The sequence below is a fragment of the Flavobacterium cyanobacteriorum genome (genome assembly GCF_002251835.1).
Taxonomy (GTDB): Bacteria; Bacteroidota; Bacteroidia; order Flavobacteriales; family Flavobacteriaceae; genus Flavobacterium; species Flavobacterium cyanobacteriorum.
In genome coordinates this window covers 1-56,718 of record NZ_NOXV01000306.1, presented here as the reverse complement: position 1 = coordinate 56,718, position 56,718 = coordinate 1, and the positions used below count along the sequence as shown (strand labels likewise).

The window sequence follows — 56,718 nt, the reverse complement described above, 5'->3', positions numbered from 1 at the left end:
TAAAGAGAATATCGCCGAAGAAAAATAATAGCAGTACCGGCTATTGATAATCAACTAAAAAAATGCAAAACAAGAACAGCACAACTCCAATTACCGGGTACCAGAAATTTGTAATATTTATTCTGGCTATTACACAGTTTACAGTTATACTTGATTTTATGGTCATGTCACCACTTGGCGATATCCTGATGAAATCACTGGGCCTTACTCCTTCACAGTTTGGGATAGCCGTGTCTGCCTATGCCTTCAGCGCAGGTATTTCAGGGCTGCTTACCGCTGGTTTTGCAGACAAATTTGACCGTAAAAAACTGTTGCTGTTTTTTTATATAGGATTTATATTAGGCACTTTTTTATGTGGTATTGTTAATACGTATATATTACTTGTAGCTGCCCGTATTATCACCGGCCTGTTTGGGGGTGTCATCGGCTCCATATCTATGGCGATAGTAGCTGACCTTTTTACACTGCAGCAGCGAGGCCGGGTAGTGGGATTTTTGCAGATGGGATTTGGCGCCAGCCAGGTACTTGGCATACCAGTAGGACTTTATCTTGCGGATAAATGGCACTGGCATACGCCTTTTTGGCTGATTGGGGCTATGGCAGCCATTATTGCCACATTGATATTCCTGCGCTTACAGCCCATAACGCAGCACCTGAAAGTCAAGCAGGAACGAAACGCTTTTATGCATTTGTGGCACACGCTGAGAGAGCGTGATTACCGTATAGGCTTTACGGCAACAGCCTTACTTTCTATAGGTGGATTTATGATGATGCCTTTCGGGACCGCCTTTGCTGTAAACAACCTGAAGGTAACCCATGAGCAGTTACCGCTTATATATATGGTAGCCGGTGTAAGCACCTTAGTGTTCATGCCTTTTATAGGGAGGCTAAGTGACAAAACGAGCAAACTGAAAATATTCAGTATAGCGTGTTTATGGGTTATAGCTGTCGCTCTTACCTATACACAGCTGGGGCCGACACCGCTATGGATGGTAATAGGGTTTAATATACTGATGATGGTAGGCATTACAGGCCGCATGGTGCCATCTACGGCTCTGGTCAGCGGTGTCCCCAATATGAAAGACAGGGGTGCCTTTATGAGCATCAACGCATCATTACAGCAGATAGCAGGCGGTATAGCTGCGGCATTTGCAGGCCTTATTGTAGTGCAGCAAACACAATACACCCCACTGGAGCATTATGATACTATTGGCTATATCGTTTCGGCTATAACGCTTATAAGCATCTGGCTAATGTACCGTGTAAACAAAATGGTAAGCAGGCGGGCTAAGCAGCAGCCGGCTTTGGATCAAAATTTTGCCGATGTGCCGGTGCAGGAGATCTAATGGCTGTGTAGTGCGCTTATAATCTTGGGCAAAGTTAATAAAGCAGAAGGGCCTGGGCCACATTTTCAGGCCCTTTCTTGTTGTTCCGGCAAAAGTTTTTAGAATCAAAAACCGTAATTGGCCGCTACCCCAAATACCTGACGTACCTGGAAGCCCTGGAAAGCGTTATCATCATAAATAGTCTGGAACGACAGGTTGGTTGTCATATACCTGTTGATGCGCATTACAATATTGAGTTGGTAGTCGATATCCACATTTTGTGGGTCCTCAAGGTAATTTGAATAAAGATTCAGGATATTTTCGAGCGTTACATTAGCAATAATATCAAATTTATAATATGCCGATGCATTAAAACCTAGCTCATAACGCAAACTTTCTCCCTGCTCCACACCAAAATATTTTTCATCCGGCAACGTGAAATTTTTATCTACAAATGTGAGTTTTGATGTCGCCGGTGAAAGGTTTAATTTCAGGTTTTCCTCTTTTTTATATAATATACCCGGCCCTACAAGAAGGTACGCAGGTGAAAAAAAACTTGTGTATTCCTGGCGTTGTTCGGCATCATTTTCATCACGGGAATAGACATAGCCTTTTGCAAACTGTGTCCTGAAGTTAAGGAACGCGGAGTAGTACCAATATTTTGACATCTTCTTTCCTAAAACCGAATTTATTTCCAGCCTGTCATCCGTTTTTTTAGCAAAAGCGCTGGTCCTTGTCTTAACAATACCGTATGAAGCCATGAACTTGTTGTCCCATGTCCAGTCATCTTTTTTATAATTAATATCATAATTGATCCCTATGTTACCCGCAATGTTGTTTTCGCCACCGGCCACCCAATTATCAAAAGTTGACTGGTTAAATAAAAGTGAGGCATTCCCCTTTGCCGTCCATGGGCCTATAGTATCGGACTGGACAGCGCCGGTTTGAGCAGTTGTAGTTTCCGACTGGGCTGATGCACAAATACCTGTAATTAAAAACAGGGAAAGAAAAATATATTTAATCATGACGGTAGGTTTTCNACTGGCTTTAGAGTCAAATCCAAGAGAAAGCTTAGAAAAATTGACCGACTTTACTTTGCATAGAGCGTTAATAAACAAACAAATAAGACGGATTCTAGCTAAATTTAAATGATTGCTAAAATGGCTTTGAAATACGGTTAATAATTGCGTATCTTCGTGTACTAAGCTGATGTTCTTTTTTAAAGGCATTACTTGAGAAATAATCCTTTAATATACTGAATATCAGCTTTTTGTCAAAATTTTTAAGAACTTATTTTATTGATTTTTAATCAATTATGTTTTTTGTCGTGTACTAAACACTTTTATATATTTTGCATCAAAACCAATATTAAAGTTATTTAAAGACCGTAAATTTCAAAAAAACCTATTAAGCCCAGATGATCTAGAAACTAATGACTTGAGAATTTGGGCTCAATCTTACAGAAAGATTGGTTTTAGTTTTGGTGAGAACTTTGATTATTTGAAATTTCAGTTTACTGATAACGAAGTTTTTGTTTTTATGCGACGTTCTTTTCTAGGTATTTACAGTGGCCCATTTCTTATCAAAGAAAAAGTGCCAAATGAATATTCATATCTTGGTAAACTCGAATTGAAGAATTTTTCAGTTAATGGTAGTGACGTAAAAATTAGTTTCGGACACAAAAATCTAATTGGAGTAAAATATAATTTTCATTTAACGAATGTAAGTGATAGCGACAAAGAATTATTGAGTTTGAACCTCTGCTAACAGCGGTTTCGCGCTATTGCTAGTTTTTCTTGAATTGAACTTCTTTCTTCACAAAAATATTTTATCTTGGCTGAAAGTATGCAGTTCGCTTTGACCGCCACAGTCGGCTAGCGGCGGAACGTTAGCAGTAATTTTAGAAAAACCAGACAATGACAGATTGGTACAGACGAAAAACTTGGACTAAAACAGACGAAGAAGAATACTTCGCCAAACTAGGACGTGCAAGAAAAGACGGACGAGCCCAATATTTAAGAGTTCAAGCCATAGAACTTATTGAGACCAAGGACAAAAATCTATTGTCGGTTGCAGAAAAACTATTAAATAAAATTTTGACAGAATATCCCGACAACCGAATTGAAAAAAGCCAAACATTTAATTCATTAGGCGAAATATATAAGCTGAGAGAAGATTACGACACCGCATTAGGTTACTTTCAAAAATCGCTTGACTTTGAAAAGGAATTTCCAAATTTAATAACAACAGCATATTTGAACTTTTCTGAAATAGTTGTTCGTGCAAAAAAAATAGAATTATATGACAAAGTGGAAAACTTGCTGACAGAAAAAATAAACGAAGACACTTTAAAATTTCCAGTTCAAAATTACATTATTTATTCTGTAATGACAGTAATTTCAGAGTATAAAGGCGACTTTGAACATTCAAAAATCTATGCAGACTTAGCAGAAAAGAATGCAACGACACAAACCAATTCACTTTGGAACCCACATAAGAATAAATTTGGAATAGTAAAAGACAGAATAAAATGGTTGGACAACCTCGTAGGACGGAAATAAAAACTACTGCTAACAGCCGTTTTGCAAAAGCTGGGGTTTCGTGCTTCTATGACAGTCAAGTGCTAAATTCAAGCTTTGTACATCTAATGAAGTTTAGTGCTGTAAATCCCCACCTTCGGGTAGCTGCAAAACGTTGTGCGGAAAGCCCGAAGAGATTTCCGCACAACGCCCCAGGCGATTTGCCCCAGGCCAGCCCTTCGGGACTGGTTGACAGTCTTGTGCTCCGAATTGAAAATCAGCGAAGCTAAACCTGCTTTCGGCAATAGTCAAAACATTAGCCGACATATTTCGTAACCAAAAAAATGCCTATGAAGAGTTTAATCACTATAATTTTTGCTTTTACCTTTTTACAAAATTTTGCCCAAGGATATGGTCAAGATGGTTATCAAGAGAAAAGATACAGAGAAGCTGTTGAAGATTTAAAAAATAATGAATTAGAAAGAGCTGTAATGGGTTTTTATTTTGTTAATAGTTATAGAACAAATGAGTTAGGTGTTATTGCATTGAAAAAATCAGATTCTATACTTCCTTTTGCCCAACACAATATTCGTAAAAAGATAATTGGAAAATGGATTTTATCAGAAAGCGGTTCAAATTGGGGATTCAAAAAAGAAAACGACAGTATAGTAAAAAAGTTACTGGTAATTGAATATGATAAATTTTCGTTTTATGACTTAAATCTAAAAACCAATGAAATGACTCTTACCAAATCTGAAAAATCCCTTTTTACAAAAAACAGAGATATGCGGGGACTACTTTTTGATTTTGTTTTTTCCGACAAAACATTGTGGAGTTTTCATTATAACGAAAAAACAAAAACTTTAAAACAAATCATGACCGGTGAGGATTCAGAAAATGGCAGAAGTGAAATGGTTTGTGGAAACCCTGAATTTATATATACTAAAATAGAATAAAAATACGTTGGTTGGCTGACAGCAGTCCCTGTTCCACAACTACCTATTATAAAAGTAAAATTCTAAAATATAAATTAGCCTTGTTTAGGCACTTTTAAGCAAGGTTTTTGAATCAGCGATCTAAACCCGCCCGGACGAAAAGCCCAAATAAATAACAAGGGCTTGCCCTTATTGGCTTTAGACTGACTTGGCTATGGGTTAGGGAATCCTTAAAACAATCCCGGAAATACCGGAAGTTTCCCTATAGCCCTGATGGAAGCGGCATCCTCCGTGCCGCCTGCTTTGCGGTGCGGAGATAGAGCTGACAGCAGGTTCAAGCCCCTGCAAAAATGCCGGTGGCTGGCTGCTCCCTCCATAAAAAAATATTGTTGCCAACCGGCAGTGACGGCCGCGCTACCCCAGGCTGGCAAGTATTTCCTCAAGGTCAAGTGCGTCATCAAAAAAACCTTCCCACAGGTCGCCTTTTTTCTTTACGCGTTCAGGAATCGTTTGTATGGTAAAATTCTTTACATCAAAGCCTTTTTCATTTATTTCATCCCATTCCAGCGGGGTGCTGGCTGTGGCACCTTCGCGCGGGCGCAGGGAATAGGCGCACGCCATGGTTTTGCCACAGCCGTTCTGCAAAAAATCAAGATATATTTTCCCAATGCGCTTTTTTGGCATCCGCTCCAGGCTCGTAATATCCGGCAGTGCATTGTGTACTGCCTGGCTGATGATGTGCGAAAAATCACGGCTTTGATCATAAGTATATTTCGGCTTTACCGGAATAAATACATGCAGGCCTTTTCCACCGGAGGTTTTAAGGTAGCCTTTAATTCCTAAGCCATCAAGAATCTCCCTGACTTTATTGGCTGTGGTGATAAGGTCTTTAAGGCTGGCTTTGTTTGGGTCAAGGTCAAATATTATATAATCAGGATTATCGAGGCTGCCGACACGGCTGCTCCACGGATTTATTTCTATACAGCCCAGGTTGGCCATGTATATCAATGTATCTTTATCATTACATACTAAAAACTCAATATCTTCCCCTGTAGATTCTGAATGTATCTTTTCGGTGGGTATCCAGTCGGGAACCATACCTGCCACATTTTTCTGGAAAAAACCATCTTTTACTATACCGTCAGGAGTACGGCGCATGGATTGTGGCCTGTTTTCTATATAAGGAAGCAGCCATTCCGCCATTTCATCATAATAAGCTATCACATCGCCCTTCGTATATCCCTCTTCCGGCCAGAATATCTTATCGGTATTGGTCACTTCCACTTTGCCGGTGTCCCAGCCTTTTTTGCCTGATGTTTTTCTCATCTTTTTTGTTTTACCCTTATTGACGGAAGTATCACCTGTTTTTGCCTTTTTGCTTTTCCTAGGAACTGTATCCGCTGTTTCATCTTTCCCTGCTTTCTTAACTGTTTTTACAGCCTTTAGTTCGGGTACAACCTTATCAGTATCAGCCGCAAACTCCCTTGTTACATCTTTTGGGTCCTTGTCATTGCGCAGCGCGATGAAAACAGGGTGGCGCAGGCTGCCGGTTTCTGTCCATTCGGTATATTTTATTTGTGCTACCAATTCAGGTTTTATCCAGTGGGCACCCCTTTCTTTAGGTTTCACGGAAAAATGAGGTTTTTGTATTTCCAGTTTTTTCAGCTTTTTGTGCATATCTTTCAGGGAATCTTCATTAAAGCCCGTACCGCACTTGCCTGAATAAATCAATTCCCCATTTTCATAATACCCCAGCAGGAGCGAGCCAAAACCTGACCGGGAACCTTTAGGGTCAGTAAAACCGCCAATAACCATTTCCTGCTCTTTGGTTACTTTTATTTTAAGCCATTCCTTTGACCGCTTATTAATGACATATCTGGAAGTAATTTTTTTGGCTATAAGCCCTTCACCGCCTTTTGCCTCTACTTCTTTCAATGCGGCTGCGCCATCACCAACAGTATGCACCGAATAAACTATATTATCAGTTTGGGGCAGCACAGCTTCCAGTATGCGTTTTCGCTGAAGTAGTTCGAGCGGTGTAAGGTCGAAACCGTTAAAATATAATATATCGAAAACATAGCATTTTAATTTGCCTCTTCCGGGATTTTCGGCAAAGTACTGCAGCCACTGGAAGTGCGACTTACCGTCATTATCTTCCACTACAATCTCGCCATCCAGTATCATATCTTCTTTTATAATTTTAAATGCTTCCACCAGCTCCTTATATTTTGTGTTGAACGAAATGCCCTTTCGTGATATAAGGTTTACTTTGCCCTTTTTAACCTGTACCAGTGCGCGATAGCCATCAAACTTGGTTTCATAGGCCCATTCATCACTATCAAAAACTTCATCAGTAAGTGTAGCCAGCTGGGGGAGCCAGTGTTCAGGGAAAGTTTTTAATGGCTTTGCATCGGCAACATCCTGCGGTGTAAAGGCAGGGGTAGGGGAGCTTTTTTCTGATTTTTCCTGTTTGCCTAATATATTATCCTTATCGCCTTTACTGTTTTTGTCCGCTTTATTACTTTGCCATACATCACTTTGCTTATCGTTTTCTATTTCATCAAGTGTACGCCCGGTAAGTACGGAATGCTGGTCAAAATCTCTCTTATCAGCATACTCGTCACGGCCTTTCATAAGGAGCCATTCTTTCTCTTTTCCGCTCATATGCACAAGGTGGTAAGACCCCTTTACTTTTTTTCCATGCATCACTATCTTGATATTGCCTTCGCGGTACATTTTTTTAACCAGCTTTTCGCTTTCGGCTATAGTATCGGTTCCTTCGGGCAGGTACGTGCCTGTGTCCCATACCATAACTGTCCCGCCGCCATATTGCCCTTTCGGGATGTTGCCTTCAAAGTCAATGTAATCCATAGGGTGGTCTTCAACGTGCATGGCAAGGCGTTTTACTGACGGATCAGCCACAGGGCCTTTAGGCACTGCCCAACTGACCAGCACACCATCAATTTCAAGCCTGAAATCATAATGCAGGTGGGAGGCAGCATGTTTTTGTATTACAAAACGCGGCTCCCTGCCTGATTTTTTTATTTTTCCTTTCGGCTCTGCCGTTTTTGAAAAATCACGCTTGCGGTTATATTCACTGAGTTTCATGGCTATTAGCTTTTAATCGCGGCCAGGCTGGCTTTTAGCTGTTCCAGCAGGTCGTCCTTTGCAGCTGCTGTTTTCCTGCGCTTTACGGGCGCAGGTTCCTTTTGTCCCGGTTTTGCTGCTGCTTTTTTCTTAATCATTTTAATGAGTTCCTCCTTATAAGTGTCTTTATATTTTGAGGGGTCAAAAGGTTCCGTAAGCTGGTCAATAATAGACATGGCCATATCAAGCTCTTTTTTTGATATTGTTATATCTGTAGGTATCATTTCAGCTTCCTTAGGGTCGCGAAGCTCATCATTGAAGCGTATCTGTATCAGTAAAATGGCATCTTCCTCAACCTTTACTATCCCGAGGTGCTGGGTTGTGCGCATTACAAACTTGCAAAGCCCTACCTTTTGAGACTTTTTAAGCGCTTCCCTGAGCAGCGCATATACTTTTTTAGCTTCTTTGGCAGGCTCAACGATATATGGCTTTTCTAAATATTTTGAAGGGATTTCTTCTTCTTTTATAAATTCAAAAATATCGATGGTCTGCGTTTTTTCGGGGGCTACTTTGGCAAAATCATCCTTATCAAGCAGTACATAATCGCCGTTCTCTTTGCGGTACCCTTTAGCGATATCCTCCCATGGCACCTCTTTACCGTCTTTTTTACATACCCTTACGTATTGAATGGGGCATTTATCTTTGTGGCGGATCATGTCAAGGTCAATATTGTGGGAGTTTGTACCGCTATAGAGCTTTATAGGGATGTTTACAAGGCCGAAGCTTATGCTTCCTTTCCATATGGCTTTCATTTAAATTTTATTTTAAAAAGTTAGTACTGCTTTTGGATAAAACAAAAGCGGTAACTGAAACAATTACCGCTTTCTAATTTAGTGACAAAACATGCTATAACCTATATTTTTAATACCGTTTTCACATTAAGGAACAATAAAAATGCCTGATTGGCCAGGCATTTTAAAAATGTTCTTTTGTCAGGGTATAAATGGTTTATTCAGCGGCTTCGCCATCTTCTTCCGCTGCTTCAAAATTGATGTCATTATAGGCAGCTTCTGTAAGCGTGGCATCAGCCTGTTTTTCTTCGTTTAGTGTCTGCTCAAGCAGTTTTACTGCTTCCTCTTCTCCCAGTGTCCTGGCAAAAGCGCAAAGGGTGCCATAAGTGGCAATCTCATAATGTTCAATTTTTTGTGAAGCCGCTATTATACCGGCATCACGCACAGGCCCGGGTTCAGTACTTTCCATAATGTCCTGGCCTTCTTTTATAAGGCCGTCCATAGCTTCGCATTTTTTTGCGGTAGCTTTTTTGCCTGCAATCTCAAAAACCTTTTCCAGGCGGGCCACCTGCTCTTCAGTAACAGCGGTATGCTCGTCAATAGCCGTTATAAGGCTTTCGGTTGATGCGTTCTTTGCCATTTTAGGCAATGCTTTCAGTAATGCTTTTTCAGCCCAGTAAATGTCTTTAAGGCTGTCAATATATAACTCCCTAAGGCCTTCAGCAGCACTTTGTTTTGCTTTAATTTTGCCTGCTTTTGTTGCTGTTGAAGTTTTAGAAGCCGTTGATTTTGTTCCGGCAGGTTTTGAAGCGGCTGTTTTTGTTTTACTGGCTCCTGCAGCGGATTTGCTTTTGGAGTCTGATGATGATTTTGTTGCTGATTTCATAATTCAGATTATTTTAGGATGTTCTACGATTAAATAATGTTTGTGAAGGCATTATTAATCCAAATTTAGTCAATGGCTAAGGGCGGTGATATTAATTAAATCATAAAAATAGGGCTATAACATATATTTAACTACAACACTATGACTGTTTTAATTTTGGAATACATTGTTCCTGTCCTATTTTTGTGAATATGAAAAAAGCCTTTCCGCCCGTTGTTAATCATACATCTGAAATTTTATTGCTGGGTACCATGCCTGGGGAAAAATCACTCGAATTACAGGAGTACTACGGCAACAGGGGCAACCAGTTCTGGAAATTGCTTTACGCTGTGTTTGGTGAACAATATAATGAAGCATATACTGCTAAAATGGCACTGCTGGTGAGGCACCGAATAGCGCTGTGGGACGTGCTGCAATATTGCGAGCGGGAGGGAAGCCTTGACAGTAATATCAAAAACGAAGTGCCGAATGATTTTGATGCCTTCTATGAAAAATACCCAAAAATCAAAGCAGTTTTATTTACCAGTAAAAATGCTGCTGCCTATTATAGTAAATATGTTGGGTTTAAAAATTTAAAATATGCCACACTGCCTTCGCCAAGCGGGGCTAATGCTTCTAAATCGTTTAGTGAAAAGCTGGGGGAGTGGAAAGAAAAAATACCCCCACTGTTGAGCTCGTAGGATATTAAGGGTGAAGATGCCGTGGGTGGTGTATCAGGCTGTAAAATACCGCTTCAGCCGGCGCTGCCTATAATGCCTCAGGATTGACTGCATTAATGCTTTTAACCTGTTTTTTTGTCTTTTGGTCGCCATAATGTAGATAATGTGATTTGTTATGCAATTTCACCTTTTTTAATATACTAAATACTTAAAGTTTTATTAAAATTTGAAAATTAAAGAATTAAAAAATTGTAACAATTATTGTAATAGACAGGTAAAAAATTGTGATTAATATTCTACCACTCAAGTAGAATTATAATTACATTTGTACAGACTTATTTTTATGAAAGCGCTTCTCGTAACATTGCTTTTTATAGCTACCTGCCATGCACAGGAGCATAATTTTGTTATTAGTAACAAGGCGGTTGTGTGGGAAAATGTTTTTATAAGCAATGAAGCCAATGTACCGCTACTACTCAAAAGGCATCCAAGGCTTAGTATTTCATCTGCCGAAGGAAAAATATATAAGGGCATTGGTTCTCTTATCAGAAACACCTGTAAAGGTTCGTCCGCATATACGGGTAACGAGTTCAGTTTCAATTTTGAAGTGCAGGTAAGTTCTGGCAAATATCGTGTCAGTGTCTATAATATAAGGTACAACCTGCCCAATAATCAAGATCAAAACCTGGAAAATTATTTTATCGAAAATAATGTATTAAAAGACGACCCTCAGTCTAAGCTTGACATACAATGCCTGAATAATTATTTCAACCGTATCTTTAGCTCACCACAGGTGTTTAAAAATAAGCAATAACTTACAAATATTGTATCACCCTGATTATTAAATGTTTATTTGTAATTATTTTAAAATTAATTAACACCGGTTTAGTAAAATTCAGTATCTTTACAGGGAACTAAGGGAGTAGCCCTTTCTATTTTTTATAGTAAATATAACTTTTTACCTTCATGAAAAATACGTCAATCTGAAGGCGCCTCTATGGTCCTTTCTTTTAAAAAAAAAATTAATATTAAAATTAAGGATTATGAAAATCTTCAGTTTTATATCATCGGCGATTGTATTTGCAATCACACTTTATTCGCTAATCACCGATTTTCCGTCCTTAAAGTATCTTAACGGCGTAATTTATTTCATGTTACTAATCATACTGATGCTCATCTGCATTACAGGCCTAATAACAAACAGCCCCTTTATCTACAGGTTTAAGCGCAGGTTTAAGATACCGCAAAAGCAATATTAACGCTCCTTTATAACACCTGCTTTTTTATGTTTGGTATTTTTGGGTATAAACATTAAAATATGCTATATGCAAACCGGGGAAAACAGTAATAAAAGCAATGAGGAGCTAAGGGAAGAGGAAGCAAACAGAGAGGCAAGTGAAAACATGGACAGGAATGAGGAGCTTGAGAATAGTAAATTCCAGCAGCACCAAAACCGACTGACCCAATCAGAAGATCCTGAAGACGATGATGCGTCCCTGCTTAATAATAATGAAGGGGATAAAAGCACCGATTCAGTTTCCCTTGAAGATAAAAACAAAAGAAGGCTTACTGACGAACAGGACCAGGATTTCGGTTCTGAACAGATTAAACAATAAAAAATACGGCTGCCACCGGCAGCCGTATTTACAATATCATTGAGGCATATTAATCATGTTATCTGCCAGAGCCTGTTGAAGCGCCGGTAGGCTGCCCTTTCATTTCTTTTTCAATCATGTCATAAAACTGGTCTATTTTAGGCAGCACAAGGATACGGGTCCTCCTGTTCCTGGCACGGCCTTCGGCAGTAGTATTTGCTTCAAGCGGTACATACTCGCCACGCCCTGAAGCTACAAGCCTTTGTGGCTCTATGCCAAAATCCCTTTGCAGCACCCTTACAATTGATGTGGCACGCTTCACGCTCAGGTCCCAGTTATCCTGGAGTACAGGGTTTTTAATAGGCACATTGTCAGTGTGGCCTTCAACCATGCACTCAAAAGTAGGCTTATCTTTAACAATAGCTGCCACTTTGCCAAGTATTTCCTTAGCCCTGTCGCTAACTTCATAGCTACCGCTCTTAAATAGCAGTTTATCAGCTATAGAGATATAAACAACGCCTTTTTCCACATTAACCTCAATATCGGGGTCGTTAATACCAACAGCACGCTTAATACTTGTTACAAGGGCCACAGTTACCGAATCTTTACGGGTAAGCGCGTCCTGCAGCCTTGTTATCTTCATATCTTTTTCCTTAAGGCTTTCAAGAGTCCTTTCAAGGTTTTCGGCGCCTTTAGATGATAAGGTGGTAATCTGGTCTTTCGTAGTGATAAGCTGGTTGTTGGTCTGCCTGAGGTCTTCGATACGTTGGGCCATCTGTTCTTTTTCGGCCAGGCAGGTGTTGAGCTTTACAGTAGCGCTGTTAAGCAGGTCCTGGATTTCTTTGTTCTTAGCTTCAAGCTCGGCGATTTTCTTTTTACTACCGCATGAAGTCAGCGTAAATGCTGCCAAAGTGACTAATAAAATGGCTTTTCTCATAAATTTAAAATTTAAATTTTAACAAAATTACAGATTACAGTATAAATGACTAACGAAATTGTCTATAAAGTATTGTTAAATATTTTTATCAAAAATCCTGCCATTTAATACATAATATTTGATTACAATACTGTTTATTTTATAATAATTGCGGTATTGCTTTGATTCTCTTTTACTTAAAAATTTTGAAAATAAAGCATAAAAACTAAAATGAGCTTTGATAATTGCCATAATATGGGATAGTTTTCCCTGCAGCAGGAACTGTACACCTGCAAGCCCGTCAAGGCAAAGCCGCAGGAAAAGTACGGGCAGCAGTTGCCCTGAAGGGAGATTTTTTGTCATCATCAGCAGTGAGTTACGGAAATTCAGGTAAGTTTTCCTCGGATTGGTATTGCTAAGCGTGGCACCCCCTACATGGTAAATTACAGTGCTCCCGCAAAAGCGAATCTTGTAATTCAGGTTAAATGCCCTCCAGCAAAGGTCTATTTCCTCCTGGTGTGCAAAAAAATCTTCATCAAAGCCTTTTAATTCCCTGTAAACATTTCGACGTATAAAAAAGCAGGCACCCGAAGCCCAGAAAATTTCTGTATTATCATCATATTGGCCTTTATCTTTTTCAAGAGTATTAAATATGCGCCCACGGCAAAAAGGATAGCCAAACCTGTCAATAAACCCGCCTGCCGCACCGGCATATTCAAACATTATTTTATTTTTCTGGTCCAGTATCTTCGGCTGGATAATGGCCGTTTCAGGATCGGATTCAAAAAGTGCCAGCACAGGGCGCAGCCATCCTTCTGTTACTTCAACATCGCTGTTCACCAGCGCGTAGTATTCTTCTTCAACTTCTTCAAGCGCTTTGTTGTACCCCCCAGCATAGCCATAATTACCATTATTCCGTATGATTTTTACATCGGGGAAATTAGCCGTTACAAAAGCAACAGAATCATCTGTAGAAGCATTATCTGCAACATATATAACTGCTTCAGGCGAATGATTCATAACAGAAGGAAGAAACTCTTCCAGCAGTTTTTTACCATTCCAGTTTAGTATCACTACGGCTATATTATTCATTATAAGCAGGTATATCGCGCAGGAAACGGTATTCCCCCAGGTTGTAGTCCATCTGGCAAAAATAATGATTTAAGCCATTGGTCACCATCATGTACGAAGCGTTTATCTGCATATTGTAGCGGGCAATCTGGTCAAAGGTATTTTGGGTTATAGCAACATCAGGAGCCTTACATTCAACTAAAATATGAATGGTACCATCCGGCTGAAAAACAACAACATCATAACGTTTAGTTAAACCGTTAATTTTGATAATTTTTTCAACATTTACATGCGAGAGAGGGTATTTTTTTTCTTCACAAAGAAATCGTACCACATGTTGGCGCACCCATTCCTCGGGTGTGAGGATTATAAACTTTTTGCGGATACCATCAAAAATAGCCACCTTATTTTCACTATTTTTGAAACGGAAATTATAATCAGGGAAGTTCAGTTTTTGCATCAGGCAAATTTAGGACTTTTAGAGCAACCGCAACATGGACGAAGTCGTTAAGATTGTAAATGAAATAAAGCAGGGCCACATTAAGCCCATTTATTTCTTTATGGGTGAAGAGCCTTACTTTATAGATAAGCTTACGGAATATATTGAAGAGAACGTTCTTTCCGAAGAAGATAAAGGCTTTAACCAGATGGTGCTTTATGGCAAGGATGTAACTGTTGAAGAAATAATTTCTAATGCAAAGCGTTATCCCATGATGGCAGACAGGCAGGTAGTAATTGTAAAAGAAGCCCAGGAACTGTCCCGCACTATTGAAAAACTGGAACATTATGCGGAGAACCCACAGCCCACTACCGTTCTTGTTTTGGCTTATAAATATAAAACGCTGGACAAACGCAAAAGGCTAATCAAGCTGATTGATAAGAACGGGCTGGTGTATGAAAGCAGGAAGCTATATGAAAACCAGGTTGGCGACTGGATTAAACGTGTGCTGGCAGGCAGGCAATATAGCATAGAGCCTAAAGCTGCAGCTATGCTGGTGGAATTTTTAGGCACTGACCTGAGCAGGATAAATAAAGAACTTGAAAAGCTGGAAATTATTCTTCCTAAGGGCAGCGCCATAACTCCTGCCGTAATTGAAGAAAACATCGGTATAAGTAAAGATTACAATGTTTTTGAGCTGCGGAAGGCAATAGGGGAAAGAGACCAGCTGAAAGCCTATAAAATTGCTGATTACTTTGCACAGAACCCTAAAGATAATCCACTTGTTATGACAACCGGGCTTATATTCGGGTTCTTTTCCCAATTATTGCAATATCATGGGCTTAAAGACAGAAGCCCTTCCAATGTGGCTAAAACACTAAAAGTTAACCCCTATTTTGTAAAAGATTATGATATCGCCCTGCGCAATTACCCGATGAAAAAAGTAAGCGCTGTTGTGGCCGCCCTACGGGATATTGATGTTAAAAGCAAAGGGGTTGGCGCCAATTCAGTATCACAGGCGGACCTGTTAAAAGAAATGCTGGTTAAGATTTTTAATTAACTCTGTTAAAGTATTTAAAAGCTGTAATACATACTTCCGTAAAACTTAATACATTTAATTTTGCAAAGATTCCTTATATTAAAACCGGATTAGCGGAATTTTCCGATATTTGCGCCCGCACACTAACAAAAACTACTACAAAATGGGAATGAATAAAAATTCCATCCTCGGGTGGGCTACCCTTATAATGATACTGATGGGGCTGTTACTTATCGGGCTAGGCGTTTACCGCTATGCTGATGTAGCAGGCTGGGGGTTTTCGGCTGTAGGCGTAGGTTTTTTTGCCATAGCCTGGGTATTCAGTTCGCTTAAAGGCAGGGTGTAGCTAAAGGGTATACTCCCCGATAGCCCATTTGCGGCCTTTAGATATTTTTTGCCACTGCTTTTGCCAAAACGTCATTTTTTTATAAGCCCTTTTTTCAGAGGAAAGGTACTGCGGGTCAATTTTATGTAACTCGTCCTTTAGCTGAAGAAAAGGTTTATCTTTATGATAATTAAAAAATTCCTGCAGCACCTTCCTGAATTCTTTGAAGTACCAGTAGTGGTGGATATAACTTTCCGCAGCGACAGGTTGTTTAATCTTTTGAAAGAAGTAGCTAAACGCAATCTGCTCCATTACAAACAATGGGTTCTTTAAATATAATACATCAACAAGCTCCTCAACCCTAAATAATTCCTCTGCCACAGCCGAATCAAACCCAATTATACCGGCATTCCAAACTGTAAATGTTTCATCTATTTCAACTGCTTCTGCAAAAGAAGGAATAATAAAGCTGCTTTCTTTCTTAATAAATTTCCTCATTTTCGCCGCAATGCCGCCGGGATTATCTATAAGCCTTCCTTCACAGCGGTCAAATACAAGATTTCCATTGCTTATTTTTATATATAATCCAGCAATATTTTCTTTGAAGTAGGTGTCACTATCAAGGTAAAGGAAGTTTCCGCTGAACCTTTGTGTAATATCCTGTAATACTTTAACCTTAACCCTGTGTATAAAATTTATACTGCCCTTCCAGTGCTTTATCTGTTCCTCACCAATATCAATATAACACACAAGTTCCGGAAGGTGCCTGCGAAAGAATGCTGAATTATCAGTATATAATACTACCTGATTTTCATCAACTGTATGATACTTATAGTATGATAAAAGCGAATATAACGCTTCATTGTAAAAATCTTCTCCTCCATAAGTAAGGTAAACCAGGTAATTCATGCCTCAAATAAAAGCTAAATTGTTTGGTTGTGCAAGTAATAGGTATATCAGGATAAATTACGATATTTGCGCAACAAACAATATTAACATGTCAGACGATAAGAAAGTAATATTTTCCATGTCCCGCGTGGGCAAAACCTACCAGGGGGCAAACAAGCAGGTGCTCAAGGATATTTACCTAAGCTTTTTTTATGGTGCCAAAATCGGTATCCTGGGCCTCAACGGTTCCGGTAAATCCACCCTTTTAAAAATAATTGCCGGCGTTGATAAAAGCTATCAGGGCGATGTGGTTTTTGCACCGGGCTATACCGTTGGCTACCTGGAGCAGGAGCCGCAGCTTGACGAGAATAAAACCGTTATTGAAATAGTACGGGAAGGTGTCGCCGAAACAGTAGCTATACTGGACGAGTTTAATAAGATAAACGATATGTTCGGGCTTCCTGAAGTATATGAAGATGCCGACAAAATGCAGAAGCTCATGGACCGCCAGGCAGAACTTCAGGATAAAATTGATGCCAGTAATGCCTGGGAACTCGATACCAAACTGGAAATAGCCATGGATGCCCTGCGTACACCGGAACCTGATACTCCAATAAAAGTGCTGTCGGGCGGTGAGAAAAGGCGTGTGGCGCTTTGCCGTTTATTGCTTCAGCAGCCTGATGTGCTATTGCTTGATGAGCCTACCAACCACCTTGATGCGGAAAGCGTACTGTGGCTGGAGCAGCACCTGCAGCACTATGCCGGTACCGTAATAGCCGTAACGCACGACCGCTACTTCCTGGATAATGTGGCCGGCTGGATACTGGAGCTGGACAGGGGAGAAGGTATCCCGTGGAAAGGAAACTATTCCTCATGGCTTGACCAGAAAGCCAAACGCCTGGAGCAGGAAGAGAAAACAGCCTCCAAGCGCCGTAAAACCCTGGAGCGCGAGCTTGAATGGGTACGCCAGGGCGCTAAAGGCCGCCAGACTAAACAAAAGGCACGTTTGCAAAATTATGACAGGTTATTGAATGAAGACCAGAAGCAGCTTGATGAGAAACTGGAAATATATATCCCTAACGGCCCCAGGCTGGGTACCAATGTTATAGAAGCCAAAGGCGTGGCGAAGGCATTTGGGGACAAGCTTCTTTATGAAGACTTGAACTTTACGCTGCCACAGGCCGGTATAGTAGGCATAATAGGCCCTAACGGAGCCGGTAAAACAACCATTTTCCGGATGATAATGGGTGAAGAAACACCCGACAAGGGAGAATTTATGGTGGGCGATACGGTTAAAATAGCGTATGTAGACCAATCGCATTCCAATATCAATTCTGATAGAACGATATGGGAAAACTTCTGCGACGGCCAGGAACTGATTATGATGGGTGGCAGGCAGGTAAACAGCCGCGCTTACCTTAGCCGCTTTAATTTTAGCGGCAGCGACCAGAATAAAAAAGTCAACACGTTGTCCGGTGGTGAGCGGAACAGGCTGCACCTTGCCATGACGCTAAAAGAGGAAGGCAACGTGCTGCTTTTGGATGAGCCTACCAACGACCTTGATGTAAATACACTGCGTGCCCTTGAAGAAGGCCTGGAAAACTTTGCAGGCTGTGCCGTGGTTATATCGCACGACCGGTGGTTCCTGGACAGGATTTGTACACACATCCTGGCTTTTGAAGGAAACTCTGAAGTGTATTTCTTTGAAGGCAGCTTTTCAGAATATGAAGAGAACCGCAGGAAACGCCTGGGGGGAGACCTCACGCCCAAGCGCATAAAGTATAAAAAGCTGATACGGAACTAAACAAAAACACCCCGCGTATTGCGGGGCGTTTTGTTTATTATACTTAAAATTTGTAGCGTATACCAAGTGCAATATCCGCGGCAAAATCATCTTCCCGGAATTCATCTCCAAAATAAATCTCAGGCCTGAAATCCAGCGAAAGCTGCAACGGGAAATCAAAATTGTATTCAACGCCAATATTCCCCGCAACAAAAACAAAGGTACCACTGTCATCATCACCATCCGCCCAGTTTGGAAGATTATTATTATCATATTCCCATGTCCCCAAACCGCCACCTACACCGGCATACCAGTTAAATCCGCCTTCGATATTCCATATCCAGTGATAAATACCTGTTAGTTTTACGGCATCATAGTATTTTGCGTCGCGCCAGCCAAGATCCAGTTCAAGCCGGTTGGCAGGCGAAAAATACCGTTGGTATGACAGCTCACCGCCAAACCCGTCATTATCTCCAAGCCTTAACCTAATGCATTTTTACTGTCCTGTGCGTTTGCGCCTATTGCCAATACTGTCAGCAAAAAGGCTGTTAAAAATAGTCTCCTCATAATATTTTTGTTGGTTTTTCACACAAATATATATCGTTACAAACCGTAAGGATAATACATTGTAAAATATTTAACATCTTAACTGAGGAGCCACGCAGCCTATTGTGCCAGGTAGTGGTCAAGCACTTCCTGCTGTTGTTCAGAGCCACTTTGCGGCAGGGGTAGCTGCAAACCAAATTGCGAGAAATCAGAAAGCTGATAGCTGATATTTGTGACTACGTTTACTACGCCTATATTTTTTGCATAATATTGGTGAGACACAGCGACATCCTGGTTTTGCATTATAGTTACAGGAAAAACCCCTATACCATCAACAGGTACCATAGCTGTAATTTTCAGTGCAAGTACAGTGGCCACTTTCTTTACATCATTATAGGTATCCTGGTTCACAGTATAGGACGCGAGATGTTCTTTTGCCCTTGAGGTCAGGGTGTAGTCAAATTTTACATCATAACCATTATACGGCTGCGTTAAGGATCCTGATACGGATGACAATACCTGGTTCAGTGAAGCATTTTCTTTAAGTATTGTGAACTCATTAACAGGAATACTTATGGAGAATTGTTCTGAGAAACCGAAGTCAAAGTTGCCGGTGAGCAACAGCCTGTCACCGGATCTGCGAATACCGTCATTGTATATGGCATTACTAAAAAGGCCTACTGGAAGATTCAATGTGGTAAATTTTTTATAGCTGTTTCCGTTGATATTTATGTCACCCGTAATATAAAGTGAGTCGCGGCCCTGTTGCTGTGTATTTTGGACATCATATACCCAGTAATTTCCGGTGGTTAGAGGCATGTAATCTCCTGGCGAAACATTATTACCATTATCGGCGGGAGTGCTGTCATCGCCTGAAGAACATGAAGCGAAAATTGCTGAAATGAACAACAAGAAGTAGATTTTTTTCATAAAAAATTAATTTAGCAGTCCGCTAATATACTAATTTTTTGATGGTGAAGTGGTTTAAACTTTTATTTTATTAAATTTCTTTAGTGCGATGATTGTAAAAGCCAGGTAATTAAAGCCTAACCAGCTTGCGGTTGTTGTGTCAAATCGATTTAACAACGACCTAAAGCTATCCATCCAGGCGTTTGCCCTTTCGATTTTATACCGTTCCTTATAAAGTAATGGGTCAAAATATTCANAACCTGTGAATAATCCCTTAAAGGTACAATTTTGAAAGCAATTCACAACTGTTACTCGCGCACCACCGTCAAGAACTTGCCTGTGAATAATCCCTTAAAGGTACAATTTTGAAAGCAATTCACAACACAGGGGGTTTTAGAAATTAAAAAANTATTTTATTGATTTTTAATCAATTATATTTTTTGTCGTGTACTAAATAGTTTTTTAATACAATTCGGGTTAAAAGAGTTTCTGTTTCATTTTTTGCCAGCGATAATGCCTTATAAATGCTGCCTGCCCTTGTGTGACCAGTAAAGGTGTGCGGGCAGCCCATGCTTTGAGGAATCCGGCAATATAGTCTATAAAAAGCAGCGGCTTCTTTTTCCGCATGGCAAGCTTTGCCGAAGCAATGGCCGTGATAATGAAACCATAGCCCAGTGTATAGAAAGCTTCGCCCTGTTTGTGCCGTGCGGCCTTGTTGTAATTAGCTCCTGTAGGCTTCAGGTGTTTTACTTTTAGGGTATCTACTGTGATAACCTTCCACCCATAATATTGGGACAAAAGCTCATCAACAGTGTCCCAGCCCATAGCCGGCTTTACTTTTCCTATTTGTAAAAAGCATTCTTTGCGGTAAGCCTTGAATGCCCCGCGTATATGGTCTTTATCTGTCAGGCTTTCCAGCACCCACTCGCCGTTTTTTTCAATATAGGCAAACCCCCCTGCCATACCAGCTTTTTCATCTGCTGCAAAAATTTCAAGGATTGTTTTAAAATAATCAGGCGGCAGTACGAGGTCCGCGTCAAGTTTTACAATAACATCATAATCTTCATCAAGGGTTTCATAGCCTGCCAGAAAGGCCTGTATCACTTTGCTGCCCGGCAGGTGTATGGCCCCTGAAGATTTTTCTATGACTGAAAGCCAGGTATATTTTCCGGCATAAGCGGCACAAATAGCCGCGGTGGCATCAGTAGAGTTATCATTTACCACCACTACTTTATCGGGCAGAACGGTTTGCGCGGCAACCGACTCTAATGTACGGCCAATAAATGCCTCTTCGTTATGTGCCGGAATGATTACGTAATATTTCATTTGGATACAGAAGTAGTTGCAAATATCCCTATTTTTGCTTTATCAGAAAAGCGGAAACATTGAATAAGAAAGTTTTTGTAGTTATTGTTACTTACAACGGTGCCCGGTGGATAGATAAGAACATAACTTCCCTGTTAGCGTCATCATATCCTGTCCATATTATTGCCGTTGATAATAATTCTGCTGACGATTCCGCTTTACTACTTGAGAAATATCCGGTTGACCTTATAAAGGCACCTGAAAACCTTGGTTTTGGGAAGGCTAATAACATTGGTATGAAAAGGGCGTTGGCCCAGGGGGCTGACTATGTTTTCCTGCTTAACCAGGATGCATGGGTGTTTGAGGATACAGTTTCCGGGCTTGTATCAAAAATGGAAGCCGATCCTTTAATAGGGTTGCTGAGCCCTTTGCATTACAGTGCTGACGGGATTACTTTAGATGGAAATTTTGCTGTATATTATAACAGGAAATCTTCAGAAAAGGGTACTATAGCGTTTGTACCTTTTGTTAATGCTGCCGCATGGATGCTAAGCAGGCAATGTATAGAGAGAACAGGTTTGTTTGAGCCGCTTTTCGGCCATTATGGTGAAGACAGGAATTATTGCGGCAGGGTAAGGTACCACAACTTTGTTATTGGGATTGATGCATCATCTAAAATTGTACATGACCGGGTAATAAGGCGCAACTTCGGTAAAGATATTATCCAGTCACGATATAAAATACTCTCTACGCTTCTCGATATAAATCTAAGCACTACCGCTGCCCATATACTTGCCCTCAGGGAAGTTATCGGGCTGCCAAAATACTTCAGCAGGCATTATGGCACCAGTAAAGCTGTGAGCCTTTTTTTTAAGCTGTTCAGCTATTACCTGTCCTGTGTTATTAAGGCAGGCGCCATTGCCACTGCCCGTAAAAAAGCTAAAGGTAATGGATAGGAAGGCCTCAGCAAAACAGCTTTTCTTTTTTTCTGTAATTAATTACATCGGGACAGCTATTGGTATTTTGTCAGTAATGTTCATCTACCCAAAAGACCTCGCTTTTATAGGCACTATAAGGTATATAGACAGTATAGCACAAACCATCTTTCCGGTTATGGTACTGGGGGCATCGCATGCATTGATCAAATTTTACCCTGCCCTTGATGAAAAGCACCGCCGCCAGCTTTTCAATTACAGCATTGCCTCTGTTTCAGCAATATCGCTGGGTGTATTGCTGTTGGTTATTACAGTGGGGCATTTTACAGAATATGAAAATTCAGGACTGTTATATTACGCTTTTCCCATAGCCGTATCCCTTGCTTTTATAGAGCTTTTTAAAAAGCAGGCGCAGGACCTGCAGCGTATTGCCGTACCAACATTGTACGAGCGGATAATACCAAAAATAGTGCTGCCGCTTGCCTTTTTGCTACTGTTGGGCCATATATTCAGTGTTCAGGAATCCATTTTGGTTTATGTTGGGGGTTATGGGGCTGTTTTTTTACTGACGGCAATCTATCTGTTCAAAAGGTTCAGGCCGGGGTTTAACTATAGGTTTAAAACCCTGTTCGGTACAATTTCCAGGAAAGACTATTTCCGGTATAGCCTGTATTCGTTTGCCGGAAGCCTGGGCTCATTACTGGCCTTCAGGATTGATGGCATTATTATCCCCGAATTTATATCGGTAGAGGCTAACGGTATTTTTAGTAATGGTGTTACCCTGGCCTCTACACTACAAATTCCGGCAGTAGGTATGTTTGCCCTCTATGCGCCCATCATTTCATCTTATCTCCAAAACCATAATATGAAGGAGCTGGACATGAAATATAAAGAGGTGGCAAGGCTTTTATTCTTCATCGGGGCAGTATTGTATAGCTGTATTTTTTTCGGTATTAACGACCTGTTCAGCCTGCTCCCCGATTCAGATAAATTACAGGGTTCTGTCCCTGTAATACAAATACTCGGCTTTAGCGTGCTCATAAACATGGCTACAGGATTTAATGGCGAGATTATAACCTATTCAAGATATTACCGTTTTAACCTTATCGCGGTGTTATTACTGATAGTGCTCAATGTGGGGTTAAACATTTACTTTCTCAGTTATACAGGCCTTGGTATTATAGGGGTAGCTTATGCTTCTTTCCTGTCAATGACGCTTTTCAACATGGCTAAGCTGGCTTTCATTTACAAAAAGTTTGGGCTCCTGCCTTTTGATGCTAAATTCCTGCAGCTCGGCATTATATTCCTATTGTGCGGGTTGGGTGTTTATTATTTGCCTGATACCCGGTCCCACCTGTTCAACCTTGTTTATAAAACCGGCCTTTCGCTTGCTATCAATGTTATTGTGGCCTACAGGATGAAGCTGGTTTGGCAGCTAAACCGCTGGGTCGACAAAATTCTGCCGCTGTAGTTACATCCGGTACACAATAGCATTAATGTTCATCCCGGAACCTACTGAAGCAAAAATAATAACGTCTCCCTTACTCAGCGTCTGGTTTTCAAGCCGCCCCTTGACCATCAGGTCATAAAGGGTAGGTATGGTGGCCACACTGCTGTTGCCAAGCTTGCCAATGCACATAGGCATAATATGCCTTGCAGGTGTGAAGCCATATAGCTTAAAGAAACGCTGCACAATAGCTTCATCCATTTTTTCGTTGGCCTGGTGGATAAGTACTTTTTTAATGTCGGCAATTTGTATCCCGCTCCTGTCAACGCAGGCTTTCATGGCCTGAGGCACGTGGTTAAGCGCAAATTCATAGATTTTACGGCCATGCATTTTTATATACCGGACATCCGGGTCGTGTTCTTTATTGAAAGAATTGCCAAAGAACAGGAAATAGGCTTCTTCGTAGGTGTAGGTTGCCGTCTCATGCGCCAGGATACCGCCTTCTTCCTCGCTGAGTTCGATAATGCTGGCGCCTGCCCCATCTGAATAGATCATGCTGTCACGGTCATGCGGATCCACAACCCTGCTTAATGTTTCTGCGCCTATAACTAGGCACCGCCGGGCTATTCCGGCTTTAATGAAAGCCTGCGCCTGTATAACACCTTCCACCCAGCCCGGGCACCCAAACAATATATCATAAGCCACGCATCGCGGGTTTTTTATCCTTAGGCTGTGTTTTACGCGCGAAGCAAGGCTGGGCAATATATCCGTTTGTATAGCCCCGTGCTTTACATTCCCAAAATTGTGTGCAAAAATGATGTAATCCAGTGTCTCGGGGTCAATATCCCCATCTTCAATGGCTTTCTGCGCTGCAAAGAAGCCTATATCCGATGTAAGCAGGCCTTCTTCTACATAACGCCGTTCTTCTATACCCGTAATCTGCCTGAACTTACCCGATATTACTTCGTTTGAATAAGGCAGCAGCGTACCGTCATCATCCAGGAAAACGTGCCCGCTGAAATCCGAATTTTTTACGGCCCTGCCGGGAATATAGCTTCCTGATCCTGTGATTCTTATATTCATGGTTATTTTTATACTAAGTTACTAATTATAATACTATACATCACCACTTTAGTATGCGTGCATATAAAATTAATGAAAAGATAATTTGTTGGTTACGAAACAGGCGGAAATTATAATTATCAAAAAATTCCGGCCGTAATTTTTAGGATAGTGGCAATATTCATGGCGCGGGTTTTGCCTTCTCTGCTGTTTCACCTTTAAAAAGAGTATCAACAGTAGTATTAAAATGGGCTAGCCAGGTATCAAAATGCGCTTCAGTAAGTTTTTCTTTTACATGACGCTCAGGGGTGTAATTCTGTACACCTCTATATCCTTCATTACTATTTTTAGGAGCTTTTTCCTGCTGTGCGCTCTATCTCCCTGCCGCGAAAGCGGGCGGCAGGGAGGATGCCGCTCCCATCAGGGCTAAAACCCGGTTGCGTACATTTCCGGCAGTCCGTTCACTAAAGGTACAGGTTACCATAAATACAGTTGTCAATCCTTTAGCAAGGCAGATAAATATGAGCCACCAGTACAAAATGATTAAATCAAAAACCACGAACTTCACAAATTGTAACAGTGAAATTCGTGGTTTTACAATATCTCAGGTAAAAATTACTCTTCCATGTAAGCTTCAATAGGAGCACAGGAACAAACCAGGTTCCTGTCGCCGTAAGCATCATCAACCCGGCGTACACCCGGCCAGAATTTATTCTCGCGAAGGTAATCCAGCGGGAAAGCTGCTTTTTCCCTTGTGTATGGCATGTTCCAGTCGTTAGCCGTAATCATTGCCAGTGTATGCGGTGCGTTTTTAAGGACATTGTTCTTATCCTCGGCCGAGGCCTCGTCTATTTCTTTACGTATGGCTATCATGGCATCGCAAAAACGGTCAAGCTCTTCAAGGTTTTCACTCTCTGTAGGCTCAACCATAAGTGTGCCTGCCACCGGGAATGATACCGTAGGCGCATGGAATCCATAGTCCATTAAACGCTTGGCTATATCCGTAACCTCAATGCCATTGTTCTTGAAAGGGCGGCACTCTAAGATCATTTCGTGTGCGGCACGTCCCATTTCGCCGGTATACAGCGTTTCATAGTAGCCGTTAAGCCTTTCTTTAATATAATTAGCGTTGAGTATGGCATTTTCGGTTGCGGCCGTTAACCCTTCTGCGCCCAGCATAGTGATGTAGCCATAAGAAATTAGGCATACAAGGGCCGAGCCCCACGGTGCTGCCGAAATAGCCGTAATGGCCTTTTCGCCACCTGTAGCTATTACGGGATTACCCGGGAGGAAAGGTACAAGGTGCTGGGCCACGCATATAGGGCCTACGCCCGGGCCACCGCCACCGTGCGGGATGGCAAATGTTTTGTGCAGGTTAAGGTGGCAAACATCAGCGCCAATAGTAGCAGGGTTAGTAAGCCCTACCTGCGCGTTCATGTTGGCGCCATCCATATATACCTGTCCGCCGTTATCGTGTATAATCTTCGTAATTTCAATTATTGACGCTTCATAAACCCCGTGTGTTGAAGGGTAGGTGACCATAAGGCACGCAAGGCTGTCTTTATACTGCGCTGCTTTTGCCCTGAGATCATCCACATCAATATTACCGTTTTCAGATGTTTTTGTAACCACTACCTGCATGCCGGCCATATTAGCAGTAGCCGGGTTGGTACCGTGGGCCGATGCCGGTATTAGCGCTATATTCCTGTGGCCTTCACCGCGTGATTCATGATAAGCACGTATAACCATGAGCCCGGCATATTCGCCCTGGGCGCCGCTATTAGGCTGTAGGGTAGTGCCTGCAAAACCTGTTATTACATTAAGCTGCTGTTCCAGTTTTTTAAGCATTTGCTGGTAGCCTTCCGCCTGCTCCACAGGGGCAAAGGGGTGTATGTTGTTCCACTGGGGCATGCTAAGTGGTAGCATTTCGGCTGCGGCATTCAGCTTCATGGTGCAGGAGCCTAATGCTATCATAGAGTGGTTTAGTGCAAGGTCAAGCCGCTCCAGCTTCTTAATGTAACGCATCAGGGCCGTTTCGCTGTGGTAGCTGTTGAACACCTCATGCTTCAGGAACTCACTCGTCCTGCCCAGCGCGGCCGGTATGGCTGATGCATCTGCCAGTTCCTTAACTGCTTCAGCAGGTTTTCCTGCCACTTCAGCAAAAATGGCAATAATATCATTAATATCTTGTAGCGATGTTGTTTCGTTAAAAGCTATTGAAACGGTTCCGGCATTTACGTAGTAAAAGTTTATCTCTTTCTTCTCTGCGGCAGCTTTTACTTTTGCAGCATCCGCCTTAACCGTGATGGTATCAAAGAAAGCAGGATTAGTATTGTAAAAGCCCAGGGAATTAAGCGCATCAGCGGTTGTTACAGCTGCGGCGTGAACCTTGTCAGCAATATACTGCAGGCCTTTTGGACCGTGATATACGGCATACATACCCGCCATTACAGCCAACAGCACCTGTGCTGTACAAATGTTTGAAGTAGCCTTTTCGCGCTTAATGTGCTGCTCGCGTGTCTGCAGCGCCATGCGTAGGGCGCGGTTGCCATTGGCATCAATAGTCACACCAATAATCCTTCCCGGCATGCTGCGCTTGTACTCTTCCTTAGTAGCAAAGAAAGCCGCGTGGGGCCCGCCGTAACCCATAGGGATACCAAAACGCTGGGTCGTACCCACCACAACATCGGCACCCATTTCGCCGGGAGGTGTCAGCTTCACAAGGCTTAATATATCGGCAGCAACGGCTGTTTTAATTTCTTTTTGTTTTGCTTTTGCAATAAAGCCTGCATAATCATGCACCTGGCCATGCTTACCGGGATATTGAAGGATAGCCCCGAAGAACTCCTCTGAAAAATCAAAATCTTCATGATTGCCTATTACCAGATCAACACCGATAGGGGTAGAACGTGTTTGCAGTACCGAAAGGGTTTGGGGCAGTATTTCTCCGGAAACAAAAAATTTGTTGGCGTTGTTCTTCTTCTGGTCGCGGGTGCGTACGTCAAAAAGCAAAGCCATGGCTTCTGCGGCAGCGGTACCTTCATCAAGCAATGATGCGTTGGCTATTTCCATGCCGGTAAGCTCAATTACCGTTGTCTGGTAGTTAAGCAGTGCCTCAAGGCGTCCCTGTGCAATTTCGGCCTGGTAGGGGGTATAGGCGGTATACCAGCCCGGATTTTCGAAGATGTTCCTTTGAATAACGGCCGGAACAATGGCCGGGTGGTAGCCAAGCCCAATGTAAGACCTGTACACCTTATTTTTATGGCCCAGTTGCCCTATGTGGCTAAGATACTCATATTCCGTCATGGCCGGGTCAAGGCTTAGGGGTGCCTTCAGGCGGATGTCATCCGGCAGGGTTTCATATATAAGCTGTTCCATAGATTCGACACCAATGGTTTTCAGCATGTGCTGAATATCGTGCTCACGCGGGCCAATGTGCCTTAAAGCAAATGCATCTGTTTTCATGTTTATCGCTTGCGTTGTTTAAAAGCACAAAATTAGTTATTTATGTTCAAATTAAAATGCTTTTGAAAGGGCAATTTTGTGAATTTTTCAACTTTACGAGCCTCCCTTTGCCATATTCGTTATTTTTGTACGATGAAACTATTAAGGCAGGCTTTTACAATCTATATATATGGAAGTGTGCATGTTGCAGTTGCCGTGCTGAGCCTTGTCCTGATGACTAACCATATGTTTGGCCTTCCCTTTAGCCTTCCTGTGGCGTTATTTGCTTTTTGCGGTACGCTGTGCGGCTATAACTTCACCAAATATGAAAGCCTGTACCGGTTAAAGAAACCTAAAAGCCCACGGATTGCTGTTATTATGGGGTTGAGCCTTGCCGCCCTTGCTGTGGCCGGCGTAGCATTTTTTTACCTGGCCGCGGCGGCACAAATTATAGCCATTGTATTTTTAGGGCTTACATTATTATATACGGTCCCTTTTTTTCCTGAGCAGACCAACCTGCGCAACTGGAGTGGCATCAAAATATATATTGTTGCATTATGCTGGGCGGGGGTTACGCTGCTTATGCCCCTGCTCAACGCGGGGGTAGAGCCTTACCCGGATGTTTACCTTAAGTTCGTACAGCGTTTTTTACTGGTAATTATCCTTATCCTTATATTTGAAATAATTGATCTGGATGAAGATGACCCCCACCTGAAAACCCTGCCACAGGTATTTGGAGTAACGAAAACCAAAATTTTTAATCTTGCCCTGTTACTGATTTTTTACATTTTAGAGCTTTTTAAAACAGTTACAGACAAAAAACAGCTTGTTGTAAATGTGCTGCTGGTGCTGGCAGTGGCCCTGTTTACGGTCTATGCACACCCAAAAAGGCCTAAAATGTACACATTGTTCTGGGTAGAAGCTATACCAATGTTCTGGTTGTCATGCCTTTATATAGCTGATAGGCTCTGATTTAATTTATTCAGGAGCACTGGCTACAGGCTGTTTTGTATACGCCCGTTCCCGCTATCAGCTCTATCTCCCCGCCGCCGCGCTTAAGGCGGCAGGGAGGATGCCGCTTCTATCGGGGCTAAATTCAGGCTTACAGGCCTGTTTGTAAACCCAACCTCTCATGCAGGCGCCTGGTTCAACTTTTTGGATTATAAATATTACATAATTGATTATTTTTGCTTCAAATAAAAAATCAGGCTGGAGTAGCATCAAATCAAGACAAAAAAACCGGGTCATGATCAAAAGCCTTATATCAACGAAACAAATACGGCTGAATCTTGTAATATATTCCTTATTTCTTGTAATTGCGGTTGCTGGGATTATTTATGGTAACGCTATCAGGGATAACTATTCGTTCCTTCGTATTTGGGATTTCCGGAACATACTGTTGCTACTTGTAGGCGTCCCGTTTTTATTTTGGCAATCCGGGGTTTGTTTACCTAACTTTTTTGAACAGCAAATTTCAAACAGGCATAGGTTCCTGTGGCCGGCCATTATAGGTGCCCTATTTGGTTTGCTTGATATAATTGTCATTAAGTTAATAATGCATCCCGCGCCTTATACGGAGTTACCGCCCTTCCTTCAGCCTTTTCCGTACTCTGTTTTCCTTTATTTTTCCGGGGCTTTTGAAATAGAAGTTTTTTACAGGCTCATCCCTATTACACTCATGTTACTTATAGGCAAATGGTTATGGGGTGGGAGGTATTTCAACATATTTTTATGGTCAGCCATACTGCTGAGTTCGCTAAGGGAGCCGCTGGAACAACTTCCTGGCGGGGAATTATGGTTTGTAAGTTATTCCCTGGTGACCGGCTTTTTGATGAACTATCTTCAGGCAGTCTATTATAAAAACGCAGGTTTCCTGGCCTCCCTGGCCTTAAGGCTGGGGCATTATTCCTTTTGGCATATTTTGTTAGGAATCTATGTCCAGTATATCGAACTGCAATAGCCGCTATAGTATTTTGGCGTCATAGCGGAATGACTTTTATTTTAATGCTGCCAGGGCAATGGTAACTATATCGTCAAAGACCTTTTTGTCTGCCCCCGATTTTGATGTAACCCTTAAGCCTGAGATAGTATTAAAAATAAACCTTGCTAAAGGCCTTGCGCCATGTTTTTTAGAAAATTGTCCAGTTTCCTGGCCTTTCTTTATCAATTGCAGTAAAGCGTCCTCAATATCTTGCCGGTTACCATTTACAATCTCAGCAATTTCCGGATTATGGGGGGCCATTTCTACCGAGGAGTTAACCATAAAGCAGCCTTTAGAAAATTTTTCCTGTAAAGATTCTGTGACAACATATTCGAAAACTTCTACAAGTGTTTTTTCATAATCATCGGATGAATGAATCATCTCAATCATAGAACCAGCAAACTCTTTGCGGTACTGCAGCAGCGAACGTTTGAAAAGCCGGAATTTATCTCCATAGGTGTCATAAAGGCTTGAACGGCTTATACCAAGCCTGTCAACTAAATCCTGCGCTGATGTGCCGTTATACCCCTTTTCCCAAAACAGTTTTACAGCCTTACCAAGCACTTCCTCTTCATTAAATACCTTAGTCCTTGCCATAAAAAAACCTTTGTACGGATTAATTCCCTACAAAGGTAATGATAACGGAATGTTTATTCCAAATTAAGAGCTGAAAAATTTTAGCCTAAAAGCGGATTTACATTTATGCCCCCATCAATATTGTACTCTGCACCGGTGATAAAAGAAGCATCATCCGAAGCCAGGAAAGCAACTAATTTTGCCACGTCATCAGGCTGGCCAAAACGTTTGAGGGGTACCCTGTTTTGCAGTGCCACCGCAAAACCCTGTATCATTTCCTCAGGCAAACCCGATTTTCCGAAAATGCCTGTTGCTACAGGGCCCGGATTTACAGAATTGATCCTGATTCCCCTCGGGGCTAACTCTGTAGAAGCAGTTCTTGTGTAGGAATTAAGTGCTGCTTTACTTGCCGCATAAACAGCTGTATTAGGCATCCCGGTATATGCATTTACAGACGATAAGTTGATGATCGATGCGCCATCTGAAAGGATGGGAAGAAATTTTTCAATTGTAAAAACAGCTCCTTTGAAGTTAATCCCCATTTGTTCGTCAAAGACCTCCTCAGTAATCTGGCCAACAGGTGTGGGATAAAATACACCGGCATTAACAAACAACACATCAACTTTGCCATACAGGCTGCCAACTTTGCTCACAAGGGCTTCTGTGTTTCTGATATTTGATGCGTCAGAAAGTATCCCCGTGGCATTATTGCCTAATTGTTTTACGGCTTCATCAATCAGGGTTTGGTTGCGGCCTGTGATAATCACTTTGGCGCCCTGTGCTATAAACTCTTTGGCTGTTGCCAAACCAATTCCCGCGTTACCACCAGTAATAACAGCGACCTTGTTTTTTAACGTACTCATGTAATTTGATTTTAAATTATTAAAATAATGGAACAAATGTTCCGCAAAGTAAATAAATTGGAACGAGCATTCCAATATAAAATCCAAAATTTTTTGTCACGGCTGTACGATTTTTTTAAAAAGTCACAACCAATAGGTTAATTAACAGGCGAAAGCTGTCAAATCAGGTATTATCAGCATAGTTTTGCTGATTTACAATAATAGCAGGCGTTTTTCTACCGAACCCGCTATGGTTTCATGTGGTATCATAAAATCAAGCCATACTGTGCCTTCGGTACGTTTAAACCACGTCATTTGCCTTTTGGCAAAGCGGCGGGTATTCTTTTTTATCTCTTCGATGGCAAACTCAAGCGAAATTTCACCATCAAAATAGCTGAACAGTTCCCTGTAGCCAACGGTTTGTAACGCATTCAGCTTTTTGTGCGGATACAGGGTACGGGCTTCTTCAATCAGCCCGTTTTCAATCATGATGTCCACACGGCGGTTTATCCTGTCATACATCGCCGCCCTGTCTGCTTCAAGGCCAATAATAAGGGGCGTAAAAGCCCTGCTGTTCTTTTTAATATTGAGGAACGAGGAGTAGGGGCGGCCGCTGCCGATACTTACTTCAAGGGCACGCATCATGCGTTGCGGGTTTTCTTTAGCCACACGTCCATAATAAGCCGGGTCAAGGCGTTGCAGTTCCTCCTGCAAATATTCTATTCCCTTTGTTTTATAATCAGCAATTATATTTTCGCGCACTGTAGGATCAATATCCGGAAAATCATCAAAGCCTTTCAGCACCGCATCAATATACAGTCCCGATCCGCCTACCATAACAGCAAAATCATTGGCCTGATAAAGCTCATCCAGCTTAGCTATGGCGTCACGCTCAAAATCACCTACGGTGTACTCTTCAAATATGCTTTTGTTTTGTATAAAATGATGTGATGCTGCCGCCAGCTCCTCTGCTGAAGGTACGGCCGTACCAATGCTCATCTCCTGAAAAAACTGCCTGCTGTCGGCAGAGATAATCTCACAACTAAAATGCTTTGCAACTTCTATTCCCAGGGCCGTTTTGCCGATGGCCGTCGGGCCTATTATTGTAATAAGGTACTTCCTGTTAGTGCTGTTTTCCATCATTATAAGTGTGCGCCGCAATTATAGCAGTATTTGGCATCATCGCGGTGGTTATAGGCGCTGCAGTTGTGGCAAACCTGCGTGTTGGTGTCAATCCTGCTGTCTTTCATAAATTGTGCTGTAACCAGGCCTGTGGGTACTGCAATAATGCCATAGCCCAGTACCATTATTACCATAGCCACAAACTGCCCCAGTGGCGTTACAGGTGTTATATCGCCAAAGCCAACGGTGGTTAAGGTAACAATTGTCCAGTATATACTGGTGGGTATGCTGGTAAAGCCATTATCAGGACCCTCAACAAGGTACATAACAGTGCCGAAAATGATACACAGCACAATGACGCTGAAAAGGAATACGGCAATTTTTACCCTGCTTTTTTTTATGGCTTCAAGCAACTGGTTAGAGGCCCCTACAAAATGTACCAGCTTCAGTATCCTGAAAATACGGAGCAGCCGGATTGCCCTGACCGAAAGCAGTAAACCGGAACCGGAACCCGGGAATACCAGCCCTACATACATAGGGATTGTAGCAAGGAAGTCAATGATGCCATAAAAGCTGAATACATACCGCAATGGCTGTTTTACGGCAATGACGCGTCCTATATACTCCAGCGTGAAAAAGATGGTTATAACCCACTCTATTACCTGTAGTTCTTCGCCATATTCCTGCCTGATGCCCGCAACACTTTCCAGCATTACGGCAACCACGCTTATCAGTATAAGCACCAACAGCATTACATCAAAAAAACGTCCGGCAGGCGTATCGGCCTCGTAAATTATAGTGTGCAGCTTATGGCGGAAACCGCCCTGTATTTTATTTGTAGTGGAGGCCATAGCCCAAAGTTACTAAAACTCTTAAAAACGCAGGATTTTTAAGGCTTTCTTTTTACGGATATACCCTTGTATGATATTCTTTACATCTTTATTGTCCTCCATCGGTACAAGGATGTTCTTCAGGATGTCAATTTTATGTACCTGGTAATTGAGGTTATAAAAGGCATACCCCCTGTAAATCCCTTTTTCAATAAGTACAGCGCTTCGCTCATCAACAGTACGGCCTTTGTCAATAATAACCAGGGTGCGGTTATGGAAGCTGTTGTTATCAATAAACTCTGTAACCCGCCTGTTGTATTCTTCGGCAGGCTCATTACCGCCACAGGCCCCGTTACATTTGCTAAGGGTATACTGGAAGCAATGCCCTTTTGAAGTGGCTTCAAGGTTATTAAGTTTCTGGCACAGGTTGTAGCGCTGGGTTATCTTCAGCAGTCCGCTGCGCCCTTCGGCCAGCCCGCTGAAAGCTAACACTTCTTTCTTTCTTCCGTCGGCTTTCTGCAATTTGAGGCAAAGGTAACCATTGGTATCCTTTTCCGTATAAATAGCCCACGGATAAACCGTTTTCTTCTGTGCACGGTTATACACCGGCTTGTTTACCTTAATCTCATGGCATTCTTTCAGCAGGGCAATCAGCTCGCTGCCGGTTTCCTCATACGTTATTGTAAAAGCCTCACGCTGTATCTTTTTTGATTTTCGGGATGTGCCGGTAAAATGCTGGTTCACCCTTTTTTTTATGTTCCTGCTTTTACCAATGTAAATAAGGTCGCCATTTTCTTTATAGATATAGTATAGCCCTGTTGCCGCGGGTATATTTTCCAGCAGGTCCATAAGTTTTGGCGAAATGCCTTTTTTATAACCGGTTTTTACAAGGCTTTTTAATATTTCTTTCTCTACATCTTTAGCCAAAAGTAATTTAAAGAGCTGTACGGTTGCCAGCGCGTCGCCTGTGGCACGATGCCTGTCGCTCATGGGTATACCCAGTGCCCTTACCAGTTTGCCCAGGCTGTGCGAAGGCTGCTCCGGCATTAGTTTTTGTGAAAGTTCGACAGTGCAAAGCGACTGCCGCTCATAGGTATAACCCAGGCGGGCAAATTCAGTACAAAGCACACGGTAATCAAACTGGGCATTGTGCGCCACAATAATACAACCCTCTGTAATTTCAATGATGCGTTTTGCTACTTCATAGAATTTAGGGGCGCTGCGCAGCATAGCGTTGTTTATGCCGGTAAGCTTCACTACGAAAGGCTGGATGGGCTTTTCAGGGTTAATGAGGCTTATAAACTGGTCAACCACCTCATGGCCGTCATATTTGTAAATGGCAATCTCGGTTATTCCTTCCTCATTAAACTGTCCACCTGTCGTTTCTATATCAAGTATTGCGTACATAAAGCCCCCTAACCCCCGAAGGGAGAATTATTATAGTAAATATCAAAATTGGTCAAAACCATAATCTGCAAAGATATAAATTTTAAGCAGCTTCCCCACAAGAGTAAGCATTCCCCTTTGGGGGGTTAGGGGGCTCTGTGCCCAAAGATGCTGCTGCCTATGCGTACCATGTTGCTGCCGCATTCTATGGCTATGTGGTAATCGCCGCTCATACCCATGGAGAGAGTTCTAGGTTTCAGGTTTAAAGTTTCAGGTTGCTGGCCCAGATGTTTGAATATGGTAGCGAGGTATGTAAATTCTTTACGTATCTGCTCCTCATCATCGGTAAAAGTAGCCATACCCATAAGCCCGGTTACCCTTACGTTCTGCATTTGCTTAAACTCATCACTCTGCAACAGCATGTTAAGCTCCTGTTCATCCATCCCGAACTTGGTTTCTTCTTCGGCAATGTGCATCTGTAACAGGCAGTCAATGACCCTGCCATTCTTTTTGGCCTGTTTGTTTATCTCCGCCAGCAGTTTCAGGCTGTCCACCCCGTGCACCAGGCTTACAAACGGCGCCATGTACTTTACTTTATTGGTCTGCACGTGGCCTATCATGTGCCACTGAATGTCTTTCGGCATCTGTTCCCACTTTTCAGCCATTTCCTGTATCTTGTTCTCACCAAATATACGCTGCCCGGCATTGTAAGCTTGCATCAGGTCGGCCACAGGTTTAGTTTTGCTTACCGCTACAAGCGTAACATGGGGCGAGAGGGACGATTTTATGTGGAGGAGGTTATCGGCTATCATAGTTTAGGTTTCAAGTGACGAATAATCTGATAGTCTAATAATCTGAAATCAAATTATCTAAATTTCATACACCACCAGTCCGCTCCTGAACTTAGGTTCAATGTAGGTGCTTTTTGGAGGCATGATTAAATCATTATCGGCAAGTTCTTTTATCTCCTTTATTGATGCAGGGTAAAGTGTAAAGCCTACTTCAAATTCCCCCGAATCAACGGCTTCTTTTATAGCCGTTACCGGTTTATTGCCGGGAATGTATTCAATGCGTTCGTCATTTCTCAGGTCGCCAATGCCCAGCAACGGATGCAGTACTTTATCGTAAAGCAGTTGGGCATCAAGTGCTTCCTGTACAGAGCTAAAATATTTATCCCGGAGTTCAAGCGCATAAAAGTCGCCGTCAAGGTACATGCCGAACTGAAATTTTTGTTCCGGTTTCCACAGCTGCTGCCCTTTATTTTCTACTGTAAAATCATTATCAAGCGCCGCCAGGAACTGCTCTTTGCTCATCCCGTTCAGGTCATGAATGATACGGTTGTATTCGTATATCTTCAGGTCGGCTTCCGAAATCAGGAAGCTCATAAAGTAGTTGAGGTTTACGTTTCCGGTAGCTTTGTCTTCTTCATACAACATATTTGCAGAGGCAGAACGGTGGTGGCCGTCAGCAATGTACAGGCTTCCCATTTTATCAAATTGTTCCTGCAGCCATGCAATTTCACCTTCATTTTTAATTCGCCATAGCGTGTGTGTGTCGCGGTTAAGTGAGGTAAAGTGGTACAACGGCCGCTTTTGCTTTTTAAGTTCCTTCCACTTGGCCATTGCCGCATTTTCAGGATATGTTATCAGCACCGGCTCGGTATTAAAGCCGGTTTGGTGAAGGTAGTCTTTAAAAAGCTCCACGCGGTACTGCAGTGTATCTTCGTGTTTTTTAATTATATTGTTCCTGTAGTCCTCTATTGATGTTGCCGCAATCAATCCGGTAAACGTCCTGTTCCTGCTCTTTATCTCATACAGGTAAAATACCGGCTTGTCCTCCTTTTTCAGGATTTTTTCTTCCTTAAACTCTGCATATTTTGCTTGCACCAGCCTGAACCTCTTTTCAAAAGATGATTTCTGGAGGTTAATGTACAGTGGGTTGAGTACATGCAGGAATGAAAAAGGATTGTAGTCCAGCTGTGATGCCAGCTCTGCCGCGCTGTACTCGTCATAGGAGCGCGCTGTAACAAGGCTTACCTTGTCTTTTGCAGGGCGGACTGCCCGGAATGGGACTATTTTGGCCAAAGAAAATTTGTTTAAAGTTTAAAGTTCCAGGTTGAACTGCCTGTTCTGACAGAACACTAATTACTTTTTATATGCTACTTTCTCGGCTTTTTTGCTTTCCGAATAATCATAGAAGCCTTCGCCACTCTTCACGCCAAGTTTTCCGGCGCGTACCATGTTTACCAGTAACGGGCACGGTGCGTATTTAGGGTTTTTGAAGCCGTCATACATTACGTGAAGGATAGACAGGCACACATCCAGCCCAATAAAATCAGCCAGTTGCAGCGGGCCCATAGGGTGTGCCATGCCCAGTTTCATTACCGTATCTATCTCATATACTCCCGCTACGCCATTATACAATGTTTCAATAGCTTCATTTATCATCGGCATCAGGATGCGGTTGGCCACAAATCCCGGGTAATCATTAACTTCAACAGGTACTTTGCCCAGTTTTTCAGACAGCTCCATTATGGTTTTGGTTACCTCGTCGGATGTGTTATACCCGCGGATGATCTCCACCAGTTTCATGATAGGCACAGGGTTCATAAAGTGCATGCCTATTACTTTATCCTGGCGTGTGGTTACGGCAGCAATCTGTGTAATAGAAATAGACGAAGTATTTGTGGCAAGGATTGTTTTCTCATCACACGCTTCATTCAGTTGCCTAAAGATGTTTAGCTTAAGCTCTACGTTTTCGGTAGCAGCTTCTACTACAAGGTCGACATTAACTACACCATCTTTAATATCAGTATAGGTAATAATATTGCCTATTGTATTGGCTTTATCCTGTTCGGTTATAGTGCCTTTGGCCACCATGCGGTCCAGGTTTGCGGCAATAGTAGCCATGCCTTTATCAAGCGATTTTTCAGATATATCAATAAGCCTTACGCTGTAGCCACTTTGTGCAAATGTGTGGGCAATGCCATTACCCATGGTGCCTGCACCTATTACTGCTATGTTTTTCATGGTATTTATTTGTCTTCTAATGATTTAATTATTTGTTCTTCTTCTGAATTTAATAGGATAGCATTGTTACCTACCCAGAATTTTTCTGTGTAATTATTGCCATTTTCATACAGCAATCTTTCTTTATACTTTTCTTTTTTGTTGAACCGTGCTGCATCCGCAGTGTAGTTTGTAACGATAAGATCGCTCCTGAATTTAAAGTCCTCGTTGATTGTGCGTTTGTTCCTCAGGTTTAAACTAATATCACGGACCGACAGCGAGAGCAGGTATTTGTCGCCAACAATTTTAAAACTGCTTTTATACACGACATCGTTAACTGTTGCCCTGATAATGAGGAAGTTTTTCTCTTTAATGTATTTTTTATGTGATGCTGCCAGTGCAATATCAATTTCGAGAATTCTTTTTGATTTCGGTTCATAAGCAATGACACCCGTATACAGGGCTTCCTGCACTTCCGCTTTCGGTTCAAAATTAATATACTCCAGTACCTGGCCGTTGCTTTCAGTACGGGATTTTACAAGAAAGTTATACTTGGTATATTCTTTACCGTCGAGCAGGAGGTCAAGCGGCCTGAACTCATAATCCCTGCTTACCGCCTTTCGGACATCGAGCGCTGAAACTACGTCATATTTGGCCTCATCTTCACCGGGTAGCCTTACCGCACGGCTTTGCTTAACAATCAGCTCTGTATCAATTTTTTTTCCTTTCCTGAAGGTATTATAGTCAATCAGCGCATCTGCAAATTTTGTGTAGCTGTTGTTATTTTTTACAAATTCACGATAATAGGTACCCAACTGTAGCGGTGCACTAAACTGTTTTATAGAGCTTGCCCGGAGTTCTTCGAGGAACTTGTGTACCGGCATGTTGAGTATTATCACTTCATCAAGCTCAATTTGCTGTTGTTCCAGATAATAAATGCCGTCATCAGGGAGGTTTGCCAGAGCAATTTCAAGTGGTTTATAGCTCAGGTGGTTCAGGACTATACTTCTTGCCGAAGCAGGGCATGACAGCGCAAAGGAGCCTTCATCATTGGAAACCGTACCATATTGCTGGTCCTGCGTACTGATGGTGACATTACCTACTGCTTCATGGGTAAGAATGTCTTTTATAGTGCCTTTGACCAGTATTTGCGCCTTAGCCGCATGGGCTGCCAGTAAAATGAAGAGGGATAAAAGTACTTTTTTTACCATACCTTATTTTTTTTCAAAACAATCAATTATACGGTAAGCTATTTTTAGGGCTTCAGTGCCGTCTTCAAGGGTTACTACGGGGGTTGTACCGTTGTTTATGGCATCGGCAAAAGTTTCGAGTTCATCAAGTATCGCATTATTTTGGTTTACTTCAGGATTGTCAAAATAGATTTGTTTTTTGACTCCTTCAGCGTTTTGCAGTATCATATCAAAATCACCCGGATTTTCTGGCGCGTCCTTCATTTTTACCACTTCGCACACTTTGTCCAGGAAATCGACGGATATGTAGGCATCTTTCTGGAAGAAGCGCGATTTCCGCATATTCTTCATTGAAATACGGCTCGAAGTAAGGTTGGCGACACAGCCGTTTTCAAATTCAATGCGGGCGTTGGCAATATCGGGTGTTTCGCTTATCACCGAAACGGCGCTGGCATTGATGTTTTTTACAGGGCTCTTTATTACGCTTAATATTACATCAATATCATGGATCATAAGGTCCAGCACCACAGGCACATCGGTACCCCGCGGGTTAAATTCTGCCAGCCTGTGCGTTTCCACGAACATGGGGTTTTGTATCATGTCCTTTGTAGCAATAAAAGCCGGGTTGAAACGCTCTACATGGCCTACCTGCCCCTTTACATTATGCCTGCGTGCAAGCGCTACTATTTCTTCGGCTTCGGCAACAGTATTGGCAATAGGTTTTTCCAGGAACACATGCCTGCCAGCTTCAATAGCTTCCCTGGCACAGTCAAAATGGGAAAGGGTAGGGGTTACGATGTCTACAACATCTACCGCGTTGATAAGTTCAGTAATGCTGCTGAATTTTTTATAGCCAAATTCCTGAGAGACTTTATCTGCGTTTTCGCTGTTCGGGTCATAAAAGCCAACCAGCTCATATTTATCAGACTGGTTGAGCAGGCGAAGGTGTATTTTGCCGAGGTGGCCTGCGCCCAACACTCCAACTTTTAGCATAAAAATAGATTTTAAACAAAAATAGCATTATTTAAGTTCAAAATCCAAAACTGCGGGGTAAAAAAGCTGTCTTTAATTTAATATTTCATTAACATCTTTATACTATCACGGTAACCCTTCACAGTATGGAAATGTTTGCTATTTTAGCAAAAAAATAATACTGTTTTGAAAGATACAGCCAAACACCAGGGGCTGCGCAACCAGCTTGCAGGTATCCTGGAAAAAAAAGGCATTACTGATAAAAATGTGCTGGCGGCCATAAAAAAAATCCCCCGCCACCTGTTCCTCAACTCGTCCTTTGAAGACTATGCCTACCAGGACAAAGCATTCCCCATTGGGGCAGGGCAAACCATTTCGCAACCCTATACCGTGGCTTTCCAGTCACAGTTGCTGCGGGTAGAAAAAGGGCATAAGGTACTCGAAATAGGTACCGGCTCAGGCTACCAGACAGCTGTTTTGTGGGCTATGGGCGCCAATGTGTACAGCATAGAGCGGCAAAATGAGCTTTTTAAAGCCACATCATTATTGCTCCCCAAGCTGGGTATAAGAGCTAAACACCTTTCTTTTGGCGACGGCTACAAAGGGTTGCCGAATTTTGCCCCTTTTGACAGCATTATTGTTACGGCCGGCGCCCCGGTAATACCGCAGGCTTTAATGGCCCAGTTAAAAGTGGGCGGAAGGCTTGTAATACCTGTAGGCGAAGAACACCAGATCATGACTATGCTGGTAAGGAAGAACGAAAAGCAGTTTGAAAAACATGAGTTTGGCGAGTTCAGGTTTGTACCGCTGCTTGAAAACAAGAATTAACCCCCCCAAAATAACCAATAAAAAAACAATTTTATTTATAGCCTTACTTACAGTTGCGGCGCTTAATGCCTAAATAACGGAAAAAGTATGGGATTTACTGCTTTCCAACAAAAGGGAAGAGGCAAGAAAGCTTTTTGATAAAACATGTAAAGCCAAAGCACCGTATGACATGGAACTCCTGGTGCTGGATGCCATGATAGAACAGTAGCGTGATGCTCTATGTGGCAATAATTACTGTGATGTTGTTACTGCCGACTATAAATGAGCTGTTACGCAGCCTTTTAATCCTTAAGTATTTTTATTCTAGCAGGAGTTTTACGATCTTCAGGTTATTCCTGTTTACAAATTCGGCGAAGTAGCCGCTTACGTTAAAGCGTGCATCGCCGCTGCAGCTGGTACATACGGCACGTGTAGCGGGTGCTTTAGGCTTTGCTTCCGCAGTTGCCGGAGCTTTAACAGTAACTTTCTTTGCTGTAGCATTAACCGTTGTTGTGTTTTTTTCTGAAGCAGCCGGTTCCAAATTGTCCTTTTCGTGGGCAAATGCGGCAGCACCAATAGTGAGCAGCAACATAGTAAGTAACTTTTTCATAATGTAGGTTTTAGCAGTTTAATAGTAGTAGTTAATTTATCCTTTAAGCCATGCATCTTTTAATTTGCTTTTTGAAGCATCGGTTGCATGGTAGCCTTCAATTTCTTCACTTGGCAGTACGACTTTACCTTTAAGTTCCTGCTCCTTACCATCTCTTTTTATAGTGACTGCAACCGCATCACCTTCTTTCCAGTTCATGCTGCTCATAATCAAGTCATAGATATTATCAAGATTATACTTTGTGCCGTTGACGGCCACAATTACATCACCAGCTTTTATGCCAAGAGTTTTCATAAAGGCATTTTCATCGGCATTCGGTACCGCTATGATTTCCTGTGACTGGTTTACTGTTATGTAAGGTACCTCTTCATTTTTAAGGAAAGGTGTGCCATTCTTTTTAATTTTCGTTTTTGTTACTCCCACTTTTGCAAAATACTGTTCATAAGGTATAGGTGTTGAACCGGCTACGTAGGTAGCAAAGAATTTTCCGATTTCGGGATTTGTAAGCGAGGTAATCTTAGCGAAAAGCTCATCATCATTAAATGGCTTGCTGCTGCCATAGGTGTTGGAAAGGTCATGCATTAGGTCAAGAACTCCCCTCTGCCCGTTGCTGCTCTCCCTTATTTGTATGTCAATGCACATGGCAATAAGGGCGCCTTTCAGGTAAACGTTGTAATAAGCATCTTTGTAAGGCTGCTCCAGGATGTTTTTGCTCATTTTGGTAAAGTTCATAGTGTCGTCAAAACGCTTGGACGAAGCTATCTTCTCTGCCATCCTCCTGTAAAAATCATCTTCCGAGATAAGCCCCTGGTTAACCTGGAACAGGTTTGCAAAATATTCGGTTACACCTTCATACATCCACAGGTGTTCCGACATTTTAGGGGTATTATAGTTGAAGAAATGAATTTCTTTAGAGTGTACGCTTAGCGGTGTCACAATATGGAAAAATTCATGCGATACAACATCTTTGAGCGTCGATTGCAACTGGTCTGGCTGCATGGCTTCCGGCATTACTACTGTGGTAGATGTTGTATGTTCAAGCGCGCCGAAACCTTTTGCATCATTTTTAGCCATGTCGGAAAGGTATATCAGTATACAGTATTTCTCTGTACTGTTTACAGGACCCAGAAATTTTTTCTGTGCCCGCATCATAGTTTCCATTTCAGGAGTAAGGTCTTTGGCTTTATATGTACCATTAGGCGAATACAGGCTGATAATGATTTCCATGCCGTCAACCGTAAAAGTGGTATAGTCCGGCTTGGAATACATTATAGGATGGTCTACCAGGTCTGCATAACGTGCCGAGAGGAAAACGTCCTTTTCGCTGGAAGTATCGGTGTCCGCCATAGAAGTTGCACCCCAAAGTGTAGCGGGATGTGTTATCGTTACTTCATAAGGAAGTTCTGCTTTATCATCAAAATAGCCTACAAAACCATGGGTATTTATCACAAAGTTTTCGCCTGCGGCAATGTTGGTGCCCGCGGGCGAAAAGACATCATGCACACCACTGCCTTCGGTATCATAAGTGTCATTAACCAGGTAGGTAACTTTCGCTAGCTTTTTAGCGCCGCTAATTTTCCAGGAATTTTCATCGGCTTTTTCAACGTTGAGCTCTTTACCTTTTTTATCATACGCTTTGAAGCCCTCAATAAATTTACCGTAATTGTCAGCGCTGTAGGTGCCGGGAATTATCTTAGGTATAAAATATGTGGCGGTTTCAGAAGAAAAAGGAGGAGGGGTAACAGTAACCATAACCTTGTCATCCTTAACATCCTTTAGGTCAATAGCAACTTTAATGTTATTTGCCTGCTGCTTTTTTTGTGCTATTGCAAAAGTGCAGAAACTCAATGCAAGGGTTATAGTGTAAAAAAATTTTTTCATATTAAATTATTGATTTTTCAATAAGTAGACTGAAAATATGAATTGTTACACGTAAAGGTAAAAAAAATCGTGTACTATTACTTCATCTGGATTTTTATCCAGGATACTATTTCCGAAAGGGCTACAGGCGATAGGGTCTGCTCTATGCTGCTGTATTCTGTGGGCATCCCTGTTCCTGCTTCCTGTAGCAAGTGGTTGAGCCCGTGCAGTAGCTTCACGGTTACTTTCTTATTCCCGCTTTTTTCCGCTGCACGTTTCACGGCATCAAGGTTTGCGGCAGGCGCCACCTGCAGGTCTTTATCACCATTTATGGCAAGTATTGGGCATTTTACCTTTTCAAGGTACGGCGCCGGGTCATTATTAATGAAATATATGTACCAGTCGCTTAAAAGCCCTTCCGCCTGGATCTTCATTGTACGCTTAACTTCGGCTTCTGGTATGCCTTTTGAAATAAATAACGGTTTAAGTTCCCGTTCCATTACCTCATAGAGCCGGCTTTCCATTTTACTTTTATCTTTCTCCTGCCGCAAAACATCATAAATCTTTCGGTTGATAATGCCCAGGCGCGCAAGTTCTTCTTCGGGCATGCCTTGGGCTTTGCCTATAAGATAATTTTGGAGTACCATCTGTTCACTACCTGCAATGTTGCCTCCTGCCATGAGTATCAGGAAAGCGATATCCGGGTTGCCGGCTGCCAGCATGGTGGCAACCGTACCGCCTTCGCTATGGCCTGCGAGGCCAATCTTTTTATGGTTAACGTCTTTCCTCGATTTCAGGTATTGTACAGCTGCCCGGGCATCGGTTACAAAATCTGCGGTAGTTGCTGTTTCAAATTGGCCGCCGGACTGTGCTACCCCCCGGTCGTCAAAACGTAATACGCCTATACCATTCCGCGTAAGGTGGTCTGCCAGGACAAGGAAAGGCTTGTGTCCAGCAAGCTCTTCATCGCGGTTCTGGCCACCGCTGCCGCTTATAAGCACCACAACCGGGTAGGCACCTTCTTTTTTTGGCAGGCTTAGCGTCCCGGCAAGGGTAATACCCGCTTTATCATTTTTAAAAGTAACATCTTCCGTATAGTAAGGGTAAGGCTTAGCAGGCTCCTGTGGGCGTATTTTTTTGGCCGGTTCGGCACCTCTTTTTAGATTAAGTGGCAGTACATAACCGTTTTGGGTCAGTGTACCCTTAAACATATCATTATCATAGGTTGCCTCATAGGTGAAGTTTGCCATGGCTAAAGTGCAGGTCAGCAGGTTGTCTTTAAATGTTACCAAAGATAAGGGGATATCTTTGGCTCCCTGCATTGGGCTGTCCATGGTTGCGCTGTAGCCATTCTCATTTTTAGTAATATTCAGTATAATGGGTAGGTCGCCCTGGGGGAGTGTGACGGCGCCGTTCCATTTCCCGGTAATATCCTGGGCGAAAACTGCAATTGTCGTGATAAAGGCTAAAGCCGTAAGGGTATATTTCATTTTTTAATTGGATTGTATTTGTGTAAAAATAAAAAACTCCTGCCTTAGCAGGAGGGTTTTCAGTAAAATTTATTTTTTATGTAGTACCTCGAATCGAGTTCATCGTCAAATTCATCGGGTACGGGTTTGGGTTTCGGTTTCCTGGCCGCCACTTTTTTCTTCCAGAGTTCAAAATTATCAGCCGATAACCTTTTCCGCATAATTTCGGTAACTTCTTTTTCAGCTACGCCAAACTCTTTTTTAATTTCTTCAAAAGGTTTCCTTTCTTCCTGTGCCAGTGTAACAATCCTGTCAATTGCTTCCTTGCCTAATTCTAATCGGTTGCTTTTTTTCATCAGATGAAAAATTAAATCAAAACAAAATAGTGTTTAAGGTTCATACTTCAATATTAATAAAAAAAACAATTTATTGTAACAGATAAATCATCTTTTTAACTTTATTTAAAATAGAAATACTTAAGCAAGCCTTAAATTAAAAATTATCATTAATTGAAATTTAAAGCCGGTAATGTTTAAATAATTTAACGGTAAGGCGAATGTGCGTTAACAGTGCAAAAAGAAAGTTAATTCTTATATATTGCTTTAGGACCTCATGGCTATAAGGCCTATGCTTATTTATTTTTTAGCGTTAACATTCATGATGATTATAGCGGCAATAATAAGGATAATGCCAAACCACTGCAATACAGAAACTTGTTCCCCTAACAGGACAAAAGCCATTGTAACCGATACCGGAAGTTCCAGCGATGATACAATACTGCCTAGCCCTATACCCGTGTGCGGAAACCCTGCATTCAGAAGCATAGGAGGGATGATGGTGCCAAACAGGGAAAGCAGGATACCCCATTTGAGGAATATATCCAGATTGAAAGTGCCAGTCCAGGTATAGGCAGCAAAGCCGAAAACAATAACTGCGCCGCCCATCAGCATAAAAAGGCTGCGCTGTGCTGATGACAGGTGAGTGGCAACACGGTTTGATGTAAACATGGTAGTAGTAAATGAGGCTGCGGCAAGCATACCCCAGGTAATGCCGCGCCAATCTGATTGTAAATCTTTTTCCAGGAGGTTTGTGGCCATGGCCGTACCCGCAAGTACAATGATTACGGCTATGATTTTTTTTGGTGATGGAAAGCTTTTTGTCAGCAGGGCTTCAAGCACTACTCCCATCCATACTGTTTGCATGAGCAGTACTATACCTATAGACACAGGGATGTACTTAACGGCAAGGTAATAAAAAAGGCTGGTAAGCCCAAGTGAAGTGCCTGCCAGCATAAGGTAAAAAACATTACTGCCGGAGGGCCTGGTTACATTACTGCTTCCCCTGCGCGCACGCTGGAACGCGTTGATGAGCAGCAGGCCTAGCAGCCCCAGTATGAACTGTGAAGAGGTAACCTCGGCTGTGGTATACCCTTCTTTGTAGGATAATTTTACAAATGTAGCCAGCATGCCGTAGCTTGTGGCGCCAAGGCCTACCAGTACTACACCTTTTATTATATTGTTTTTCATTATACCTTTATAAAAAGCGCGCAAAGATAGCATATTGTGCCTAATGATAATACTATTTTGTATCATACTGAAGTTATAGGTAAAAATCTACACTCGTGCTTTATGAATAAACCTGCCTTACTGTTGCTGCTCGTGTATATATGTTGTGCACACGCCGATAAGCAAAATCCGACTACCGCAAATTATACCGGCCGGCATAAAGAAGCGCTTGCTTACTGCAGGGAGAAAGGATTTTGTACAGTTTATTATTTGCTGGCTGACCTAAGTATCCATTCTGGCAGGGACAGGTTTTTTGTATATGATTTTCAAAAGCGGAAAATTACAGATAAAGGACTGGTTACCCACGGCAGCTGTGATGTTTTTGAAGATAATCCCGGAAAATATGAAAACGCAAAATTTGATAACCGAGATGGAAGCCATTGCTCCTCTGGAGGGAAGTACAAAATAGGTAAACGCGACTACAGTTCCTGGGGCATTAAGATAAAGTACTGGCTGGAAGGACTGGAACCTTCCAACAGCAACGCGAAGCAGAGGGTAGTTGTGCTGCACTCCTGGGAAGCGGTTGCCAACGAAGAAATTTACCCGCAGTACAGCCCTTTAAGCTGGGGCTGCCCAGCTGTATCAGATGAGTTTATGAAGATGCTCGATACAAAACTACAGGCTACTGATAAGCCTGTGCTGTTATGGGTGATTAAATAGTTGTAAGCTAAATGATGAAAAAGATTCAAAAGCCTTGCCACTAAATGGTAATAAGTTCCGCCGTCGCAATTACAACATCCCGGATTAATTTTANTGTCTCTTTAGTTGAAACTATTTTGTTGAATTTTGAACGGTCTAATTTTGATATAATCTGAGAAAACAAAGCTATATTTGTCATAAGAATGGTTTTTGTTTTTTTTGTCACCTCAAAGGTAAACTTTGAGTTAAAAACTAACCATTCTTTTTTTTATTGTTTAGGACGCTATTGTTTTAAAAACACTTTTTTTTCTAAAATTTGTGATACGCGAGCAATTATTAATTGGGTTGATATCGAAAACGAATATTATAAGCTTTTAAAAGAATGTTTAAAGAAGAGGGAAAATACACAGGTAAAAAAGCTTAATGAAGAATTTGAAGATGTAAAAAAGCTGTTAGAGCAATATTTAATTGAGGAGGTTGAAGAGAAATATATATTATCGGTTTCTGATAATGTTTCTGATATTTTTAAGAAAAAGAACTACGACCATAAAGAGGCTGAACGTTTTTTAAAAGAGTTACAGAGTGTTGACAGCAAAATTTATGAAGCTAAAATACAAAATCCCCTTTTAACTGGTACGGCTTTTAAAATTGACACAATTAAGTTCTTGAACTTTAATTACACATCATTATTAAGTACTAGCATCTTAAACTTAGAGAAAAATATATTCAAAGAAATTCAGATACATGGAAAATTAAATGATCCAAATAATAAAGTAAACTTTGGATTTGGGGATGAGATGGATGATGACTACGGGGCTATTGAAAAGAAGGATGATAATGAGTACTTGAAAAATATAAAGTCTTTTGCATATCTAAATACATCTAATTACAAGAAAACTATTGACTTTTTAGAGCTTGATAAATTTCAGGTTTATATCATGGGGCACTCCTGCGGATTGTCAGACAGGATATTGCTAAATAAAATTTTTGAACATAAAAACTGCTGCTCCATTAAAATTTATTATCATAAAAACGGTGATAATGATAATTATACTGATATTGCACAAAACATATCAAGGCACTTCAATAAAAAGGAAATGATGAGGGAAAGAATTGTAAATAAAACGCTTTGCGAGCCTTTGCCTCAAACACAACTGCCTTTGAAATAAAATAATTCACATTAGTGAGCCGTTAAATTATTTACACACCCCAAACCCCTCTCAAGAGGGGAATAGCTACACTTAAAGTTGTGGGACAAGCGGGTAACTTTAAACTTCAAACCTGAAACAAGATTAAGCGTTCATTAGCTCCTCAATCTCGTCAGCCTCAATAGGTATGTTGGCCATCAAGTTAAAAGGTGCCCCGCTCTCCTGTAGTACCACATCATCTTCAATACGTATGCCGAAGCCTTCTTCAGGTATATAAATGCCGGGTTCTACAGTAAACACCATGTTGGCCTGCATAGGCTCGTGCAGCAGCCCGTAATCGTGCGTGTCAAGGCCCAGGTGGTGCGATGTGCCGTGCATAAAATATTTTTTATACGCCAGCCAGTCCGGGTTTTGGTTCTGCACGTCGGCATGGTCTATAAGCCCCAGGCCTATAAGTTCTGAGGTCATTATTTTACCTACCTCTACGTGGTACTCTTTCCACAACGTTCCCGGCACCAGCATCTTTGTAGCCTCATCCTTCACTTTCAGTACCGCGTTATAAACCGCCTTCTGCCTTTCGGTATAGCGGCCGCTAACCGGTATGGTACGGGTAAGGTCGCTGGAGTAGTTGGCATATTCGGCAGCCACATCAAGCAGCAGCAGGTCGCCCGCCTTGCATTCCTGGTTGTTCTGCACATAGTGCAGCACATTGGCATTTTTGCCCGATGCCACAATGGGGCCGTAGGCAAAACCTTTAGAGCGGTTGCGCACAAACTCGTGCAGCAGCTCGGCCTCTACCTCATATTCCATTACACCCGGCTTTACAAATTTCAGCAGGCGGCGGAAACCCTTTTCAGTGATATTACATGCTTTTTGTATCAGGGCAATCTCTTCCGCTTCTTTAACCGAGCGCAGGCGCTGCAGTATCGGGTTGCTCTTGGCTACCTGGTGCGCGGGGTATTTCTCTTTCCACCATTTTACAAAACGGTCTTCACGCGTTTCGGTTTCCACAGCCGAACGGTAATGCTCGTTGGTGTTGATGTATATAGTTTCGGTATAGGTCATGATCTCGAACAACACCTTGTGGAAATCCTTCAGCCAGTGCACCGTCCTGATGCCCGATACCTCAAATGCTCTTTCTTTAGTAAGCTTCTCCCCTTCCCATACTGCAATGTGCTCATTGGTTTCACGTAAAAAAAGCATTTCACGCTGGTGCTCATAAGGCGCATCCGGGCAAAGCAGCAGGATGCTTTCTTCCTGGTCAACCCCGCTCAGGTAAAAAATGTCGCGGTGCTGCTGGAACGGCATGGTACTGTCGGCACTAATAGGGTAAATATCGTTAGAATTAAAAACCGCTACGCTCTTAGGCTTCATGTGTGCTGTAAATTTCTTGCGGTTTTTTATAAAGAGGTTGCTGTCTATTTGTTCGTATTTCATGTTTTCTGATTTAATGAATGTCAAAAATAAAGTTTTGCGGCTAAACAGTTATTATAGTCGGGCAATTATTGTTCATCTTCAGGCTTCGGATGTATATTTGTGTTCAAATATACCATCATGAAAAAATTGTTGTTCTTCATATTTGCCTTTTCCCTTACCGCCACAGCCCAGGATAAGCAACCGTACCAGCTTTACTCGGCTGACGGTAAAAAAACCACCTACAAAAAGCTGCTTACCGCTTCAGCAAATTCCGAAGTGGTATTATTTGGCGAACATCATGATAATTCGGTTATGCACTGGCTGCAGCTGGAACTTACAAAAGACCTTGCCGAAAAAAAGAGCCTGGTGCTTGGCGCTGAAATGATTGAGGCCGATAACCAGGACGAACTTGATAAATACCTTGCCGGGCAGGTAAACCAAAAGGCTTTTGATACACTGGCACGCCTGTGGCCCAACTATAAAACCGATTATAAGCCACTGGTTGACTTTGCAAAGGATAAAAAGTTCCCTTTTGTTGCTACCAATGTGCCAAGGCGTTATGCCAGTATGGTGTACAAGGGCGGCTTTGAGGCGCTGGAGAAGCTAACCGCTGAAGAAAAGGCGTGGATAGCCCCCCTGCCGATAGCGTATGATGCAAGCCTGCCCGGCTATAAGGCCATGCTGGAAATGTCCGGAGGACACGGAGGGGATAACCTGCCTAAAGCGCAGGCGGTTAAAGATGCTACCATGGCTTATTTTATTGCGCTGAACTTAAAATCGGGATCCTTATTTATCCACTATAACGGAACGTACCACAGCGATAACTATGAAGGTATAAACTGGTACCTGAAAAAACTGAAGCCGCAACTTAAAATCCTGACTATTGCGGCGGTTTCACAAAAAGACATCGATACCTTAGAAAAAGAGCATCTGAAAAAAGCCGATTTTATACTGGTTGTAGATGAAGACGTAACCAAAACGCACTGACAATGACAACAGAGACTGAACGCAAGTTCCTTGTACTGACAGATGATTTTAAAGGCCAGGCAGCCTCACAAAAACGTATAGTGCAGGGATACCTCAGCTCACATCCCGACCGGACGGTACGAGTACGCATTAAAGGCACAAAAGGCTACCTGACCATAAAAGGCCGGAGTAATGAAAGCGGCACTACAAGGATGGAATGGGAAAAAGAAATACCTGTAGCCGATGCAGAGCAGTTATTGGCCTTGTGTGAGAAGGGCATAATAGAAAAAGTGCGTTACGAAATACCTCATGGGCAGCATTTGTTCGAGGTAGATGTTTTTAGTGGCGATAATCAGGGGCTTATAATTGCCGAAGTTGAACTGGCTGCTGAAGGCGAATCTTTTTCAAAACCTGCCTGGCTGGGCGCTGAAGTTACGGGCAATGAAAAATATTACAACGCATTCCTGAGCATTACTCCCTATAAAATGTGGAAAGACCTATAAATTGCCAGGAAGAGTATACGCCAGGAAAATTAAAAAAGCCTCAGCTGTTCGCCCCGGGTACCATCAAACAAGTCGGTACGCAAATCAGGGATATCCCTGCCTGAAAAGTATTTTTGCCTGCCTATGCGAAAGGTATTGTGTATCATATCCGCTATATTGCCCTCCCCTGTTTTACGCTTAAAAGGTTTTTTTTCGCCCAATTTTCCACCATGCATTGACCGGATTTGGTGCAGCACCTTATCTTTCCGGTCAGGGTAGTGTTCCCCGAGCCAGTCAATAAAAACAGGTTCAACGGTATCATTAAGCCTTACCAGTGTATAGCCAAAGCTGCCGGCGCCTTTATCAGCAACGGTTTTTACAATTTTCAGTATTTCCGGAGTGTTTAGCCCCGGTATCATAGGCGCAATCATTATATGTACAGGAATACCGGCACCGGAAAGCGTTTCTATTGCCTATAGCTTGTTGCTTACAGAAGAAGTCCTTGGCTCAAGTTTCCGGCGAAGGCCTTCATCAATGGTGGGTATGCTAAGCGAAACGGTAACAAGGTTTTTTTCTGCCAGTTGCGTAAGTATATCAATATCACGTGTTACCAGCGCGTTCTTGGTAAGGATGTTAACCGGGTGGCGGTAATCAAGAAAAACCTGTAATATCCTGCGGGTAATGCCCAGTTTTCGCTCAACGGGCTGGTAACAATCCGTATTGCCCGACAGGAGTATGGGTTCTGCCTTATAGCCTCTCTTTGTAAAGAATTGTTCTAAAAGTTCAGGTGCATTTTTTTTTACCAGTATCTTCCGCTCAAAATCAATTCCCGCACTGTAACCCCAGTATTCATGTGTCGGCCTGGCAAAACAATAGGCGCAGCCATGCTCGCAACCCTGGTAAGGGTTCATGGAATATGCCATCATAAGGTCGGGACTTTTTACGGGGTTAACAATCGTCTTCGGAAAAATCTCCAGTATTGCTGTCTTTGCTACAGTCTCTTCAAAATCATCATCATAAACAGATTTTTCGTAGCGGTTCTTTATGAAGTGGTTGTGTATATTATGTACCGCTCCCTGCCCTTTAATTTCCTTTTTCATATCCTCCCCAATTTATTGACGCAAGATACAAACTATATAAGAATATTTTCTTAATTAAGAAAATATTATCACAAAAAATACCCGCTTACCGCATGTATTTGGCTAACATAAACAAGCAATAAACCGTAATTTTAACCGGATAAAAAAGGAATTCCCGGCTATACTTACTTCCCAACTGCCGCCAAGGGCTTTGACAGGTTGATTATGGCTTCGAACTGCCTGTATCTGCTATCAATAAAGCTAAGTTCTGATTTTAAGCATTATCTTAGGCGATAAGCACACTGTAGTGTAAAAGCTCAGCCGGATAATCCGCCGCTTTTTTGTATGAAATTTTAGGCAAAGGTACGGGTTGGGTTTGTTTTATTTGGAGCAGCCGGCTAAGCGCATAGTACAAAGGCCTGCACCTGCTGTACGCTATATCTCCCGCCGCCATAAGCGCGGCGGCGGGAGGATGCCGCTCCCATCAGGGCTAATACGGGAATTAGCGCCTTTATAATTACCTATAAAACTTTATGGCCATAAGTGGTTTGACAATTTCAAATAAACTTCCTGATTCCCATGATAATGCCCAGATGAACCCCTTCATGATAATTATTAAATATAATCCCGTCTTCAATACTCAAAAGGCGAAAGCCGAGTTCTGTATTGCGTTCGCTGTAAGCTGTAAAAAGCCCGTTGCGGTAATCTTCGGCGGTTTTATCAATAGTTGGAAAAAGCAAATCCCTGATTGCATCAGCTTCTTCCTGTGTGACATTGCTTTCCGGCCTGGTGCCGCGCATATACCGTGTTATCATTTCCTTGCTAACCATGGGTTCCAGCCCCGAACAGGTATAGGTGAGCATTTGCTGCGATACTATAATATGCCCTATATTCCAGATGAGGTTGTTTTTAAAGCCGGCAGGGACATTATTAAGCTGTTCGAGCGTATATCTTTCAAATAAGCGGCTGTAAACTTCCCTGCTGGTGCGGGTGATGCTAAACTGTTTTTCCATTGAATACCATTTTCAGGATAAAAGTAATCAATTATACGTATGGAAACTATTCTGCATGGAAAACATATATCCGGATCCAGACTGTAGACAGAGACATAGACTTTTTTATATTTGCTCCATGAAAGCAATATTCTACCTTAAAACCTGCGATACCTGCAGGCGAATACTGAAACAGCTCCCCAACACAGAAAAATTTGAACTGCGTGAAATAAAATCACAACCCATAACACCTGCTGAACTGGAAGAGATGCAACGGCTCGCAGGCAGTCATGAAGCGCTTTTCAGCCGTAAGGCAACATTGTATAAAGAGCGGGGGTTAAAAGATGTAAACCTCACAGAAGAAGACTACCGAAACCTGGTACTGGAACACTACACCTTCCTGAGCCGGCCGGTCATTGTGGACAGTGAGAACATCTTCATCGGCAACAGCCCCAAAACTGTTGAAGCAGCCATAAGCCATTTCAGCAATGAGTAAAAGGAACCTCGCCCTGCTGGCAGCCACAATAGTATCGGTTATCTACGGAGTTACCTTCACCATAGCCAAAGATGTGATGCCCCTGTATGTAAAGCCTTTCGGTTTTATAGCGCTCAGGGTGGGCGGTTCGGCGCTCCTGTTCTGGCTATGCTCCTTGTTTATTACTAACCAAAAGGTAGCATTTAAAGATTTTCCACGCATAGCCGCAGCGGCATTTTTCGGCGTGGCCCTTAATATGCTTACTTTTTTTGAAGGGCTAAGCCTTACTTCGCCTATAATGGCTTCGGTACTAATGGTTACTACGCCCATGATAGTACTTCTGCTTTCGGCAATAGTGGCCAGGGAAAAGATTGTAGGCCGCAAAGCCTTTGGCATAGTACTGGGCCTGGCGGGTACTATTGCACTTATACTCTACGGCAAATCTGCGGGTACCGGTGAAAACGCCCTGTGGGGTAACTTCCTTGTTTTTGTCAATGCGGTTTCCTATGGCTATTACCTCATCATAGTAAAAAAACTTATGGATAAATACAACGCCTTTGCTTTTGTAAAATGGATTTACCTGTTTGGCTTCATTATGGTACTCCCTTTTGGCTGGGCGCAGCTTCAGCAGGCGGCATGGCAGGCCATACCTGTAAACGTGAGCCTGAAAATAGCTTTTGTTGTTATTTTTTCAACCTTCCTGACCTACCTGCTCAACCTGCTTTCGATGAAACAGCTAAAACCCGTAACTGTGGCCGTTTTTATATACCTTCAGCCTGTTTTCGCGACTGTTTTTGCTATTGGCCTGGGCAAAGACAGCCTTACGGTAGTTAAACTGGTTTCGGCATTGCTCATCTTCGGCGGGGTGTACCTCGTGACCATGCCAGCCGGGAGAAAGCAGGGCACACCTTCCGGTGGTGTAGCGCCACAGGATGCCGCCCCGTGATACCATGGTTAAAATTTATTACCTTTGTCGCTTTAAAATTTCTGCATGATACAATCAATGACCGGTTTTGGAAAGGCGTCATTGCAACTGCCTTCAAAAAAAATAACTGTTGAGATAAAGTCGCTGAACAGCAAGGGCCTGGACCTGAGCGTCAGGATGCCTTCGGCCTTCCGGGAGATGGAACTGGGGCTGCGAAACACTATAGCGCAACGCCTGGAGCGCGGTAAAATTGATTTTTCACTATATGTGGAAATCACCGGTGAGGAAACCTCTTCTAAAGTAAATATTCCCATTGTAAAAGCTTATATAAACCAGCTCAAAGAAGTAGTAAACGGCGACGAAACAGAACTGCTGAAAATGGCCGTACGCATGCCCGACGCCCTAAAGACAGAACGTGAGGATATAGACGAAGGTGACTGGAACCTCATACAGGGCGTTATTGAAGAAGCACTGGACAATATCCATAATTTCCGTGTGACGGAAGGCGTGGCGCTGGAGAAGGAATTCCTTGTGCGGATATCAAACATCCTGGCCCTTATGAATGAAACCGTGGCGCTTGACGGCGAACGCATACAAAATGTAAAAACCCGCCTGCACAGCGCTATTGAAGAACTAAAGCTCAACGTGGATGAAAACCGTTTTGAGCAGGAGCTCATATACTACCTGGAGAAGATGGATATAACCGAGGAAAAAGTAAGGCTGGAAAACCACCTGAATTACTTCATAGAAACACTTGCCGGCACCGAGGCTAACGGGCGAAAACTGGGCTTCATCACCCAGGAAATGGGCCGGGAGATCAATACCATGGGCTCAAAATCAAACCATGCCAAAATGCAGAAGCTGGTAGTGCAGATGAAGGATGAACTTGAAAAGATAAAAGAACAGGTACTCAACGTACTGTAGTTACCGGTTGCCAAACCACCAACCGACAACCATCAACCACCAACCGACAACTAAACAACACCATGAACAAAGGAAAACTAATTGTATTTTCCGCTCCTTCAGGATCGGGCAAAACCACCATAGTAAGGCACCTGCTGGGGCAGCCCGACCTCAACCTTGAATTTTCGGTATCGGCCGCAACGCGTGAACCGCGCGAAGGTGAGGTAAGCGGAAAAGATTATTATTTTATGCCGCTTAAAGAGTTTAAGCAGCATATAAAAAATGAAGATTTTGTGGAATGGGAAGAAGTATATCGTGATAATTTTTACGGTACGCTGAAAAGTGAAGTAGAGCGAATCTGGGCTAAAGGCAAAAATGTAATATTTGATATTGATGTGGCCGGCGGGCTACGGATAAAGAAAAAGTTTCCCGGAGAAACACTGGCTGTTTTTGTAAAGCCGCCAAGCATTGATGAACTGAAGATACGCCTCAAGAAGCGTTCCACGGAAAGTGATGATAAGATAAATATGCGGATTGCCAAAGCATCGGTTGAAATGGCCACAGCGCCGCAGTTTGATACCATCATTAAAAATTACGACCTTGAAATAGCTAAGGATGAAGCTTATAAACTGGTAAAAGCGTTTGTAGGCCCTCAAATCCGGTAAGGAGCGTAACAGCAGGCTGCCTTTGTACCTGCCAAACATTATAAACAACAACAGGATAATGAAAGTAGGCCTTTATTTCGGTACATTTAATCCTGTCCATACCGGGCACCTGGCTATTGCCAACCATATGGCAGAATTTAGCGGGCTGGACCAGGTGTGGCTGGTAGTAACACCACATAATCCCCATAAAAAGAAGAGTACCCTTCTCGATGACCACCAACGCCTTCACATGGTGTTCCTGGCTACGGAAGATTATGATAAACTAAAGCCCTCAGATATTGAATTCAGGCTTCCGCAGCCCAATTATACTGTCCACACGCTGGCTCACCTGCAGGAGAAGTTCCCACAGCACCGGTTCTCACTGATTATGGGAGAGGACAACCTTAACTCGCTCCACAAGTGGAAAAATTATGAGGTGATACTGGAAAACCACGATATTTACGTTTACCCGAGGGTTACGCCTGAAGTACTTCTGCCGGAGCTTCAAGGGCATCCACACATCCATAAAACAGATGCGCCCATAATGGAAATATCATCAACATTTATCCGCAACTGCATTAAAGCAGGAAAAAACATCCGCCCTTTGCTGCCGCACAAAGTTTGGGAATATGTAACGCATAATCTTTTTTACAGGAAGTAATGCCGGGAGCGCCGGAGTTTAAGGAGGCTTTAACAGTAATAGCAACCGTTTTTTGTAAATTTAGCCATAAAAATAAAAGGCAGTAAAGAAAAACCGTACTGCCTTTTAAAACACCAAAAACAAAAAATTTAACTAACCTGAAAATGTAATCCTCGTTTTAAATTAAAACTTATTAGTAAAACGCAACAGGTATTTTCTTATTGTATGCAGCGTGATTATTATTGAAGTGGTTTAAACTTATTTGTTAAATAAAAAAGGGTTGAC

General features: G+C 42.3%; 57 protein-coding genes and 2 pseudogenes (1 of these 59 only partly in view). 26 read left to right on the top strand and 33 right to left on the bottom strand.

Annotated elements, in window-relative coordinates; translation table 11 throughout:
• Together hflX and CHU92_RS15480 are read left to right on the top strand one after the other, a co-directional pair.
• On the top strand, window positions 1–28 hold the 3' portion of the coding sequence (hflX, locus tag CHU92_RS15485; RefSeq protein WP_094417195.1) for a GTPase HflX. It extends 1,199 nt beyond the left edge of the window; only the last 28 of its 1,227 coding nucleotides appear in the window; the start codon falls outside the window, past its left edge; the stop codon is at window positions 26–28.
• 34 nt (window positions 29–62) lie between these two features.
• Window positions 63–1,346 (top strand): MFS transporter, encoded by a 1,284-nt coding sequence (locus tag CHU92_RS15480; protein ID WP_094417193.1) that lies wholly within the window; start codon window positions 63–65, stop codon window positions 1,344–1,346.
• Between the two features lie 104 nt (window positions 1,347–1,450).
• Here the strand turns inward: CHU92_RS15480 and CHU92_RS15475 are convergent, their stop codons facing one another.
• Entirely contained in the window at window positions 1,451–2,350 is a 900-nt protein-coding gene (locus tag CHU92_RS15475; RefSeq protein ID WP_094417191.1) for a DUF3078 domain-containing protein, read from the bottom strand.
• Window positions 2,351–2,762: 412 nt separating this feature from the next.
• On the opposite strand from CHU92_RS15475, the gene CHU92_RS15470 reads away from it, so the two are divergent.
• The 3 genes from CHU92_RS15470 (at window position 2,763) to CHU92_RS15455 (ending at window position 4,800) form a co-directional block, all read left to right on the top strand.
• Window positions 2,763–3,092, top strand: a complete 330-nt coding sequence (locus tag CHU92_RS15470; protein ID WP_129583112.1) for a hypothetical protein — start codon at window positions 2,763–2,765, stop codon at window positions 3,090–3,092.
• A gap of 149 nt (window positions 3,093–3,241) precedes the next feature.
• Window positions 3,242–3,886, top strand: coding sequence for a tetratricopeptide repeat protein (locus CHU92_RS15465; RefSeq protein WP_094417187.1), 645 nt, complete (start codon window positions 3,242–3,244; stop codon window positions 3,884–3,886).
• A gap of 308 nt (window positions 3,887–4,194) precedes the next feature.
• Window positions 4,195–4,800, top strand: a complete 606-nt coding sequence (locus tag CHU92_RS15455) for a hypothetical protein (protein ID WP_129583111.1) — start codon at window positions 4,195–4,197, stop codon at window positions 4,798–4,800.
• 209 nt (window positions 4,801–5,009) lie between these two features.
• On the opposite strand, the gene CHU92_RS15930 is transcribed toward CHU92_RS15455, so the two are convergent.
• The 4 genes from CHU92_RS15930 to CHU92_RS15440 all read right to left on the bottom strand — a co-directional run bounded on the left by CHU92_RS15930 (window position 5,010) and on the right by CHU92_RS15440 (window position 9,543).
• Window positions 5,010–5,156 carry a hypothetical protein gene (locus tag CHU92_RS15930; RefSeq protein WP_165764682.1) on the bottom strand — a complete coding sequence of 49 codons (147 nt, stop codon included), beginning with the start codon at window positions 5,154–5,156 and terminating at the stop codon, window positions 5,010–5,012.
• A gap of 37 nt (window positions 5,157–5,193) precedes the next feature.
• Window positions 5,194–7,887 (bottom strand): DNA ligase D, encoded by a 2,694-nt coding sequence (gene ligD, locus CHU92_RS15450; RefSeq protein WP_094417181.1) that lies wholly within the window; start codon window positions 7,885–7,887, stop codon window positions 5,194–5,196.
• A 5-nt stretch (window positions 7,888–7,892) separates the two neighbouring features.
• Window positions 7,893–8,678 (bottom strand): non-homologous end joining protein Ku, encoded by a 786-nt coding sequence (ku, locus tag CHU92_RS15445; protein WP_094417179.1) that lies wholly within the window; start codon window positions 8,676–8,678, stop codon window positions 7,893–7,895.
• Between the two features lie 196 nt (window positions 8,679–8,874).
• On the bottom strand, window positions 8,875–9,543 hold the full coding sequence (locus tag CHU92_RS15440; RefSeq protein ID WP_094417177.1) for a YciE/YciF ferroxidase family protein: 669 nt from the start codon (window positions 9,541–9,543) through the stop codon (window positions 8,875–8,877).
• Window positions 9,544–9,734: 191 nt separating this feature from the next.
• Here CHU92_RS15440 and CHU92_RS15435 point away from each other — a divergent pair, with 191 nt between their 5' ends.
• From CHU92_RS15435 to CHU92_RS15420, 4 genes are all read left to right on the top strand, one after another.
• Entirely contained in the window at window positions 9,735–10,223 is a 489-nt protein-coding gene (locus CHU92_RS15435; RefSeq protein WP_094417175.1) for a DNA-deoxyinosine glycosylase, read from the top strand.
• A gap of 322 nt (window positions 10,224–10,545) precedes the next feature.
• Complete coding sequence (locus tag CHU92_RS15430) at window positions 10,546–11,016, top strand: hypothetical protein (RefSeq protein ID WP_094417173.1); 471 nt, start codon at window positions 10,546–10,548, stop codon at window positions 11,014–11,016.
• Between the two features lie 229 nt (window positions 11,017–11,245).
• Window positions 11,246–11,461 (top strand): hypothetical protein, encoded by a 216-nt coding sequence (locus CHU92_RS16070; protein WP_094417171.1) that lies wholly within the window; start codon window positions 11,246–11,248, stop codon window positions 11,459–11,461.
• A gap of 66 nt (window positions 11,462–11,527) precedes the next feature.
• Window positions 11,528–11,818 (top strand): hypothetical protein, encoded by a 291-nt coding sequence (locus tag CHU92_RS15420; RefSeq protein WP_129583110.1) that lies wholly within the window; start codon window positions 11,528–11,530, stop codon window positions 11,816–11,818.
• 58 nt (window positions 11,819–11,876) lie between these two features.
• Here CHU92_RS15420 and CHU92_RS15415 read toward each other — a convergent pair whose 3' ends face one another.
• The 3 genes from CHU92_RS15415 to CHU92_RS15405 form a co-directional block, all read right to left on the bottom strand.
• Complete coding sequence (locus tag CHU92_RS15415) at window positions 11,877–12,734, bottom strand: OmpA family protein (RefSeq protein WP_094417167.1); 858 nt, start codon at window positions 12,732–12,734, stop codon at window positions 11,877–11,879.
• A gap of 75 nt (window positions 12,735–12,809) precedes the next feature.
• On the bottom strand, window positions 12,810–13,805 hold the full coding sequence (locus CHU92_RS15410) for a glycosyltransferase family 2 protein (protein WP_094417165.1): 996 nt from the start codon (window positions 13,803–13,805) through the stop codon (window positions 12,810–12,812).
• Window positions 13,798–14,244: a type I restriction enzyme HsdR N-terminal domain-containing protein gene (locus CHU92_RS15405; protein ID WP_094417163.1), complete on the bottom strand. Its 447-nt coding sequence runs from the start codon at window positions 14,242–14,244 to the stop codon at window positions 13,798–13,800. Before CHU92_RS15405 ends, CHU92_RS15410 begins: the two co-directional genes overlap by 8 nt.
• A gap of 34 nt (window positions 14,245–14,278) precedes the next feature.
• Between CHU92_RS15405 and holA the strand changes: the two genes are divergently transcribed.
• Together holA and CHU92_RS15395 are read left to right on the top strand one after the other, a co-directional pair.
• Entirely contained in the window at window positions 14,279–15,283 is a 1,005-nt protein-coding gene (gene holA, locus CHU92_RS15400) for a DNA polymerase III subunit delta (protein ID WP_094417161.1), read from the top strand.
• Between the two features lie 142 nt (window positions 15,284–15,425).
• Complete coding sequence (locus CHU92_RS15395; RefSeq protein ID WP_094417159.1) at window positions 15,426–15,608, top strand: CAL67264 family membrane protein; 183 nt, start codon at window positions 15,426–15,428, stop codon at window positions 15,606–15,608.
• Here CHU92_RS15395 and CHU92_RS15390 read toward each other — a convergent pair whose 3' ends face one another.
• A complete protein-coding gene (locus CHU92_RS15390) occupies window positions 15,609–16,496 on the bottom strand; it encodes a hypothetical protein (RefSeq protein WP_094417157.1) in 888 nt (295 codons plus the stop codon).
• A gap of 88 nt (window positions 16,497–16,584) precedes the next feature.
• Between CHU92_RS15390 and ettA the strand changes: the two genes are divergently transcribed.
• A complete protein-coding gene (ettA, locus tag CHU92_RS15385) occupies window positions 16,585–18,279 on the top strand; it encodes an energy-dependent translational throttle protein EttA (protein WP_094417155.1) in 1,695 nt (564 codons plus the stop codon).
• A gap of 43 nt (window positions 18,280–18,322) precedes the next feature.
• On the opposite strand, the gene CHU92_RS16205 is transcribed toward ettA, so the two are convergent.
• From CHU92_RS16205 to CHU92_RS15365, 4 genes and pseudogenes are all read right to left on the bottom strand, one after another.
• The gene (locus tag CHU92_RS16205) at window positions 18,323–18,547 is read right to left on the bottom strand and encodes a hypothetical protein (protein ID WP_317044708.1); all 225 of its coding nucleotides are present in this window, start codon (window positions 18,545–18,547) and stop codon (window positions 18,323–18,325) included.
• 377 nt (window positions 18,548–18,924) lie between these two features.
• On the bottom strand, window positions 18,925–19,734 hold the full coding sequence (locus tag CHU92_RS15375) for a hypothetical protein (RefSeq protein WP_094417153.1): 810 nt from the start codon (window positions 19,732–19,734) through the stop codon (window positions 18,925–18,927).
• Window positions 19,735–19,788: 54 nt separating this feature from the next.
• Window positions 19,789–19,965, bottom strand: a pseudogene (locus CHU92_RS15370) (IS5 family transposase); the annotation flags it as partial.
• A 225-nt stretch (window positions 19,966–20,190) separates the two neighbouring features.
• Window positions 20,191–21,039, bottom strand: a complete 849-nt coding sequence (locus CHU92_RS15365; protein WP_094417151.1) for a glycosyltransferase family 2 protein — start codon at window positions 21,037–21,039, stop codon at window positions 20,191–20,193.
• A gap of 59 nt (window positions 21,040–21,098) precedes the next feature.
• Between CHU92_RS15365 and CHU92_RS15360 the strand changes: the two genes are divergently transcribed.
• Together CHU92_RS15360 and CHU92_RS15355 are read left to right on the top strand one after the other, a co-directional pair.
• Window positions 21,099–21,974 carry a glycosyltransferase gene (locus CHU92_RS15360; RefSeq protein WP_094417149.1) on the top strand — a complete coding sequence of 292 codons (876 nt, stop codon included), beginning with the start codon at window positions 21,099–21,101 and terminating at the stop codon, window positions 21,972–21,974.
• Complete coding sequence (locus CHU92_RS15355) at window positions 21,967–23,424, top strand: lipopolysaccharide biosynthesis protein (protein ID WP_094417147.1); 1,458 nt, start codon at window positions 21,967–21,969, stop codon at window positions 23,422–23,424. Before CHU92_RS15360 ends, CHU92_RS15355 begins: the two co-directional genes overlap by 8 nt.
• Here the strand turns inward: CHU92_RS15355 and CHU92_RS15350 are convergent, their stop codons facing one another.
• Entirely contained in the window at window positions 23,425–24,483 is a 1,059-nt protein-coding gene (locus CHU92_RS15350; protein WP_094417146.1) for a 3-oxoacyl-ACP synthase III family protein, read from the bottom strand. It lies immediately after the preceding gene.
• A gap of 594 nt (window positions 24,484–25,077) precedes the next feature.
• A complete protein-coding gene (gene gcvP / locus CHU92_RS15345) occupies window positions 25,078–27,927 on the bottom strand; it encodes an aminomethyl-transferring glycine dehydrogenase (protein ID WP_094417144.1) in 2,850 nt (949 codons plus the stop codon).
• Between the two features lie 132 nt (window positions 27,928–28,059).
• On the opposite strand from gcvP, the gene CHU92_RS15340 reads away from it, so the two are divergent.
• Entirely contained in the window at window positions 28,060–28,878 is an 819-nt protein-coding gene (locus CHU92_RS15340) for a UbiA prenyltransferase family protein (protein ID WP_094417142.1), read from the top strand.
• 274 nt (window positions 28,879–29,152) lie between these two features.
• Complete coding sequence (locus CHU92_RS15330) at window positions 29,153–29,866, top strand: hypothetical protein (RefSeq protein ID WP_094417138.1); 714 nt, start codon at window positions 29,153–29,155, stop codon at window positions 29,864–29,866.
• 36 nt (window positions 29,867–29,902) lie between these two features.
• Here CHU92_RS15330 and CHU92_RS15325 read toward each other — a convergent pair whose 3' ends face one another.
• From CHU92_RS15325 to CHU92_RS15280, 10 genes are all read right to left on the bottom strand, one after another.
• Window positions 29,903–30,484, bottom strand: coding sequence for a TetR/AcrR family transcriptional regulator (locus tag CHU92_RS15325; protein WP_094417136.1), 582 nt, complete (start codon window positions 30,482–30,484; stop codon window positions 29,903–29,905).
• Between the two features lie 80 nt (window positions 30,485–30,564).
• The gene (locus CHU92_RS15320; RefSeq protein WP_094417134.1) at window positions 30,565–31,326 is read right to left on the bottom strand and encodes a glucose 1-dehydrogenase; all 762 of its coding nucleotides are present in this window, start codon (window positions 31,324–31,326) and stop codon (window positions 30,565–30,567) included.
• A 192-nt stretch (window positions 31,327–31,518) separates the two neighbouring features.
• On the bottom strand, window positions 31,519–32,448 hold the full coding sequence (gene miaA / locus CHU92_RS15315; RefSeq protein WP_094417132.1) for a tRNA (adenosine(37)-N6)-dimethylallyltransferase MiaA: 930 nt from the start codon (window positions 32,446–32,448) through the stop codon (window positions 31,519–31,521).
• The gene (locus tag CHU92_RS15310) at window positions 32,448–33,278 is read right to left on the bottom strand and encodes an ion transporter (protein ID WP_094417131.1); all 831 of its coding nucleotides are present in this window, start codon (window positions 33,276–33,278) and stop codon (window positions 32,448–32,450) included. Before CHU92_RS15310 ends, miaA begins: the two co-directional genes overlap by 1 nt.
• Before the next feature lie 21 nt (window positions 33,279–33,299).
• Window positions 33,300–34,664 carry an exonuclease domain-containing protein gene (locus tag CHU92_RS15305; RefSeq protein WP_094417129.1) on the bottom strand — a complete coding sequence of 455 codons (1,365 nt, stop codon included), beginning with the start codon at window positions 34,662–34,664 and terminating at the stop codon, window positions 33,300–33,302.
• Window positions 34,665–34,789: 125 nt separating this feature from the next.
• A complete protein-coding gene (locus tag CHU92_RS15300; protein WP_094417127.1) occupies window positions 34,790–35,455 on the bottom strand; it encodes a YggS family pyridoxal phosphate-dependent enzyme in 666 nt (221 codons plus the stop codon).
• 57 nt (window positions 35,456–35,512) lie between these two features.
• The gene (locus CHU92_RS15295; protein ID WP_094417125.1) at window positions 35,513–36,727 is read right to left on the bottom strand and encodes a DUF1015 domain-containing protein; all 1,215 of its coding nucleotides are present in this window, start codon (window positions 36,725–36,727) and stop codon (window positions 35,513–35,515) included.
• Window positions 36,728–36,787: 60 nt separating this feature from the next.
• Window positions 36,788–37,672 (bottom strand): 3-hydroxyacyl-CoA dehydrogenase family protein, encoded by an 885-nt coding sequence (locus CHU92_RS15290; RefSeq protein WP_094417123.1) that lies wholly within the window; start codon window positions 37,670–37,672, stop codon window positions 36,788–36,790.
• A gap of 5 nt (window positions 37,673–37,677) precedes the next feature.
• A complete protein-coding gene (locus CHU92_RS15285) occupies window positions 37,678–38,862 on the bottom strand; it encodes a carboxypeptidase-like regulatory domain-containing protein (protein ID WP_094417121.1) in 1,185 nt (394 codons plus the stop codon).
• Window positions 38,863–38,865: 3 nt separating this feature from the next.
• The gene (locus tag CHU92_RS15280; RefSeq protein ID WP_094417119.1) at window positions 38,866–39,834 is read right to left on the bottom strand and encodes a Gfo/Idh/MocA family protein; all 969 of its coding nucleotides are present in this window, start codon (window positions 39,832–39,834) and stop codon (window positions 38,866–38,868) included.
• Window positions 39,835–39,999: 165 nt separating this feature from the next.
• Here CHU92_RS15280 and CHU92_RS15275 point away from each other — a divergent pair, with 165 nt between their 5' ends.
• Window positions 40,000–40,641 carry a protein-L-isoaspartate(D-aspartate) O-methyltransferase gene (locus tag CHU92_RS15275; protein ID WP_094417117.1) on the top strand — a complete coding sequence of 214 codons (642 nt, stop codon included), beginning with the start codon at window positions 40,000–40,002 and terminating at the stop codon, window positions 40,639–40,641.
• Between the two features lie 298 nt (window positions 40,642–40,939).
• On the opposite strand, the gene CHU92_RS15270 is transcribed toward CHU92_RS15275, so the two are convergent.
• The 5 genes from CHU92_RS15270 to CHU92_RS15250 all read right to left on the bottom strand — a co-directional run bounded on the left by CHU92_RS15270 (window position 40,940) and on the right by CHU92_RS15250 (window position 46,085).
• Entirely contained in the window at window positions 40,940–41,230 is a 291-nt protein-coding gene (locus tag CHU92_RS15270) for a hypothetical protein (RefSeq protein ID WP_094417115.1), read from the bottom strand.
• Window positions 41,231–41,266: 36 nt separating this feature from the next.
• A complete protein-coding gene (locus CHU92_RS15265) occupies window positions 41,267–43,111 on the bottom strand; it encodes a M61 family metallopeptidase (RefSeq protein ID WP_094417113.1) in 1,845 nt (614 codons plus the stop codon).
• A gap of 77 nt (window positions 43,112–43,188) precedes the next feature.
• Window positions 43,189–44,580 carry an alpha/beta hydrolase family protein gene (locus CHU92_RS15260; protein ID WP_094417111.1) on the bottom strand — a complete coding sequence of 464 codons (1,392 nt, stop codon included), beginning with the start codon at window positions 44,578–44,580 and terminating at the stop codon, window positions 43,189–43,191.
• A 59-nt stretch (window positions 44,581–44,639) separates the two neighbouring features.
• Window positions 44,640–44,915: a TIGR03643 family protein gene (locus tag CHU92_RS15255; protein ID WP_094417109.1), complete on the bottom strand. Its 276-nt coding sequence runs from the start codon at window positions 44,913–44,915 to the stop codon at window positions 44,640–44,642.
• Between the two features lie 279 nt (window positions 44,916–45,194).
• The gene (locus tag CHU92_RS15250; protein ID WP_394335761.1) at window positions 45,195–46,085 is read right to left on the bottom strand and encodes an EamA family transporter; all 891 of its coding nucleotides are present in this window, start codon (window positions 46,083–46,085) and stop codon (window positions 45,195–45,197) included.
• A 102-nt stretch (window positions 46,086–46,187) separates the two neighbouring features.
• Between CHU92_RS15250 and CHU92_RS15245 the strand changes: the two genes are divergently transcribed.
• Together CHU92_RS15245 and CHU92_RS15240 are read left to right on the top strand one after the other, a co-directional pair.
• Complete coding sequence (locus CHU92_RS15245; protein ID WP_094417107.1) at window positions 46,188–46,784, top strand: murein L,D-transpeptidase catalytic domain-containing protein; 597 nt, start codon at window positions 46,188–46,190, stop codon at window positions 46,782–46,784.
• Window positions 46,785–46,966: 182 nt separating this feature from the next.
• Complete coding sequence (locus tag CHU92_RS15240) at window positions 46,967–47,932, top strand: AbiH family protein (protein ID WP_094417105.1); 966 nt, start codon at window positions 46,967–46,969, stop codon at window positions 47,930–47,932.
• A gap of 123 nt (window positions 47,933–48,055) precedes the next feature.
• Here CHU92_RS15240 and CHU92_RS15235 read toward each other — a convergent pair whose 3' ends face one another.
• Complete coding sequence (locus tag CHU92_RS15235) at window positions 48,056–49,348, bottom strand: aminopeptidase P family protein (RefSeq protein WP_094417103.1); 1,293 nt, start codon at window positions 49,346–49,348, stop codon at window positions 48,056–48,058.
• A gap of 117 nt (window positions 49,349–49,465) precedes the next feature.
• On the opposite strand from CHU92_RS15235, the gene CHU92_RS15230 reads away from it, so the two are divergent.
• Entirely contained in the window at window positions 49,466–50,314 is an 849-nt protein-coding gene (locus CHU92_RS15230) for a ChaN family lipoprotein (protein ID WP_094417101.1), read from the top strand.
• Window positions 50,315–50,316: 2 nt separating this feature from the next.
• Window positions 50,317–50,796 carry a CYTH domain-containing protein gene (locus CHU92_RS15225; protein WP_094417099.1) on the top strand — a complete coding sequence of 160 codons (480 nt, stop codon included), beginning with the start codon at window positions 50,317–50,319 and terminating at the stop codon, window positions 50,794–50,796.
• 29 nt (window positions 50,797–50,825) lie between these two features.
• Here CHU92_RS15225 and CHU92_RS15220 read toward each other — a convergent pair.
• Both CHU92_RS15220 and CHU92_RS15215 read right to left on the bottom strand, forming a co-directional pair.
• Window positions 50,826–51,875 (bottom strand): annotated as a pseudogene (locus CHU92_RS15220) (PA0069 family radical SAM protein).
• Window positions 51,876–52,411: 536 nt separating this feature from the next.
• The gene (locus CHU92_RS15215; protein WP_094417097.1) at window positions 52,412–52,867 is read right to left on the bottom strand and encodes a DinB family protein; all 456 of its coding nucleotides are present in this window, start codon (window positions 52,865–52,867) and stop codon (window positions 52,412–52,414) included.
• Between the two features lie 118 nt (window positions 52,868–52,985).
• Between CHU92_RS15215 and CHU92_RS15210 the strand changes: the two genes are divergently transcribed.
• The 5 genes from CHU92_RS15210 to nadD all read left to right on the top strand — a co-directional run bounded on the left by CHU92_RS15210 (window position 52,986) and on the right by nadD (window position 56,454).
• Window positions 52,986–53,342: an arsenate reductase family protein gene (locus CHU92_RS15210; RefSeq protein ID WP_094417095.1), complete on the top strand. Its 357-nt coding sequence runs from the start codon at window positions 52,986–52,988 to the stop codon at window positions 53,340–53,342.
• A complete protein-coding gene (locus CHU92_RS15205) occupies window positions 53,335–54,267 on the top strand; it encodes a DMT family transporter (RefSeq protein ID WP_094417093.1) in 933 nt (310 codons plus the stop codon). The genes CHU92_RS15210 and CHU92_RS15205 overlap by 8 nt, the downstream gene beginning before the upstream one ends.
• A 45-nt stretch (window positions 54,268–54,312) precedes the next feature.
• Entirely contained in the window at window positions 54,313–55,170 is an 858-nt protein-coding gene (locus CHU92_RS15200; RefSeq protein WP_094417091.1) for a YicC/YloC family endoribonuclease, read from the top strand.
• 62 nt (window positions 55,171–55,232) lie between these two features.
• Entirely contained in the window at window positions 55,233–55,814 is a 582-nt protein-coding gene (gmk, locus tag CHU92_RS15195) for a guanylate kinase (protein WP_094417089.1), read from the top strand.
• A 58-nt stretch (window positions 55,815–55,872) separates the two neighbouring features.
• On the top strand, window positions 55,873–56,454 hold the full coding sequence (nadD, locus tag CHU92_RS15190; RefSeq protein ID WP_094417087.1) for a nicotinate (nicotinamide) nucleotide adenylyltransferase: 582 nt from the start codon (window positions 55,873–55,875) through the stop codon (window positions 56,452–56,454).
• Window positions 56,455–56,718: the final 264 nt, after the last annotated feature.

Excerpts from the sequence above, each read along its gene's own strand:
- CHU92_RS15480 (WP_094417193.1), top strand. The coding sequence starts at position 63 with ATGCAAAACAAGAACAGCACAACTCCAATTACCGGGTACCAGAAATTT.
- CHU92_RS15475 (WP_094417191.1), bottom strand. The coding sequence starts at position 2,350 with ATGATTAAATATATTTTTCTTTCCCTGTTTTTAATTACAGGTATTTGT.
- CHU92_RS15465 (WP_094417187.1), top strand. The coding sequence starts at position 3,242 with ATGACAGATTGGTACAGACGAAAAACTTGGACTAAAACAGACGAAGAA.
- CHU92_RS15455 (WP_129583111.1), top strand. The coding sequence starts at position 4,195 with ATGAAGAGTTTAATCACTATAATTTTTGCTTTTACCTTTTTACAAAAT.
- CHU92_RS15930 (WP_165764682.1), bottom strand. The coding sequence starts at position 5,156 with ATGGAGGGAGCAGCCAGCCACCGGCATTTTTGCAGGGGCTTGAACCTG.
- ligD (WP_094417181.1), bottom strand. The coding sequence starts at position 7,887 with ATGAAACTCAGTGAATATAACCGCAAGCGTGATTTTTCAAAAACGGCA.
- ku (WP_094417179.1), bottom strand. The coding sequence starts at position 8,678 with ATGAAAGCCATATGGAAAGGAAGCATAAGCTTCGGCCTTGTAAACATC.
- CHU92_RS15440 (WP_094417177.1), bottom strand. The coding sequence starts at position 9,543 with ATGAAATCAGCAACAAAATCATCATCAGACTCCAAAAGCAAATCCGCT.
- CHU92_RS15435 (WP_094417175.1), top strand. The coding sequence starts at position 9,735 with ATGAAAAAAGCCTTTCCGCCCGTTGTTAATCATACATCTGAAATTTTA.
- CHU92_RS15430 (WP_094417173.1), top strand. The coding sequence starts at position 10,546 with ATGAAAGCGCTTCTCGTAACATTGCTTTTTATAGCTACCTGCCATGCA.
- CHU92_RS16070 (WP_094417171.1), top strand. The coding sequence starts at position 11,246 with ATGAAAATCTTCAGTTTTATATCATCGGCGATTGTATTTGCAATCACA.
- CHU92_RS15420 (WP_129583110.1), top strand. The coding sequence starts at position 11,528 with ATGCAAACCGGGGAAAACAGTAATAAAAGCAATGAGGAGCTAAGGGAA.
- CHU92_RS15415 (WP_094417167.1), bottom strand. The coding sequence starts at position 12,734 with ATGAGAAAAGCCATTTTATTAGTCACTTTGGCAGCATTTACGCTGACT.
- CHU92_RS15410 (WP_094417165.1), bottom strand. The coding sequence starts at position 13,805 with ATGAATAATATAGCCGTAGTGATACTAAACTGGAATGGTAAAAAACTG.
- CHU92_RS15405 (WP_094417163.1), bottom strand. The coding sequence starts at position 14,244 with ATGCAAAAACTGAACTTCCCTGATTATAATTTCCGTTTCAAAAATAGT.
- holA (WP_094417161.1), top strand. The coding sequence starts at position 14,279 with ATGGACGAAGTCGTTAAGATTGTAAATGAAATAAAGCAGGGCCACATT.
- CHU92_RS15395 (WP_094417159.1), top strand. The coding sequence starts at position 15,426 with ATGGGAATGAATAAAAATTCCATCCTCGGGTGGGCTACCCTTATAATG.
- CHU92_RS15390 (WP_094417157.1), bottom strand. The coding sequence starts at position 16,496 with ATGAATTACCTGGTTTACCTTACTTATGGAGGAGAAGATTTTTACAAT.
- ettA (WP_094417155.1), top strand. The coding sequence starts at position 16,585 with ATGTCAGACGATAAGAAAGTAATATTTTCCATGTCCCGCGTGGGCAAA.
- CHU92_RS15375 (WP_094417153.1), bottom strand. The coding sequence starts at position 19,734 with ATGAAAAAAATCTACTTCTTGTTGTTCATTTCAGCAATTTTCGCTTCA.
- CHU92_RS15365 (WP_094417151.1), bottom strand. The coding sequence starts at position 21,039 with ATGAAATATTACGTAATCATTCCGGCACATAACGAAGAGGCATTTATT.
- CHU92_RS15355 (WP_094417147.1), top strand. The coding sequence starts at position 21,967 with ATGGATAGGAAGGCCTCAGCAAAACAGCTTTTCTTTTTTTCTGTAATT.
- CHU92_RS15350 (WP_094417146.1), bottom strand. The coding sequence starts at position 24,483 with ATGAATATAAGAATCACAGGATCAGGAAGCTATATTCCCGGCAGGGCC.
- gcvP (WP_094417144.1), bottom strand. The coding sequence starts at position 27,927 with ATGAAAACAGATGCATTTGCTTTAAGGCACATTGGCCCGCGTGAGCAC.
- CHU92_RS15340 (WP_094417142.1), top strand. The coding sequence starts at position 28,060 with ATGAAACTATTAAGGCAGGCTTTTACAATCTATATATATGGAAGTGTG.
- CHU92_RS15330 (WP_094417138.1), top strand. The coding sequence starts at position 29,153 with ATGATCAAAAGCCTTATATCAACGAAACAAATACGGCTGAATCTTGTA.
- CHU92_RS15325 (WP_094417136.1), bottom strand. The coding sequence starts at position 30,484 with ATGGCAAGGACTAAGGTATTTAATGAAGAGGAAGTGCTTGGTAAGGCT.
- CHU92_RS15320 (WP_094417134.1), bottom strand. The coding sequence starts at position 31,326 with ATGAGTACGTTAAAAAACAAGGTCGCTGTTATTACTGGTGGTAACGCG.
- miaA (WP_094417132.1), bottom strand. The coding sequence starts at position 32,448 with ATGATGGAAAACAGCACTAACAGGAAGTACCTTATTACAATAATAGGC.
- CHU92_RS15310 (WP_094417131.1), bottom strand. The coding sequence starts at position 33,278 with ATGGCCTCCACTACAAATAAAATACAGGGCGGTTTCCGCCATAAGCTG.
- CHU92_RS15305 (WP_094417129.1), bottom strand. The coding sequence starts at position 34,664 with ATGTACGCAATACTTGATATAGAAACGACAGGTGGACAGTTTAATGAG.
- CHU92_RS15300 (WP_094417127.1), bottom strand. The coding sequence starts at position 35,455 with ATGATAGCCGATAACCTCCTCCACATAAAATCGTCCCTCTCGCCCCAT.
- CHU92_RS15290 (WP_094417123.1), bottom strand. The coding sequence starts at position 37,672 with ATGAAAAACATAGCAGTAATAGGTGCAGGCACCATGGGTAATGGCATT.
- CHU92_RS15285 (WP_094417121.1), bottom strand. The coding sequence starts at position 38,862 with ATGGTAAAAAAAGTACTTTTATCCCTCTTCATTTTACTGGCAGCCCAT.
- CHU92_RS15280 (WP_094417119.1), bottom strand. The coding sequence starts at position 39,834 with ATGCTAAAAGTTGGAGTGTTGGGCGCAGGCCACCTCGGCAAAATACAC.
- CHU92_RS15270 (WP_094417115.1), bottom strand. The coding sequence starts at position 41,230 with ATGAAAAAGTTACTTACTATGTTGCTGCTCACTATTGGTGCTGCCGCA.
- CHU92_RS15265 (WP_094417113.1), bottom strand. The coding sequence starts at position 43,111 with ATGAAAAAATTTTTTTACACTATAACCCTTGCATTGAGTTTCTGCACT.
- CHU92_RS15260 (WP_094417111.1), bottom strand. The coding sequence starts at position 44,580 with ATGAAATATACCCTTACGGCTTTAGCCTTTATCACGACAATTGCAGTT.
- CHU92_RS15255 (WP_094417109.1), bottom strand. The coding sequence starts at position 44,915 with ATGAAAAAAAGCAACCGATTAGAATTAGGCAAGGAAGCAATTGACAGG.
- CHU92_RS15250 (WP_394335761.1), bottom strand. The coding sequence starts at position 46,085 with ATGAAAAACAATATAATAAAAGGTGTAGTACTGGTAGGCCTTGGCGCC.
- CHU92_RS15245 (WP_094417107.1), top strand. The coding sequence starts at position 46,188 with ATGAATAAACCTGCCTTACTGTTGCTGCTCGTGTATATATGTTGTGCA.
- CHU92_RS15240 (WP_094417105.1), top strand. The coding sequence starts at position 46,967 with ATGGTTTTTGTTTTTTTTGTCACCTCAAAGGTAAACTTTGAGTTAAAA.
- CHU92_RS15235 (WP_094417103.1), bottom strand. The coding sequence starts at position 49,348 with ATGAAATACGAACAAATAGACAGCAACCTCTTTATAAAAAACCGCAAG.
- CHU92_RS15230 (WP_094417101.1), top strand. The coding sequence starts at position 49,466 with ATGAAAAAATTGTTGTTCTTCATATTTGCCTTTTCCCTTACCGCCACA.
- CHU92_RS15225 (WP_094417099.1), top strand. The coding sequence starts at position 50,317 with ATGACAACAGAGACTGAACGCAAGTTCCTTGTACTGACAGATGATTTT.
- CHU92_RS15215 (WP_094417097.1), bottom strand. The coding sequence starts at position 52,867 with ATGGAAAAACAGTTTAGCATCACCCGCACCAGCAGGGAAGTTTACAGC.
- CHU92_RS15210 (WP_094417095.1), top strand. The coding sequence starts at position 52,986 with ATGAAAGCAATATTCTACCTTAAAACCTGCGATACCTGCAGGCGAATA.
- CHU92_RS15205 (WP_094417093.1), top strand. The coding sequence starts at position 53,335 with ATGAGTAAAAGGAACCTCGCCCTGCTGGCAGCCACAATAGTATCGGTT.
- CHU92_RS15200 (WP_094417091.1), top strand. The coding sequence starts at position 54,313 with ATGATACAATCAATGACCGGTTTTGGAAAGGCGTCATTGCAACTGCCT.
- gmk (WP_094417089.1), top strand. The coding sequence starts at position 55,233 with ATGAACAAAGGAAAACTAATTGTATTTTCCGCTCCTTCAGGATCGGGC.
- nadD (WP_094417087.1), top strand. The coding sequence starts at position 55,873 with ATGAAAGTAGGCCTTTATTTCGGTACATTTAATCCTGTCCATACCGGG.